This is a genomic window from Arenibacter arenosicollis (genome assembly GCF_014397245.1).
GTDB classification, from domain to species: Bacteria; Bacteroidota; Bacteroidia; order Flavobacteriales; family Flavobacteriaceae; genus Arenibacter; species Arenibacter arenosicollis.
The window spans coordinates 288357-346027 of sequence record NZ_JACLHY010000002.1 but is presented as its reverse complement, the minus strand read 5'-3'; the positions used below and the strand labels follow the sequence as shown (position 1 = coordinate 346027).

The following is a 57671-nucleotide window of genomic DNA, read 5'->3' as shown; positions in this document are numbered from 1 at the left end:
TACCGCAGCGTAGACGTTTTTTAAGTACGATTGCCATGGGTATTGCTGCATTGCCATTTTCCGCCTTGTTGTACGGCATGTTGAAGGGGAAGTACAATTTTAAAGTGCTTAAATATAATTTGGAATTTGATGATTTGCCAAGTAGCTTCGATGGTTATCAAATTACACAAATATCGGATGTGCACAGTGGCAGTTTTGATAATAGGGAGAAAATTGAATACGCAATAAACCTTATTAATCAGCAAAAAAGCGATGTGTTGCTTTTTACAGGGGACATGGTCAATAACATGGCAGAGGAAATGTTGCCATGGAAAGGCCTGTTTTCAACATTAAGTGCCAAGGATGGTAAATTTTCAGTTTTAGGCAATCATGATTATGGGGATTATGTGGATTGGGAAACGGAAGAAGCCAAGAGGAACAACTTAATCGATCTAAAAAATTTGCAAAAAGAAATGGGTTTTGATCTATTGCTCAACGATAGCAGGTATTTGCAAAAAGGAGAGGATAGAATTGCCTTGATAGGAGTTGAAAATTGGGGTAGGGGTGGTTTTAAAAAAGCTGGTGACCTTAAAAAGGCCGTTTCCAAAATTAGTAAGGACGATTTTAAAATTTTAATGAGCCATGATCCCTCCCATTGGGAGGACCAAGTCTTAAAGGATGATTACCATTATCATCTAACTCTAAGCGGACATACCCATGGTATGCAATTTGGCATAGAAATTCCTGGATGGATCAAATGGAGTCCTGCTAAATGGAGGTATAAGTATTGGGCAGGGGTATACGAAGAATTGGGTCAAATGATTAATGTAAACCGGGGATTTGGGTTTTTGGGTTACCCAGGAAGGGTAGGTATCTGGCCAGAAATTACGGTAATTACCCTAAAAAAGAGGTCTTTAACGTGATTTTAACAGCTACCTTCTCTACAAAAATGATAGCACTAGTTGTATTTTAACATTTTTTCTTATTTTTGATTTATAACCCAACGTATATATATGTCTAAATTTGGTGAATTAATTGATATAAATGTTCCCGTGCTATTGGATTTTTACGCAGAGTGGAACGAACAGTCAACAGCCATGCACCCTGTACTGAGGGATGTAGCCGCCGCTTTGGGCGATAAGGGCAAAGTTATTAAGATCGATGTGGATAAGAATAAAGAACTTTCCCAAGCGTTGAGAGTGAAAGGTTTGCCTACCTTGATGATATACAAGAAAGGCGAAATGGTTTGGAGGCAAAGTGGAGAACAGGATGCAAATACCCTCATCGGAATACTCAATGAGTATCTATAGCTAATTAAAACGCATAAAAAAACCGAGACATATGTCTCGGTTTTTTTATATCCTTTATTCGGGTATTGCAATGCTGTCCAATTCTTCTTCAGGTATGGCATCCATAGTTGTGGAATCCATTAAATCTGGATCCGAGGTAGGAGCCTGTATTTGCTCCATGGGGTCGTTTCTATAAAATCGTTCAAACTTCGCGATGTATTCATTGAAAATAAGGGTCTCTTTTTCAGCAGTCTCTTTATCCTGGTTGGTGATCAGTATATCTATATTTCTACTGTAGGCCTCCAGATCCGGAATAATTTCGTCTAGGAAAAGGCGTTGTTCCTCAAAGGGTAAATTGGCGTAATAATCCAATTTTTCCTGATAGATCTTTTTCAGTTTTTCAAATAGATTTCGAGCCTTTTCGGTTTCACCTACTTTAAAATATCCATCCACAAAAGGCTCCACAAACGCGTAATAACCGAAATATTCCACGGGCATGTTTTCCATGGCAATATTAATGACATCTTTCGCTTTTTCTATCTTGTTCTCGTTGATCAACGTTTCTGTAAGTCGGGCCAAATTACCTCTGAATGACAGTGCCTGTGTACGGGTCTGTGGGTCATGATAAATGTCCGGGCTTCCGGCATTTCCCCAATCCCATTGCTTTACAATGTCGTACATAAGGTCGCCATCTACCCTGCCCATCTCGTAAGAACTTCTGTTAGTTGTTTTAATGGGGACCAATTTGTAAACAAGGCCATCCAACTGAAGGTAGTCTTTCATCCAGATATACTCTGCCGGGTCAAAACTTCCTCCAGAGAAATATATTGGGCGTTTCCAATCGTTGTTGGCAATAATATCCAACATAAGGATTCGGTTTTTTGGCAAGGCACTTTTGGGGAGGTCAATATCTATGTAGTCCACGATAAGGGCCGAGTCTTTTGCTTTGACCAAACCACTTTCCAAAACATTTTTCTTATTAACCGGAACCCTAATTTTATTGGTTGGATAATATACAACATCTAAATTGCTTTCGGAATACTGACTTAAATCAGCACCTTTCTTCTGTAATATACTTCTAAATTTGGTTTGTTCTTTGTCACTGCCTACCCAATTCATGAAGTCTTTAATGTCCCATCTGCTTTCTGTGAGCTCGTTAAAGTAAATAGCATCCCTTGAACCCCAACGATAAACCTCATGGGTAAGTTGCGAAGGTATAGGGTCGCTTTCATAAGCCTTCTTTTTCATTTGGTCTATATACCAATCCGTGGCAAAAAGGCTGGTGTTAACCACACGCACATCGGTCCGGAATCCTTCTATTTCCTGAGCGTACCACAATGGGAAAGTATCGTTATCCCCAATAGTGAATAAAATGGCACCGGCGTCCTCTTTGGTGGATTGTAAATAAGCCATTGCGGTGGATCTAGTAGTAAACCTATTAGACCTGTCGTGATCGTCCCAATTTTGGAATGCCAGAACTCCTGGCACTGCCAAAAGGCATAAAACAGTGATGCCTGGAGCCAATATTTTGGGACTCAAAAGTTTTTGGAATTCATCAAAAAGTCCGTAGACACCCAAACCTATCCATATGCCGAAAACATAGAAGGAGCCTACCAGGGAATAGTCTCGCTCCCTGGGCTGAAAAATGGCTGGATTGGTATAAAACTGTATGGCAATACCGGTGAACATAAAGAACACGAACAATGCCCAAAATTGTTTGGGATTCTTGCTTATTTGGAAAATAAGGCCAATAATGCCCAATAATAATGGCAGGAAGAAATAGGTGTTCCTGCCCTTGTTGTTCTTAATATCGCTAGGGAGGTTTTCCTGACTGCCTAACCTGGCATTATCAATAAAGTTGATGCCGCTCAACCAGTTACCGTGATTGTCATATCTCCCTTGAATGTCATCCTGCTTGCCCACATAGTTCCACATAAAATAGCGCCAATACATATAACCGAATTGGAATTCGAACATGTATTTGATATTTTGCATGACTGTTGGCGGTTCTACATCAATATATTCGCCAAACTCCCTTAGGAATCTCATATATTGGGTAGTGTCTATTTCTCCCTTGGCATACCCGTCCTTAAATTGGTTTACGGCATCCCTTAATTCGTTGTTTCCAAGGTAATCCGATTTGATCTTAAAAGTCAGCGGATCAAAATACTTCATATAGTTCTCGGCATTTTGTTCGCTCCACATACGGGGTAGAAGTCCAACGTGTTTGGGATTGGGCCCTTGTAAGGCATCTTTGTAATGGTTGACTATAATGTATTTCCCCGCTTTTAAATCTTTTTCGTATTTGGGTTTCTCGTCTTTATCTTCCCCAGCAGGGGCAAAAGTGTCCGAATAGTACGCACCATAAACTGGACTGTCTACTCCAGGGTACTGTTCCCTGTTGTAATAAGCCAATAGAGATCGGGCATCCGAAGGATCATTTTCGTTGATTACTACATCGGCATTTGCCCTAATAGGTAACATTAGCCAGGAAGAGAACCCTAAAAACAAAAACATTAGGCAAAGGACTATAGTATTGGCTGTGGTAAAGTTGTTGTTGCGTGTATAGCGCAATCCCCAGTAGAAGACGGCAATAAAAATTAGGCCCATAATTATGGTACCCGAGTTAAACGGCAGTCCAATGGTATTGATGAAAAATACTTCGCTCCAACCAAAAACTTTCAAAACATAGGTCAAAGAAAACTTATAGACCAACATTAATATGGCCACTACAATGATATTGGCCAAAAGGAAATTTTTAATTGTGGTGGTTTTATAGGTTTTAAAATAATACAAGAGGCCAATGGTGGGAATAGCCAAGAAACCCATAAATTGAATTCCGAAGGTGAGTCCTACTACAAAGGAGATAAGTACGATCCACTTATTGCCTCGAGGATTCTCCAAGTCGTCCACCCATTTTAATCCAAGCCATAACAATAATGACATGATTAAACTGGCCATAGCGTAGACCTCCGTTTCTGTGGCGTTAAACCAAAAACTATCTGTAAAGGTAAAGGCTAGGGATCCCACTAATCCGCTACCTAAAATTGCCAAAGCCTTGCTATTGGTAATAACTTCTTCCTTGGAAATAAGCTTTTTAGTGAGATTGGTTATGGTCCAAAACATAAAAAGTATGGTGAAGGCGCTGGAAACCCCCGAAACGAGGTTTACCATCTTGGCAACCTGTGTGGGTTCTAAGGCAAACATGGCCATAAATGCTCCGATCATCTGCAATAATGGTGCTCCAGGTGGGTGTCCTACCTGTAGTTTGGCTGCTGTTGAAATATATTCGCCCGCATCCCAAAAACTACTAGTGGGTTCAACGGTTATTGCATAAGTTATTAGGGCTATAAAAAAAACAAACCATCCAGTGATGGTGTCCCATTTCTTGAAATTTTTTGAAAACATGCGGTTTGTCGTTTATCCGAAGGGCGAATTTACTAATTTAATAATATAAAGGGATATATATTTCATAAACCTTTAACATGATTTTAGGTCAAAATATCCTTAATTATTAGCCTATTGGCAATGTACTTCATATATGTTACTTGGTATAGGAGCAATAAATGTATAGCTGAAATCCCTTTGTTAATAGGCTGTGGAAGAATATTTCTTTATTTTTTTTGGAATATGGCTTAAAAATATTTGTGCATATAAAACTTTGTTCTAAATTTGCACGCTCAAACGAGGTAGTGGCCTATGGTGTAATTGGCAACACAGCTGGTTTTGGTCCAGTCGTTCTAGGTTCGAGTCCTAGTAGGCCAACATCCTAATCCCCTGATTTTATTTAAATCAGGGGATTTTTTATTTTGGGTACTTCATAATTGATTTTTGTAAATATAATTGTGACCACATCTAAAATTGGAGAAGCCAATAGTATGGCTTTAAAGAACAATTTTTAGACGCGCCATCGCTATCTTCTTCCCTATGAAATTTCACGGATTTGTGCATCCAAAGCGACTATTTATGAAATAGTTGTAGGCAAAACATCCCTTTGGAGTTATGGACAGGTGTATTTACCCCCTTTTGTCCATTGAGTAAAATTGCCCAATAATGCAACGGTTTGAGTGTTGTGATAAAGGAAATGGATTAGACTCTTGTTGAAATCGAATACCTTGGCAAGCTATTCCAACGGATTTTCCGCCTTTTGGTTTCAGCCGTAGGTCACAAGATCTATCCGTACTTCCTCGCATAAAGCTGAAAGCTCTTGCCAGAGCAATTCCAAACGTACTTTATCCGACTTATCCAAGGGCAAAGTACTCTTCCTGCTGTTTATGGTCAAATCAAGTCCTCGCAAGTTCATAAAATATTTGGCGCCGATAGAATATTTTTTACCGATAACGGATTTGTTCGCAAGGACAAAATCATTGACTTTTTTCACAGATTCCGAAACCTCTTTAGCCCGTCCGTTTTGCCACAAATAAGAAAACAGTTCTGGGTAATAGTTACCTGCAATACAGGATATGCCCGCGCCACCATGTCTTATAGAATGCAATACATCCGGAGAGTGTGCATTGTAAATACCTAAAGAAGAATTGGAAGTTATGTCTATCTTCTGGGCGACCAAAGCTGCATCGCAGGTTGTATCTTTAAAGTATAGGAATCTTCCTGTTTTTTGGAGCTGGTCCAACATTTCAGGACTGATATTCCTAGCATAGGGACTTGGGCACTCGTAAATTCCCAAGGGAATATTTCCGGTTTGATTCAATATACCTTCAAAGGAATTTAGTAGTTCAGAATCCATTTCCCCTTTTCCGACCATTACAGAGGGTATTAAAACGACAGCCTGAACACCAGTATCATAGATTTTTTTTATAAAATCTACATTTTCTGCCACGTGGCCGGAAAAGGTTCCGGTGGACACAACAGGGAGTTTGGTATGTTCAACTACATACTTCGTAAGGTCTATGCGTTCTTGATCACTGAGATTGTACATTTCACTTGAACCACAATTTGCAAATAAGCCTGTGGACCCAGAATCTTCGTACCACCGAATTAATCTTTTCAATCCTTGGTAATCGATAGATAAATCCTCATTGAAGGGTGTCATCATTACGGGCCAAAATCCACCTGGTAATTTGTTTTCAACGGAATTAAAAGGCAGCTTTTCAAAGCCTCTGCTCAGCCATATACCACCTAGCGTGGTCATAAATGCGGTATTTATAAATTTTCTACGGGTCCAATACATTTAATATAAATTTATTATAATAAAGGTTCATTTATAACTAATGATCATGAGGGTTAAGTTACTAAATTTTGCTTACCAATTTAAATTGATCATCGATTAAAAGGGATTCCAAACTCTGGGTTCATGGGTGTTGATTATAAGCAGGACATATGGGCCACAACAGATGAGAGTGCTTCTTTATTGAACTTCTCTCCAACAGGATGGTAACATTTCGAAATTCACCACCTTGGCGATTTTTCAACCCTATTCTTGTTCCCGATAGCTTTTTCGCGGAAAGTTGTTGGTCGAAAAGTTTCTTTTTCAGTCTAAATGTTAGTTTGTTCTAGCATGGTATAAATCTTTAGTTTAATCCAAACATGCGATTACAATCAATTGATTATTATAAATTTGGATGCATTATGTTTCTTTTTGTGGCGCGGTATCAACTGCATTTGGATTCTGAAACGCATACATTTAGTTTCCATATAAAACCCCATGAAAGTTGGTATATGCAGTGTTTCATGTTATATTTCCATCTTAAACGAAAGTGTAAAAAGGAAACGCTTGTGGGATATGTGCTTAATCGTTTAAACGAAACAGGATTGCTTGTTTAAGGGATTAAAGTGTAAGATTTGAATTTCTGTTGGGGTTGAAACGGTTTTGATGGTGCTAGACTTGCAATTGGAAAGGTTGGCCACAGCTGGGTTGGCATGGAGCTATATTTTCGTTTTCATCATGGATGGTGTAGAAAGAATTAAAGAATTATGGTAATTGAACTAGTGCCTAAATTCTCGCAGAAGACTTTGGTATCAAGTATATTATAACATGAAAAAACTAACTAATAAATAAAAATGACCAGTACCATTATGAATTTACGCAACTTTTCATGGCTTGGTGTTTTTCTATGCCTAACCGTAATATGTCTTTCCTCTACAAGTGCAAAAGCTCAGAAACACCAAAAAGAACAGTCTGGAAGTATAAGCAAATCGCCTTCTGATTTTAATCCTGAATATGAGAATGTCAAGTCAAGGGTTAGTTATGTTCCGGGGATTAAAGTGATTAGAGGGGAAACGCATGTGATAGTTCCCGAACAAGAATTTTTCTGCCCTGCTGGCAGTGTTTTCAAATTCAATAATGGCGATATTCAGGTTTTTGACAGGCGTTCCAGTAATGGTGGGAAGACTTGGCGTCAGGTTCCCTACATTCTGGAAAATTCTACCTACCAGTTTCCTGGACCAGATGGGGAAGTGGTCATGTTTCAATCGGATAATCAGGCGGGAGGTTCAACTAGCGCGGGAAGACCGGAAATCTCTTTGCAAAAGACTGATGAGGAAGGGGTTTTGGAAGCTAATTTTTTTCGTTCAAAAGATAATGGATTAACTAGAGTAAGTGATCCTGCAAGAATTTATCTACCTGAAAGATTTAAAGATTGGTCGGGGGTTTTATGCCGTAATATTGTTGGGCTTGATGATGGCAGTCTTCTTATGGGTATGTATCTCAGAAGTGGGGTAAAGAATACCCCTGAGAATAAATTTCGAGACTTTGTCCTAAAATCCTCGGATAGAGGTAAGACATGGGATTATCTATCAACGGTAGCCTTTGATATGTCAGAAGATAATAGGGGAGAAGGTTTTAATGAGGCATCCCTGCTGGTTCTTCCCGATGGTAAAATCAACTGCTTCATGAGGTCGGGAGCAAGTTACCAGGCTTCCTTGGGTAGCTTTAATAACAATGATTGGGATAATAAAATGCCTTTCAGTTTTGGACAACAAACACCTATTTATAAGACGGTATCTGTTGATGGTGGTAAAAACTGGAGTATTCCGGATCCCATAACTTCCCATGGTGTTTGGCCAGATGCAACTCTAATGAAAAATGGGATTACGGCCTTGACTTATGGTAGGCCTGGCAATTGGATAATGTTTAATGAAGGGGAGAGCGATACCTGGGGCCCAATAATTCCATTCTACAACGATCTTTATCCTCCGGATTGCGGAAATTATATTTCAGCGACGGAAGTAGCCCCGGACATTTTGCTGGTAGTGTATTCACGCACCAACCCAAACGATCATTGGAAAAGTGAAATTGTGGGCACGTATTTTAATGTTAAGGCCATGACGGAGTAAAAAAAATTAAGCTATGATGAATTTAAAAGTTTGCTACTTATTACTTATAACCACAATGTTGCATAATTTGTGTTTAGGCCAAAGGGATAAAACCTTCCTTGATCAGCCCAAATTAATAAAGAATCCATCATCCGTGGAGTATTATTCACCCGAAAACAGAAAATTTACTGGTATTTCTAGCCTCGCTGTTAGCCCTAAAGGGCGAATGTGGGCAACATGGTATTCCGGAATAACACCAGGGGAAGATGCTAATAATTATGTAGTTGTTTCTACTAGTGGAGATAATGGGCAAACCTGGGAAGAAGTTCTTGTGTTAGATTCTGATAAACAGGGTCCTGTTAGGGCTTTTGATCCAGAAATATGGATTGATCCTGCAGGTAAACTCTGGATATTTTGGTCTCAATCAATTCATAAGGAGATGGATAAACATTACGATGGTATTAATACTGGTGTGTGGGTTTTGACGATTGATGATGCAGAAGAAAGTAACCCAACTTGGCCCACCCCTAAACGAATTGTTGATGGTATCATGCATGTGTAAGCCAATCGTATTATCTACAGGTGAATGGGTTTTACCAGTTTCAACATGGCAAATAAACGATGGAGCAAAAGCAGTTGTATCAGTTGATCATGGGCAAAGCTGGCAGGTACGGGGCGCCGTTAACGTTCCAGAATTGGCGCGTAGTGCTGATGAACACATGATTGTTGAGGGAAAGGATGGGACATTGTGGATGATAGTTCGAACCAAATATGGGATAGGGGAAAGTGTTTCAAAGGACAAGGGGTATTCATAGACCCCACTAATACCTTCTAAAATTCAACATCCAACGGCTAGATTCTTTATTTATCGACTTAATTCTGGAAATCTTTTATTGGTAAAACATGGACCAATAGATATGAAAATTGGACGTTCTCACCTCATGGCTTTTATATCTAAAGATGATGGATTTACCTGGTCCAATGGATTATTGCTGGACCAAAGAAAAGATGTTTCCTACCCTGATGGTCAACAAACGGCTGAAGGGACTATTTATATTACTTATGATTATAAGCGCAGAAGTGATCAAAAGATTTATCTTACGAATTTCTCGGAGGACGATGTTATGTTCGGGACAAGCAAAACAATTTTGGAGGTCTATAATAGAAGGATGCTAATAAGTCAAGGTGGCGCACAATAATCCGTTAATTCGGGCTATAAATGTGCATATTTAGCTATAAAATGGATTGATGCGATTTAAGTCCCATATTTCCATCCAGTTTTCTGGAATTGACACTAATTTCACGGTTTATTTTACCGAAAAATAAACCGTGAAATTTTTTATAAACATCCTTTCATCTTTCCCTTCAATAGTAAGTCGGAGTTTGGAGGTTTTGGCTACAGGGAAAGTTTGAATGCGCTTCCTTCCTATACTTTGGCCTTCTGCAATAGTTTTCCATTGCCTGTCAACGTACGCTTCAACTTTATAGGTGTCTATGTATTGGCCGTGTTGTATATCTTCCTCCAGGATCAGTAGATTCACTTTTTGCTTTTTGTGAAAATCAATTACAAGTTGGTTATTGGGTTGATCATCTTTTGAGGAGGTACTGCCCAAAGGTTTTGCAAAAGTTTCTTCCAGCGTTTTCCCAAATTCGGATAATCGCTTTACTTCAGCCTCTGGAATGAGGCCGGTGGTGTCCGGTGTCATATTGACAAGCAAGTTGGCGCCACGACCAATGGTTTCAAAATATACATTCTTTAAGAAGGGAATGTCCCTCAATGTTTTGTCCGAATCCGGTGTCCAAAACCAAGTACTTCTGGTATGAAGGTTCGCCTCTGCGGGAATCCAGCCGGCATTTTGCGGTCCCACCCACATTTCGAGACCTTCTCCTGGTCTTACAATATTTTCTAAGGGATATGCGGCCCATCCTTGTTCACTTCCGGACCATCTTACATCCGGTTTTGTGCCTCCCATAATTACGGCATTGGGTTGTAAATGCTTTACCATGGAGTGGATAGCATCTCCATAGGCAGTTCCAAGTGGTTGCATGGTTTTAGGATCCATGATATCCCATCCGAAGGGATCGTAGGCACCATCGAACCAAAGGTATGATATCTCACCATAGTTGGTCAATAGTTCTCTTAGTTGTTCCATGAATACAGGAAAGTACCTGTGGATATCCCCTACAATTTTTCTTTCACCCTGGGGGTCTGGGGTACTACTGCATCCAAAATGCTTATCGCCCCCTGAGACATATAATCCAACCTTAATATCATATTTGCGACAAGCTTTTACAAATTCCGCAACAACATCGCCTTTACCCTTTTTCCAAGGTGATTTTTTTATAGAGTAATCCGTAGTTTCGGTTGGCCACAGGCAATAGCCATTATGATGTTTTGCTGTTAAAACTATATGCTTGGCGCCAAAGGATTTGGCAGTTTTCACCCATTGCTCGGCATCCAATTGGGAAGGGTTAAAAACATCGGCAGCGGGTACGGACATCATATCGGATTCAATATAGGCTGCAGGGCCATAGTGAATAAATGCTCCTAATTGTCTTTCCTGAAATGAAAGTTGTTGAGGGGAGGGTTTATTGGTTACCTCAAATGTGGGGCTTTTTCCATTCATTGTTTGTTCCTGAGGAGCGGTAAGAACAGGTGTCCAATTGCCTTTGTGCTCTGGTGGTGACTCCATGTTTCTTTCACTATCCTCGAAAAAATGTTCGAACAATTGCTTAGGGGTTCCTTCATAAGTAGCTCTTTGCAAATCGCCAGCAATTTGTTGATTTCCTCCGGTAAAATAAAGAATGGTCTTTCCGTTAAAATAACACAGTTCCACATCAGAAACATTATTTTCACTGATTTTGGGGTCAGTCAAAGGCATGTTAAAGTGGGTTGGGTCAAAAGTAACGAAAGGCCGGTCTTTCGGTGCATCCTCCCATTGAATCAATTCTTTTGAGCGCGTAATATGTGTTTCCCATGATTTGTTAAGTGCCTCTAGGTAGAGGGTATAGTACCAACCTCCCTCATAGTATAAAGCAGGACCACCTACATATTTGTTAGTTCCATAAATGGCATCTGGAATTTCCTTCCAGTTGATCAGGTCTGTCGATTCCAAATATCGGAACGTAAAAGGTTTCCAGTAGGGGTCATTGGTCTCGTAAAGCAAAATAAACTTATCCTTTCCCCTACATACCGCAGTGTTGAAAAAGAACTCTTGCCCTGAGGCTTTTAATACAGTACGGGGCTTTGACCAATTTTTCAAATCTTTTGAACTGGTCATGGTTATCTCTGTCATCTGCCGCCAAGGTTTTTCCTTTCCGTAATTGCCAGCAAAAACATAAACAATGCCTTTCCAGGTCAATACTGTTCCAAATCCATGATTTTTTAAGGGAACAGAAATTAATTTCCCTGATTCAAGGTCCCTTATTCGGATTTCATCTTCATGAAAATATTCACCCGGTTTGGCCCCTTCCACATCCCAGAAGTGTTGGTTGTTTTCCAAGAGGTATAATTTATTTTGGAATACAAAGGGAGAGGTTTCAACCAATGGGGAGTTGAGCCGACCTTGTTTTTTTATTGGATTCTCAAATGGCGTTTGCGCAAGAACGTTGCAACTAATGAGGCACGCCATTAAAAAATTGAACAGTTTGGTAGAATTGATCATTGGACACTTATCTTGTTTGGAAGTCTAAAAATATGGTGAATCCTTATGAATGACTACTTGATTTTACTCAATGTATGATGGTAATTTACCAAATCATCAAGAATTGGATCGAAAATGGAAGGATTACCAATGAATTTGACTTGGTAGGATTTGGATAGCCTTGTAAATGGTGATTCATTTTATAATTGCATTATTTGTGCTATTTAAAAACACGCTGTAGAAGTGCATGAAATAAAAATTTTATTGAAAAGGGCAGGTGTCAAGGTAAGGAATCAACTAGAAATGGAGTGATAATTGTTTTGTTATAGTTGGTGAAATTAGAGGATAGCCCCTGAATAAAGAGCAGGAATTTTCCGTATCTTTTTTAGAATAAATAACTTAGATTATTGTAGAATCTAAAAATTATGTATATTTGCCGTGCTGAAAGAATATAAAGTATTCATGAGGGGACAATTTGTCCCCTCTTTTATTACTATACTTTATTTAAACGGTACGGTAAAAGAACAGCTTTAAGTTATATTCTGAGGCATGTCGATTTCAGATTTAAAGCAGGTGTTTAATAAAACCGAAGTATATGTTGAAGGAAAAAGTTACTGCACTTTTAGAAGAGGCGTTAAAGGAGGATCAATCACTTTTTTTATTGGATTTCTCCGTAACCGCGGATAATAAGATAAGGATAACCTTGGACGGTGATCATGGCGTTACTTTGCAGGATTGTATGAATGTAAGTCGTGCCATAGAGCATAATTTGGACAGGGAGGAAGAGGATTTTTCCTTGGAAGTTGCTTCTGCCGGAGCAGCCTCACCGATCAAGTTGCCTAGGCAGTACGCAAAAAATCTAGGAAGAAAGCTTGAAGTTAAAACCCAGGATATGGAGTTCGAGGGAAAGTTAACAGAGGCATCAGAGGATAGTATTACCTTGGAATGGAAAGATAGGGAACCCAAACCCATAGGAAAAGGGAAAATTACGGTTCAGAAAAAGCAGCAGATCGCTATTTCTGATATTAAAGAAGCTAAAGTTGTATTAAAATTTTAATTGTAGTTCAAAAATGGAAAATATTGCGCTAATCGAATCTTTCTCAGAATTTAAAGATGATAAATTCATAGATAGGGTAACGCTAATGGCGATTTTGGAGGATGTTTTTAGGAATGCGTTAAAGAAGAAGTTTGGTTCCGATGACAATTTCGATATCATTATAAACCCGGATAAAGGGGATTTGGAGATTTGGAGAAACAGGGTAGTGGTCGAGGATGGAGAAGTGGAAGATCCAAACGAGGAGATTTCGCTTTCTGCAGCAAGAAAAATAGAACCGGATTTTGAAGTTGGGGAAGATGTATCCGAAGAAGTAAAATTGATCGATCTTGGAAGAAGAGCTATTTTGGCTTTAAGACAAAATCTGATTTCTAAGATACACGAGCACGATAATACTACAATTTATAAGCAATTTAAGGACCTTGAAGGCGAGATTTATACCGCAGAGGTTCATCATATTAGGCATAAGGCAATTATTCTTTTGGATGACGAAGGAAATGAGATTATTTTGCCAAAAGACAAGCAGATACCGTCCGATTTCTTTAGGAAAGGGGATAATGTTCGTGGTATAATAGAAAGTGTTGAGCTTAAGGGTAACAAGCCTACCATAATCATGTCCAGAAGTTCTCCTTTGTTTTTGGAGCAACTGTTCTTCCAGGAGATCCCAGAGGTTTTTGATGGTTTGATTACCATTAAAAAAGCAGTAAGGATACCAGGGGAAAAGGCCAAGGTGGCTGTAGATTCCTATGATGATCGTATTGATCCCGTAGGAGCCTGTGTAGGTATGAAAGGGTCTAGGATACATGGAATTGTCCGTGAATTGGGCAATGAGAATATCGATGTTATCAACTGGACCAGTAATCCACAGTTATTGGTTACTAGGGCATTGAGCCCTGCAAGGGTTTCTTCTGTGAAATTGAATGATGAGAAAATGACTGCTCAAGTATATCTAAGACCAGAGGAGGTTTCCAAGGCGATAGGTAGGGGAGGTCATAATATTAGGTTGGCCGGACAATTAACCGGTTATGAGATCGATGTGTTCCGTGAAGGTGTTGAGGAAGATGTCGAGCTTACAGAATTCTCCGATGAAATTGAAGCTTGGATCATTGAAGAATTTAAGAAAATTGGTATGGATACGGCCAGAAGCGTTTTGGAACAGGATGTGGATGATTTGGTAAAAAGAACCGATTTGGAAGAGGAAACAATTTTGGAAGTTGTGCGAATTCTTAAGGAAGAATTAGAAGATTAAACTATATATTAGCAGTAAATTACAAGAATAGGAATTTTTTTTTATGGCGGATAATGCAACGATAAGGCTTAATAAAGTCCTAAGAGAACTTAATATTTCATTGGACCGTGCGGTAGACTATCTCGGGTCCAAAGGGCATGATATAGATGCACGGCCTACCACTAAGATATCGAATGAGGTATATCAAGTTCTATTGGATGAGTTCCAGACGGACATGAGCAAGAAAGTTGCGTCCAAAGAGGTGGGTGAAGAAAAGCGGAAGGAAAAGGAAGCTATACGATTACAATTGGAGCAAGAGCAGGAGGAGAAAAAGCTTGCAAGGGAAAAGAGGGCCGAGAGAGATAATATCATCAAGGGTCGAGTGGAACTTGCAGGACCAAAAACTGTTGGGAAAATAGATTTGGATGCAGGTAAGAAAACCACTCCAGCTGCACCAGTTAAAAAAGAAGAAGTTGTTCCGGAAAAGGAACCAGAAAAGGCTCCAGAAAAAGCTGAGGAAAAAGTAGAGGAAGTTGTTGCTAAGGAAACCAAAGAAAAGGAATCCAAAGAAGAGGTGAAGGCAGAGGTTCCTGAAAAAGTGGAAGCTCCCAAAGTTAAGGAAGAAGCAACTCCAAAGGTAGAAGCTGTTAAGCCTGAAGAGGTTAAGGAGGTCAAAGAAGCTAAGGAGGTTAAGGAAGATAAAAAGGAGGAGGCTTCCTCTTCAGAGGAGGAATCTACTGGAGAGAATGAGGTTATAACCACTAAATATCAAAAGCTTAGTGGGCCTAAGATTATGGGAGATAAAATTGATCTTACCAAATTCGAAAAGCCCAAAAAGAAAAAAGAAGCTCCAAAGGCAGGAGATGCTGCCGATAGGAAAAAGAGAAGAAAACGAATAGTTAGTAAGCCAGGTGACAATACCACGAGTAGACCTCCAGCTGCTAAAGGAAGAGGGCCAGTAGTTAGAAGAGCTCCCGGACAACGTTTTGTATCCAATGCCAAGGTAGAGCCTACCGAGGAAGATGTACAAAAGCAGGTAAGGGAAACCTTGGAAAAACTTCAAGGAAAATCCAAAAAAGGAAAAGGTGCCAAGTATAGGAGGGATAAGAGAGATCAGCACCGTCAGCAAACTGAAAAGGACCTTGAGCAACAAGAACTTGAAAGTAAAATATTAAAGGTTACAGAATTCGTTACTGCCAGTGAAGTGGCAACAATGATGGATGTTCCAACTACCAAAATAATTTCGGCTTGTATGTCTCTGGGTATCATGGTAACCATGAACCAGCGATTGGATGCTGAAACTTTATCCATAGTGGCCGATGAATTTGGTTATGAAGTTGAATTCGTAACTGCTGACTTGGAGGAGAGTATTGTGGAGGAAGAAGATGCTCCTGAAGATTTGCAGCCAAGAGCTCCTATTGTAACAGTTATGGGACATGTGGATCACGGTAAAACTTCTTTACTGGATTATATTAGAAAGGAAAATGTTATTGCCGGTGAAAGTGGAGGTATCACACAGCATATAGGTGCCTACGGTGTTACTCTTGAGAATGGACAAATGATTTCCTTTTTGGATACTCCAGGTCACGAGGCCTTTACGGCGATGCGTGCCCGTGGTGCCCAAGTAACGGATATAGCAATTATTGTGGTAGCGGCAGATGATGATATTATGCCACAGACCAAGGAAGCCATAAGCCACGCGCAAGCGGCAGGGGTTCCCATAATTTTTGCAATCAACAAAATAGATAAGCCTACGGCCAATCCTGAGAAAATTAAGGACGGTTTGGCGCAAATGAACTTATTGGTCGAAGATTGGGGTGGAAAAATTCAGTCTCACGATATTTCGGCGAAGACAGGTCTTGGTGTTAAGGAGTTATTGGAAAAAGTACTTCTGGAAGCTGAACTTCTTGAACTTAAGGCTAATCCTAATAAGTTGGCTTCAGGTACTGTAGTGGAAGCCTTTTTGGATAAAGGAAGAGGATATGTTTCAACTATTCTTGTTCAGGCAGGTACCTTGAAAATAGGTGATTATGTATTGGCGGGAACTTGTAGCGGTAAGGTTAAGGCCATGCAGGATGAGCGTGGAAACAGTATTAAGGAAGTAGGGCCATCACGACCAATATCCATTTTAGGATTGGATGGGGCTCCACAAGCTGGGGATAAATTTAACGTTCTTGAAGATGAGCGTGAGGCCAAGCAGATTGCTACCAAGCGTTCCCAATTATTGAGGGAACAATCGGTTAGGACACAACGTCATATTACCTTGGATGAGATTGGAAGACGTATTGCACTTGGAGACTTTAAAGAATTGAACATTATCCTTAAAGGGGATGTGGACGGTTCTGTGGAGGCTTTGACAGATTCGTTCCAGAAATTGTCTACAGATGAGATACAAGTCAATATTATCCATAAAGCTGTTGGACCTATTACGGAATCCGATGTATTGTTGGCTTCTGCCTCCGATGCGGTTATTATAGGGTTTAACGTTAGGCCAATGGGTAATGCCAGACAGGTTGCGGAAAAAGAGGAAATAGATATTAGAATGTATTCTATTATTTATGACGCTATCAACGATCTTAAGGATGCAATGGAAGGTATGTTGTCTCCTGAAATGAAAGAGGAGATTACAGGTACAGCTGAAATCCGTGAAACCTTTAAGATATCCAAAATTGGTACCATTGCAGGTTGTATGGTTACTAGTGGTAAGATCTTTAGGAATTCCAATATTAGATTAATTAGGGATGGTGTTGTTATTTACACTGGAGAGTTCTCTTCCCTTAAGAGATTTAAAGATGATGTTAAAGAAGTTGCCAAAGGATATGATTGTGGTGTACAAATTAAAAATTATAACGACATTCAGGAATTGGATATCATAGAAGCATTCCAGGAAGTGGCTGTTAAAAAGAAATTGAAATAGCCAGGAACAATTAATAAAAAGTATTTAAAAAGAAAAAGCGACCTAATTGGTCGCTTTTTCTGGTTTTAAGAGCATGGCACTCGGATATTTTTGCCTTACTTCAATAAGTTTTCGCTCCCCTTCCAATTGGGTTTTGAATTTGCCTATCCTAACCCGATAACTGGGGGATTCAAAATCGATTTTGGTAGGCCAAGTGGGAAAATCCTTGTCTACGTTTGCCTTTAGGATTTCGGCTTCCCTAAAGGTGCCAAACCCAACCTGGATTCTGTAATGACTGCTACTTTCGTTTACAGATTTATAGATTCCCATTAAGTCCGTGATTTTTTCGTCTTGTTGAATATTAATATTGCCCTGTTGTGCATTGCAATAAAAAGCGGAACAAGCCAAAATAAGTGAAAAAGAAATGGTTTTCATAGGGTATTTATGTTAAGAATTTTAGACGCTACAAATGTAAATTATTAAGAATCAATCAAAAGATTTTATTTTTATTTAGAATTGGTATAAATTGTAAATTATCAATACCTTAACATTTCCCAAATAAAGTCTAATGTGTATTTTTGCCATCAATTTGAGCATGGTCATTCCAATTGTAGTTTTAATGTATAAATATCATGCCAAACATTCGATAGAAATATTTTTAATATGAAAAAGGTTCCATACCGCAATCTAATTTCTAAAGTTTTAGGTGTCAGTCTGGTAGTAGTATTACTGCTTTCAAATTCCCTTCTTGCTCAGGAAACTGTCGCCGCTTCATCGGGTGAAGGTGACGCTGCTAAGGGTAAACAGCTGTTTAATCAGAATTGTGCCGCTTGTCACTCTTTGAACAAGAAAATGACCGGTCCGGCATTGGCTGCAGTGACGGAGAAGCATGACAAGGAGTGGCTTTATCAGTGGATAAAGAACAGCCCTGCCATGATTAAGGCGGGTGACGCTGCTGCCCTTAAGATTTACAATGAGTACAATCAGGCGGCTATGACGCCTTTTCCAACTTTGTCCAATCAGGATATCGATGATATTTTAGCGTATACCGATGCGCCTCCAGTGGTTGCTGCAACACCTGTTGCTGCTGATGGTGCTGCTCAAGGTGGTGGAGGTTCCTCTGGAATTTCCAATGAAATAATTTTGGGTGCTTTGGCGTTGGTCTTTGCTTTGTTGGTGATGATGCTTGTCTTGGTGAACAAAACCTTGAGACGTATTGCTGAAGCAAACGGCGTGGTATTGGAAAAAGAGTTGGCCGAGAAAAGGACGCCAATTTGGAAAGCATTTGCGCAAAATCAATTTTTGGTGCTGGTATTTTCTATCTTCCTTTTATTGGGCAGTGCTTATTTTGCTTATGGTTGGATGATGCAGGTTGGTGTGGATCAGGGTTATGCTCCAATACAGCCTATTCACTATTCCCATAAAATACACGCCGGTGATAATGCAATAGAATGTAAATATTGTCATTCTTCCGCAAGGGTATCCAAAACTTCCGGTATACCATCTTTAAATGTGTGTATGAACTGTCATAAATCCATTTATGAATACAAAGGTAATCCAGAAGGTCCAAGTCAAGAAGATTTGGCAAATGGGTATACCAATGAATTCTATACTGGTGAAATCAAAAAATTGTACAAAGCTGTAGGATGGGATGAGGAAAATCAGAAGTATACTGGTGAATCCAAGCCGGTAGAATGGGTGAGGATTCATAATCTTCCAGATTTTGCATACTTCAATCACTCGCAGCACGTTTCTGTGGCAGGTATTGAATGTCAGACATGTCATGGGCCTGTTGAGGAAATGGAAATTATGTATCAATATTCTCCTTTAACTATGGGTTGGTGTATTAATTGTCACCGTGAGACCAATGTTAAGGTGGAGGGTAACGCGTATTATGAAAAGATTCATTCCGAACTTTCAAAAAAATACGGGGTTGATAAACTTACGGCCGCTCAAATGGGTGGATTGGAATGTGGTAAGTGTCACTATTAATCAAACTAATTAGAAGATAATTTCAGATATATCATATGTCATCAAACAAAAAATACTGGAAAAGCGAGGCGGAATTAAACCCCAACGATTCCATTGTTGAGACGCTAAGACAAAATGAATTTGTTCAAGAGATTCCTGTAGATGATTTCTTGGGTGATAAGGAAACATTGGCGGCATCTTCGACCAACAGAAGGGATTTTCTTAAGTACGTAGGATTTAGTACGGCTGCGGCTTCATTGGCAGCTTGCGAGGGTCCGGTAATCAAGTCTATTCCTTATGTGGTGAAACCGGATAATATAATTCCTGGCGTGGCCAATTTTTATGCTACTACCATTGCAAATGGTTTTGATTTTGCCAGTATTTTGGTGAGAACACGCGAGGGAAGACCAATTAAGATTGAAAACAATACCGATGCAAAAATCGGAGGTAATGCCAATGCTCGTGTACAGGCTTCGGTTTTGTCATTGTATGACAGTACTCGTTTGCAGGGGCCAACCTTTAATGGCGAGCCTATTGCTTGGAGCGATTTGGATGCTGCGGTAAAATCTAAATTAGGCTCATTAAAAAAATCAACCAAAAAAATTGCAGTCTTAACGCAGACTTATGCAAGTCCGTCTACTTCTAGATTGATAACTGAATTTAAAGAGGCATACGGAAACGTGGATCATGTTACTTATGATGCCATTTCCCAAGATGCTGCGCTTTCTGCTTTTGAGGCCAAATACGGTGAAAGGGCTTTGGCCGATTATAATTTTGAGAATGCAGACATCATTGTTTCTTTTGGTGCTGATTTCTTAGGAGATTGGCAAGGTGGTGGATATGATGGAGGGTATTCCAAGGGTAGAGTTCCTAAAAATGGAAAAATGTCCAAGCATGTGCAGTTCGAGGCCAATATGTCCTTGACTGGAGCTAATGCGGATAAAAGAGTGCCTTTGACACCTTCTGAGCAAAAAGTAGCCTTGGCTTATTTTTATGGTAAGCTCAATGGTACTTCTGGTGGTGGTAATTTACCGGAAAGTGCAAAAGCTGCATTGGATGTTGTTGCCGGTCAGGTACTAAAGAATAAATCTAATGCTGTTGTTGTAACGGGTATAGATGATGTTAATGCCCAGGCTGTAGTTTTGGCCATTAATGAGATGTTGGGAAGTAAGGCGTTTGATGCTGCTGCTCCCAAGTATGTAAGACAGGGTAATGTTGAGGCCGTAAATGCTTTATTGGCCGATATGAAATCTGGTAAGGTGGGCGCTTTGTTAATGGATGGTGTCAACCCTGCATACTCACTGCCAAATACTGCTGATTTTGTAGAAGGAATCAAGAATGTAGATTTAACAGTGGCTTTCTCTACCAACAGAAATGAGACTACGGAATTGGTTCAGTATGTTGGGGCTTCAAATCATTATTTGGAATCTTGGGGTGATGCCCAATTGAAGAAGGGGCATTATAGCTTAATGCAGCCTACTATAAAAGAGTTGTTTGATACAAGACAGATCCAGGGCGCTATGTTGCAATGGATGGACAGTGATAAAACTTATTACGATTATATAAAAGAAACTTGGAATGCTGGAATATTGGGGGGTAGTGACTGGAATCAGGCATTACACGATGGTATTTTTGCTTCGGTTCCAATGGCGGATGAAGCGGCTGTAAAAGCTGTTGCCTCCGTTGTTGGGCAAGAGGTGGAGACACCTACTGAGGTTCCTTTGGCTTCGGCCATTAGAAGTTTGTCCGGAGCTACGGCAGACGGTATGGAATTAACTTTGTATTCCAAAGTTGGTATGGGAGACGGACAGCAGGCAAGTAATCCTTGGTTGCAAGAGTTTCCAGATCCAATTACAAGGGTTTCTTGGGATAACTACGTTACCGTTTCTAAAGCTGATGCTGAGAAATTAGGCTTGGTCAATGAAAATGTTGCTGATGGCGGTTTAAATGGTAGCTATGTAAAACTTACTGTAGACGGTGTTGCTTTGGATAGCGTACCGGTTATTGTTCAGCCAGGACAGGCTCCAGGCTCATTAGGACTTTCCTTTGGGTACGGCAAAACGGTTGGTATGAAGAGTGAAATGCAAACAGGTGTAAATGCTTATGCCTTGTACAGTAATTTCTCCAGTACCCAGGCTGTTACCATAGAGAAATCTGCTGGAATGCATGAATTTGCATGTGTTCAATTGCATAAGACTTTAATGGGTAGGGGCGATATTATTAAAGAAACTACCTTAGAGATATTTAATACTAAGGATGCCAAAGAATGGAATGTTGTTCCTGTGGTATCCTTGGATCATCAAGAAGTGCCTGCCACTTCAGTGGATTTGTGGGATAGCTTTGACCGTTCTATTGGCCATCATTTTAATTTGTCCATAGATTTGAATGCATGTACAGGTTGTGGTGCGTGTGTTATAGCGTGTCATGCGGAAAACAATGTACCGGTAGTAGGTAAGGCTGAAGTGAGGAAATCTAGGGATATGCACTGGTTGCGTATAGATAGGTATTATTCTTCCGAAGAGACTTTTGCAGAAGATGATACCAAAAAAGAAGAATTTGAAGGCTTGTTCGGGGATAAGGGGTCCTTGGGTGGTTTTGGTGAGATGGAGGATCCTTCTACCAATCCTCAAGTGGCATTCCAGCCTGTAATGTGTCAGCATTGTAATCATGCTCCATGTGAGACTGTTTGTCCAGTGGCAGCAACCTCCCACGGGCGTCAGGGTCAAAACCATATGGCTTATAACAGATGTGTGGGTACTAGGTACTGTGCAAATAACTGTCCTTATAAGGTAAGGAGGTTTAACTGGTTCCTTTACAATGAAAACGATGAGTTCGACTACCATATGAACAACGACTTAGGAAAAATGGTCATCAATCCTGATGTTACTGTTAGGTCTAGGGGTGTTATGGAGAAGTGTTCTATGTGTATGCAAAAGACTCAAAAAACAATTCTAGATGCCAAACGGGATGGTCGTGAGGTTAAGGATGGAGAGTTTCAAACGGCTTGTTCCGCTGCATGTGGTAATGGTGCTATGAAGTTTGGGGACGTTAATGATAAAGGAAGTGAAATTGTGAAATTAAAGGAAAGTAACCGCATGTATCACTTGTTGGAGCATGTTGGGACCAAACCAAATGTTTTTTATCACGTTAAAGTGAGAAATACAAACGAAGCTTAATCAAATTAGAGGAACGTAACTATAAATTAAATTATGGCGTCGCATTACGAAGCACCTATACGAAAACCCTTAGTTCTTGGAGATAAAGGATACCACGATGTAACCGTGGACATTGCAGCTCCGGTTGAAGGGAAGGCCAATAAGCATTGGTGGATTGTATTTTCCATTGCATTAGCGGCATTCCTATGGGGTGTTGGATGTATAATTTACACGGTATCAACAGGTATCGGTACATGGGGATTAAATAAAACAGTGGGCTGGGCCTGGGATATTACCAACTTCGTTTGGTGGGTAGGTATCGGTCACGCTGGAACCTTGATCTCAGCGGTATTATTGCTGTTTAGACAGAAATGGAGAATGGCTATTAACCGTTCTGCTGAAGCGATGACCATTTTCTCGGTTATACAAGCGGGATTGTTTCCGATAATTCACATGGGTCGTCCTTGGTTGGCTTATTGGGTATTGCCTATTCCAAACCAGTTTGGTTCTCTATGGGTAAACTTTAATTCTCCTTTGCTCTGGGATGTATTTGCAATATCTACTTACCTTTCAGTATCCCTTGTTTTCTGGTGGACTGGATTGTTGCCTGATTTTGCCATGATTCGTGATAGGGCAGTTAGACCTTTTCAGAAGAAAATATACAGTCTTATAAGTTTTGGTTGGACAGGACGTGCCAAGGATTGGCAGCGTTTTGAGGAAGTTTCTTTGGTCTTGGCCGGATTGGCTACACCGCTGGTACTTTCTGTACACACCATTGTATCTTTTGACTTTGCTACATCGGTAATACCGGGATGGCATACAACAATATTCCCTCCCTACTTTGTTGCTGGGGCTATTTTCTCTGGATTTGCTATGGTGAACACCTTGTTGATCATCATGAGGAAGGTTTGTCATTTGGAATCATATATTACTGTTCAGCATATAGAATTGATGAACATAGTTATTATGTTGACAGGTTCCATTGTAGGTTGTGCCTATATTACGGAGTTGTTTATGGCTTGGTATTCAGGAGTTGAATATGAGCAGTATGCCTTCTTGAATAGGGCTACCGGACCATACTGGTGGGCTTATTGGGCAATGATGACCTGTAATGTGTTCTCGCCTCAGTTTATGTGGTTTAAGAAGCTAAGGACCAGTATTATGTTTTCCTTCTTTATCTCTATCGTGGTAAACATAGGTATGTGGTTTGAAAGGTTTGTAATTATTGTAACCTCATTGCACCGTGATTACCTTCCGTCTTCATGGACAATGTTCTCTCCAACTTTTGTGGATATAGGGATTTTCATTGGAACCATAGGATTCTTCTTTGTGTTGTTTTTGTTATACGCTAGAACTTTCCCGGTAATTGCCCAGGCAGAGGTGAAGTCTATTTTGAAATCTTCGGGTGAGAGGTATAAGAAATTAAGGGATGCAGGTAAGCCTTTGTATGTAATTTCCACGAACAAGCCTGTAGTTAAGGAAAAAGAGCCTATTACCGATGACGTTATAATGGGAGAAGTTGTTCCGGCGAAGGGTGATAAAGTTGGAGTTTCTGAACTATTAGGTACTATTGGAACTTTTGATCCTACTAAGCAGACGGCAGATGACCTGAAGAAAATAAAAGGTATAGGTCCACAAATGGAAGCTACCTTGAATCAAATAGGGATATATACATTCGCACAGGTGGGTCGTATGACCAATAAGGAGTATGATCTGTTGGATTCTATTACAGAATCGTTCCCGGGAAGGGCACAAAGAGATGATTGGGCAGGACAAGCAAAGATTTTAAATAATAAGAAATAATTATGGCGTCGAAAGTTATACATGCATTTTATAATGATGACGATGTGCTAATGCATGCTGTTAAAAAGGTAAAAGCGGCAAAGCATCATATAGAGGAGGTTTATTGTCCTTTCCCAGTACATGGTTTGGACAAAGCTATGGGGCTTGCTCCAACTAGGATTGCAATTACTTCTTTTATGTATGGTTGTGTTGGTCTTACGGTTGCAATTGTTATGATGAATTATATCATGATCGAGGACTGGCCACAGGATATTGGTGGTAAGCCAAGTTTTAGTTATTTGGAGAATATGCCGGCTTTTGTGCCGATCATGTTTGAGCTAACGGTATTTTTTGCGGCGCATCTAATGGTAATCACGTTTTACTTAAGAAGTAGATTGTGGCCTTTTAAAGAAGCTGAAAATCCAGATGTTAGAACCACGGATGACCATTTCCTAATGGAAATTGAAATTCATGATAACGAACAGGAATTAAGGGATCTGTTGATGGATACGGGAGCAGTCGAAATTAATATTACAGAAAAGTAGTCATAGATATTATGAACAGTTTTAGCAAAATAGGAGTCTTATTTGGTTTGGTATTATTAGTTGCTTCTTGTGCAAACAAAAATAGCAGAAACTATCAATACATGCCCAATATGTACGAGTCCGTAGGTTATGAGACCTACCAGAAAGTTGATTTTCTTCCGGATGATATGGAAGCTAAACTTCCCGCCGAAAATACGGTAGCAAGGGGATGGATGCCTTACGGAATAGAGAATACTATGGAAGGAAAAGAATTGGCAAGGGTAAATCCAAGTCCATTGGATTCCTTGAAGCATGAAGCAAATCTAGCTGTAGGCAAGGAGCTCTATACTATTTATTGTGCCATTTGCCACGGCGATAAGGGAGACGGACAGGGTAACTTGGTGAAAAGAGAAAAAATATTGGGTGTGCCCAGTTATGCAGATGTAGCTAGAAACGTAACTGTAGGAACTACATACCATGCCATTTACTATGGATTAAACTCCATGGGGTCCTATGCAGGACAATTGGATACCGAAGAGCGTTGGAAGGTTTCTGAATACGTGATGAAATTGAAACAAGATTTAACAAAATAAGACCTAGATATTAGCAATATGTACACTTTTTCAAATAGATTAAAAATTGCTTCCTTCATTTTAATGGCTGTGGGCGTTTTGGGAATTGGTATCGGTTTTATGGCTGCACCAAGTACTGTAGAAGAGGCGAAGGCCATTGTTGCCGGACACGGTGACGGACATGGGGATGCTCATGCAGTTGCGGAGGGTCATGGTTCCGAAATGGAACATGGAGATGCCCATGATGCATCACATGATGAACATTTGTTGCATCAGTTGCAAAATAAGCCTTGGGCGGCATTATATGTTGCAGCCTTTTTCTTCTTTATGATTGCCTTGGGTGTTTTGGCTTTTTATGCTATTCAGCGGGCAGCGCAAGCTGGCTGGTCGCCATTGCTCTTTAGGGTAATGGAAGGAATTACGGCCTATTTGGTGCCTGGTGGTATTGTTGTATTTGCAATATTGGCCTTATCGGTTGCCCACATGAATCATTTGTTCGTGTGGATGGATCCAGAGGTGGTTGCTCATGATGCACTATTGCAAGGTAAGGCTGGATTTCTTAATGGTACATTCTTTTTGATCAGGGCTGCTGTTTTCTTGGGTGGTTGGATCTTATATAGGGAGTATTCCCGTAAATTGTCCTTGGCTCAAGATGAGTCCAATGACGATTCCAATTTTAAATTGAATTTTAGAATCTCTGCTGGCTTTCTGGTTTTCTATTTGATTACCGAGTCCATGATGTCATGGGATTGGATTATGAGTGTAGATCCACACTGGTTCAGTACTTTGTTTGGGTGGTATATTTTTGCCAGTATGTTTGTATCTGGTATTACTGTAATAGCCTTGGTGACCATTTATCTAAAAGCTAGAGGTTATTTACCAGATGTTAATGACAGTCATATCCATGATTTGGCCAAATTCATGTTCGGTATAAGTATTTTCTGGACTTATTTATGGTTCTCTCAATTTATGTTGATTTGGTATTCCAATATTCCAGAAGAGGTGACTTATTACGTTACTAGGATAGCTGATTTTAATTTGCCATTTTTCGGAATGGTAGCAATGAACTTCTTGTTCCCCGTTCTTTTGCTTATGAATAGTGATTTTAAGAGAACGAATTGGTTTGTAGTAATGACTGGAATCGTAATTTTGGCTGGACATTACATGGATATTTTTAACGCTATAATGCCATCCACTGTTGGTGACCAATGGTTTATAGGTATCCCAGAAATTGGATCCATATTATTCTTTACCGGATTTTTTATATTTTTTGTTTTCAGGGCTTTGACTAAAGCACCATTGCAGCCAAAACGAAATCCGTTTATAGAAGAGAGTAAGCATTTTCATTATTAGTATTTAGTATATAAGTATAATTTCAAATCATACGATGACTCCATTTTTGACCATAGTTGTTTTAGTATTAGTGGCAATTGCAATCTGGCAAATGACCAAGATATTCGAATTGTCACAAATTAGAACTAGCAATTCCCAAGTAGCAAGTGAAACAGATAATAAATACAATGGGTATTTAATGTTCGCTTTCTTGATATTCCTTTATGGAATTACCATTTTTAGCTTTTGGAAATATACAAAGGTACTTTTGCCGGAAGCCGCTTCCGAGCATGGGGGAGGGTATGATTCTTTGATGGTTATTTCATTTGTAATCATTTTTATTGTACAGACATTAACCCAGTTTTTATTGCATTATTTTGCCTTTAAATACAGGGGTGACAGGGAAAGAAAGGCATTGTTCTATGCCGATAATGATCGTTTGGAGTTTATCTGGACCATTATCCCTGTTATTGTGTTGGCAGGCTTAATATTGTGGGGCTTGTATGCTTGGACCAATATTATGGATATCAATGATGAGGACGACCCTCTAACCGTTGAATTATATGCCCAACAATTTAACTGGACTGCCAGATATGCGGGTAATGATAATGTATTGGGTGATGCCAATGTTAGAATGATCGATATAGATAAGGCCAATATACTAGGTTTGGATAGTTCAGATCCAAATGCAGCCGATGATATTATAGTTAAGGAATTGCATTTGCCGGTGGGTAGAAAGGTCAATTTTAAAATGCGTTCTCAAGATGTTCTGCATTCTGCTTATATGCCTCATTTTAGGGCGCAGATGAATTGTGTACCAGGGATGATTACCCAATTCTCTTTTACTCCTACAATTACCACTGAGGAGATGAGACAGAATCCGGATGTTGTGGATAAAGTAAAGCGCATTAACGGAATTAGGGCCGAAAAGGCATCTCGGGGTATTGATAATACAGATCCTTGGGAGTTTGACTATATCTTGTTGTGCAATAAGATATGTGGAAAGTCTCATTACAATATGCAAATGAAAATTATTGTAGAAACGGAGGAGGAATATAATGCATGGATAGCAAGTCAGCAGACTTTTGGTAAATCCATGGCTTCAGCACAATAATTTAGTCTTTAAAAATAATAATAAAAATATTTAAAAATACAACTATGTCTGTAACAGCTCACGCACACGTAGAAGACCATTCAGATGATCACGGACATCATCACAAAGAAACCTTTGTGACGAAGTATATTTTTAGTCAAGATCATAAAATGATTTCCAAGCAGTATTTAATTACTGGACTTATCATGGGATTCATTGGTATTCTGATGTCTTTATTGTTCAGGATGCAATTGGCATGGCCAGGAGAATCTTTTGCGATTTTTGAATTTATATTGGGAAAATGGGCACCGGGAGGCGTAATGGATGCTGATGTTTATTTGGCATTGGTAACCATACATGGTACGATCATGGTATTCTTTGTTTTAACGGCAGGATTGAGTGGTACCTTTAGTAATTTGTTAATTCCGCTTCAAATAGGCGCACGGGATATGGCATCTGGATTTTTGAACATGGTTTCATACTGGTTGTTCTTTTTGTCCAGTGTAATTATGCTTACTTCCCTTTTTTTAGAGGCAGGACCTGCGGCTGCTGGATGGACGGTATATCCGCCGCTTAGTGCACTTCCAATGGCACAGCCTGGATCAGGGATGGGTATGACACTCTGGTTGGTAGCTATGGCAATATTTATAGCATCTTCCCTATTGGGTTCATTGAACTATATTGTTACCGTAATTAATCTTAGGACCAAGGGAATGTCCATGACAAGATTGCCTTTAACTATTTGGGCGTTTTTTGTTACCGCAATCATAGGTGTTATTTCGTTCCCTGTGTTATTATCAGCGGCATTACTTTTGATTATGGATAGAAGTTTTGGTACTTCTTTCTTCTTGTCCGATATTTTCATTCAAGGAGAGGTATTGCATTATCAAGGAGGATCACCTGTATTGTACGAACATTTGTTCTGGTTTTTGGGTCACCCTGAAGTCTATATTGTAATCTTACCAGCAATGGGTATGGTGTCCGAAATTATGGCTGTCAATTCCCGTAAGCCAATCTTTGGGTATAGGGCTATGATTGCTTCTATATTGGCAATTGCATTCTTGTCTACCATTGTTTGGGGTCACCATATGTTTATTTCCGGTATGAATCCTTTCTTAGGTTCCGTGTTTACATTTACAACCTTATTAATTGCAATTCCATCAGCAGTAAAGGCATTTAACTGGATTACTACCTTGTGGAAAGGTAATCTTCAGTTGAATCCTGGGATGTTGTTTTCCATAGGTATGGTTTCAACCTTTATTTCTGGGGGTTTAACTGGAATTATTCTTGGGGATAGTACCTTGGATATTAATGTTCATGACACTTATTTTGTTATTGCCCACTTCCACTTGGTGATGGGTATATCTGCACTTTACGGATTGTTTGCCGGTGTTTATCATTGGTTCCCTAAAATGTTCGGTAAAATGATGAGTAAGAACTTAGGGTATGTACACTTTTGGATAACGGCTGTTGGTTCATACGGCGTTTTCTTTCCAATGCATTTTGTTGGAATGGCGGGAGTACCGCGTAGGTATTATGAGAACACTGCATTTCCAATGTTCGATGACCTAACCGATATTCAGGTGCTAATGACAGTATTTGCGCTTATTACGGCTGGAGCACAATTGATATTTGCCTTCAATTTTGTTAGAAGTATTTTCTACGGAAGTAAAGCTGTTCAGAACCCTTGGAAATCAACTAGCTTGGAGTGGACTACACCGGTAGAACACATGCACGGCAACTGGCCTGGAGCAATTCCAGAAGTACACCGTTGGCCATATGATTATAGCAAAACCGATGATAACGGTGAATATATAATTCCAGGACAGGATTTTGTTCCTCAAACCTTACCATTATTTGAGGGTGAGGAGGAAATGCAGCATTAATGAATTGAAAGTAACAAAATATAAAAGTCCGTCTTTAAGATGGACTTTTTTTGTACCTTCCATTTACATATTCGGAAAATTGGGCTTTAAGCACCATTTTGGTTCATTAAGTTTTTTTATTGTTTTAATGTCTCAGGTTCTTAACGGTTTTTTAAGTATAGATTATTTATTTTAAATCATTTGTAGTGAAACATATATTATTATTTTTTATGTTAACGGTAAGCTGTGTAGTCTACTCTCAGCGGAAACCCAAAATCAAAGGCAATAAGAATGTTATAGAAGTTAGGGAGCCCTTACCTCCATTTAGCGCCATAGAGTTAAATGATGATCTTGATATCAACTTACAAGCAGCTTCTACAGAGGAATATATAATTGAAGCTGATGATAATCTAATAGATGTATTAAAGTTTAGGGTAGAGAATGAAACACTTGTTATTAGTTCCTACTATAAAATAACCTCCAAGAGAAGGCTCAATATTACGGTGAACTTTAGTCAATTATACCGTATTACTGCCAATGCAGGTAATATCGTTGTTAAGAATCGATTTTCAACCGATTTTCTAGAGGTGAATACTTTTGAGTCTGGCAGGGTGGAAATTGATGTTGATGCCGATGCAATGCAGATTACAATGAACGATAACAGTAAGGGCAATTTTAAGATAGACAGTGATACCTTGAATATTCGGATGGCTGAGAAATCGGATTTAAGACTGTTTGGGGTTATGGAAAGCACTGTTTTGTATATGCAACGAAATTCAAAAGCCGATTTGGAAGGATTTACTGATGTTTTTCAAGTGCATTTATTGGACAATTCCGACCTTAAAGCCAAAAGATTGGAAGCCAATACGGTTCAGGCAAATTTGGAAGGTAGCCCCTCGGCCGAAGTTTTGGCTAAGACTGGGGTTGATCTCAATTCCAAAGGATCGGCCAAGACCTATGTTTTTGGTGAGGGCAAAATTAATCTTCAAGAATTTCTGGATACCTCTGAGCTTTACCGGCGAAAGAACTAACGACTTATTGGGGCTGTTAAACAATGTTCCGGAATCCCAAAACCATCAACTAAAACTTCTATATGAGGTCTAAATTCGGTGCTTAGCCGTTCCACTCGTTGGCGTATAGCCTTTGATTTGGTTCCTCCCAAATAGCCTTGTTCCAGAAACCAAGAAGCGTCTTCCCTAATTTCGGTCAATGCAAAGAGACAACCTAATTTGAGAAAGAGTTCTTTGTTCTTTTTGTCATCTATGGTTTCGGTAAACCTTATAAAGGTATTATAGGCCAATTCACAGCTATAGGCCTTTCCCAATGCTAATAAATGGGTTTGAACTTTTAAGAATGCCTGATAGGATGGCACCCCTTTTTTAATGTAGTCCCTGATTCTCATGGCTACGGAATAGGTTAGTCTTCTAGTTCTGTAGTCAAAGGCATGTTTATGGAATTTTGGATTGTAAAGATGCTCTTTATCCACTTTGTTGGCGTACATTGGATTAATAGTAACCAATTTATCACTTATTTGGGTACCCAATAGTTTAAATACTCCGGCAAACCCTGCACTATTGAATTCTGAATTAAAATCGGACATGATCCCCTTGGCTGCCAGTTGTAAAAGCACTGTATTATCACCTTCAAACGTGGTAAATATATCCACATCTGCTTTTAAATCTGCAATTCTATTTTCCAACAGATATCCCTTTCCTCCACAAGCTTCCCTGCATTCTTGAATTGTTTCGTTTGCGAACCAGGTTATAATTGCCTTTAACCCGGCCACTTGGGTTTCTATTTTTCGTTTATCGGTAATAGACTCATCACTGTAGATTTTCATTAAAGAATCCAAGGTTACCTGATATACATAGGATTTGGCTATAGCCGGTGTAAGTCGAAGTTGGTGAGATGGGTAGTCCATGATCAAATCCTCTTGGACTTTCACATTGTCGTTGAATTGCCTTCTGTGGAGGGCGTATTTTACCGCAATGGCCAGGGACATTTTTGCGCCGCTCAAAGCTCCTTTGGCCACACAAATCCGACCTCCGACCAGGGTGCCCAGCATGGTAAAAAACCGCTTGTTCGGATTTTTTATTTCAGAATAATAACTACCGTCCTGCTTAATGTCACCGTATTTGTTTAAAAGGTTTTCACGGGGCACCTTAACTTGGTCAAACCAAATTTTGCCATTGTCTACGCCATTGAGACCTAGTTTATAGCCGTTATCCTCAATACGTACACCTGGCATTAAACGATGTTCATTATCCCTTATTGGTACTAAAATAGCATGTACACCATGGTTTTTGCCCTTGACGATCAATTGGGCGAACACCGTGGCCATTGTCCCGTGCAGGGCATTGCCAATATATTCCTTATTGTCATTCTTGCCAGGGGTATGAACGGTGATGTTATCCTGCTCCAAATTATACGTAGCTGTTGTTTTTACACCTCTTACATTAGATCCATGACCTGTTTCCGTCATGGCAAAACATCCAAGTAACTCGGCTTTTCCAATATCCGTTAAATATCGATCATGGTGTTTTTTTGTTCCCAACTTTTCTATACTTCCTCCAAAAAGTCCAAATTGGACCCCGAACTTTACGGTAAGGCTTCCATCTACGTACATGAGATTTTCAAAAATGTTGGCATACAAAATCATATTGTTTGTTCCTCCATAGGCCTCAAGATAGGCAATTGCACCATATCCGTCTTTGGCCAAACATTGTACTTGGGCTAATACTTTCTCCCTAAAAATGTCTTTATTCTTAATGATCTCCCATGAGAAAATGGGGTCCTTTAAATTGTCCCTAAATTCATCAATTTCATGGCCGAAATCGCCTTTAAATAATTGATCTATTTCTTTAGGGTCGTAAAAATCGGAAGTTTTTTCCTGTTCAACTTCCACTTCGAATAAATGATGATAATGATTTGGTTGTATACCGAGGTTTAATTCAATGGCCGACAAATCTTCGTTGAATAAATGGGCAGACCCATTTTGTGATATTAATTTCTTGCTAAAGGAAGTCAAGGGGTGGTTGTCCCCTTCTACCAATTTAATACCGGAATTGGAAATGGCACGCTGCCAGGATTTTATTTCTTCAGGCCTTGGAGGTTTAGCTGTATTGAGCCAATTGTTTAGGGTCTCCCTATCTTTTTCGGAAAGGTGTTGGTCGTCTTCTATTATTTTTTTTACAACTGCAATTTCCGAAACGGTCAATAGGTCATCAGACCAGATTACAAAAAAGAACGGTATATATTGTAGAATGCTGGGTGGATATGTGGTCTTTATCATACTATGAATTTACATTATTTTTTATTCAATTTTCTTATACCATAAAGGATTATGAAAAATTTGGGAATCGTTTTATAAGGTGGAAATACCCATATTCTTATATTTAGTTTCATTGAAGAACTATCCCAATTTCCATTATCTTTGTTGGAGTATGAATGAGAACCTAGATCCCACAGCCAATAATTTTTCGAATGAGGAGTTCGATATAGAAAGAGCCTTGCGCCCCATTTCCTTTGATGATTTTACGGGACAAGAGCAAGTGCTGGAAAATCTAAAGATATTTGTTCAGGCGGCCAATTTGAGAGGGGAAGCCCTAGATCACACCTTGTTCCATGGCCCTCCGGGCTTAGGAAAGACGACCTTGGCTCATATTCTGGCCAATGAATTGGGTGTAGGAATAAAAATGACTTCAGGGCCTGTATTGGATAAACCTGGGGATTTGGCAGGATTACTGACCAATTTGGATGAAAGGGATGTTTTGTTTATAGACGAGATCCATAGATTGAGTCCTATTGTGGAGGAATATTTGTATTCTGCCATGGAGGATTATAAGATAGATATAATGATTGAATCTGGTCCCAATGCCAGATCGGTACAGATTAATTTAAACCCTTTTACTTTGATAGGGGCAACAACTCGCTCTGGTTTGTTAACGGCTCCTATGAGGGCGCGTTTTGGAATTCAGAGCAGATTGCAATATTATACCACGGAACTGCTTTCAACTATAGTGGAACGAAGTGCCGAAATTTTAAAAACACCAATTACCCAACAGGCGGCCATTGAAATAGCCGGTAGAAGTAGGGGTACTCCTAGGATATGCAATGCCCTCTTAAGGCGCGTCCGCGATTTTGCCCAAATTAAAGGGAATGGAAAGATCGATATAGATATTTCGCAATTTGGTCTTAAGGCATTAAATGTGGATGCCCACGGATTGGATGAAATGGATAATAAAATTTTAACCACCATTATAGACAAGTTTAAAGGAGGACCTGTGGGGATAAGCACTTTGGCCACTGCCGTCTCTGAAAGTGCAGAAACCATAGAGGAGGTATATGAGCCTTTTTTAATACAACAGGGATTTATAATGCGCACTCCCAGAGGTAGGGAGGTAACGGAATTGGCCTATAGGCACCTTGGGAGAATTAAAGGAAATATCCAAGGCGGGCTATTTTAATTCATTTGAATCGGAAAAGTGATAGGCATCAACCGAAGGCATATTTAGTTAAGGGGAAGGCTCTTAGCTGTCCGATTTGCATGGAAATCCTATTTTACCCTTTAAAAGCCCAATTGAATATAAAAATGGTATCGTTTTATAAGCTGAACCCGATCACCAAAGCAGCAAATTGTTATGTTTGTGCCGATTGCAGTCATGATAATTAATTTATGGAAAAGCTTTAAGGCTTCCATAGAAAATGAGGAAGCACAATTGGCCAAGTAATTGCCCTTTTAATTTCTGACTTGGCTTTTGGGGTGCCAATCCATTCTTGGATTTAGGAATTTTTTTCGCAAAAGTTAAAATCGAGTTAACCGCCAATCTCCACTATTTAATCAAAACTGAAGCCACACGTCTTTGTTTCTTGTCGTTTTTATTAACCAGCCTATGCGGAAGTTTTATAGGAATATTAATTGTCGACCTTTGCCCAGCTCTAACTTTATACCTTTATTTTTAGGGAATTGTAGGTGTTAAATTTTTGTATTTCGACTTACATTTCGTAATTTAGAAGATGTTTCCCCTCATTTAACTTACTGAGTGTTAGTGTAAAAAGTTCATCTTTGAGCTTTTATAGAGTACAATGAATTCTATGTATTCCCCTCAATTTTTTAATCTTTTAATAAAATGTTATGGAAGTAAATGAAAAAATATCCATGCAAGTGGATGAAGAGAAACTACATGTATTATTGGGAAAGATGGTTACCGAAATGGGTGCAGCAGCAATAGGACCGTTGATTATTCTAGGAGACCGATTGGGGCTCTACAAAGCCCTTGAAGATTTCGGGCCAACAGGCTCAAAACAATTGGCTGATGCCACGGGGACCTCGGAAAGGTACGTAAGGGAATGGTTGGCTGCCCAAGCGGCATCGGGATATATTGAGTACCATCCCGAAAAAGAACAATTTTCAATGACCAAGGAGCAGGCAATGGTATTTAGCGATCCGAACAGTCCAGTATTAATGACTGGGGCTTATTATGCCATTTCCTCAATGTATCATGATGAGGAAATCATGGAAAAAGCATTTAAATCGGGAAAAGGTGTTTCTTGGGGGGATCATCACAGTTGTCTCTTCTGTGGTACAGAGAAGTTTTTCAGGCCATCTTACAAAACTAACCTTGTTTCAAATTGGCTTCCCGCTTTGGATGGAGTTGTCGATAAATTGAAAAAGGGAGGCAAGGTCGCAGACATAGGTTGTGGTCATGGAGCTTCTACCATAATCATGGCCGAAGCCTTCCCGAATTCCGAGTTCATAGGATATGATTTTCATGAAGGATCTGTCAACCATGCGGCCGCGGATGCAAAGAAAGCCGGACTCAAAAATATTACTTTTAAAGTGGGCAATGCTAAAAACTTTCCTGGAAAGGACTATGATCTCGTTGCTTTTTTTGATTGCCTTCACGATATGGGTGATCCGGTTGGGGCCTGTAAGCATACCGTAAAGGCGTTAAAACCTGATGGTACTTGTCTTATTGTAGAACCATATGCCAACGATAGCCTGCTCGAGAACATGAATCCTGTTGGAAGGGCATTCTATTCGTTTTCGACCATGTTGTGTACCCCAAGTTCCTTGAGCCAGGAGGTAGGTCTTGCACTCGGGGCACAAGCGGGTGAAAAAAAATTAAAACAGGTAGCTATAGACGGAGGATTTGCCAGATTTAGAAGGGCAACCGAAACACCATTTAATTTGATACTTGAGGCACGTCCCTAAAAAGGGTAATGTGGCCATATTTTAAATTTTGTGGAGTATCTTTGTGTAATTAATTAATGGACCGGAGCGAGGAGCTCCGGTTTTTATTTTGTTTTAGTCAACAATATATGCGGACATAATACATGGCCATATTGGCTATAATGAACAACATGATAATCGGGGTTGTCGTGCATTGGATTAAAAAAAATATAAATGCACAATGTTCGAGATTAATCGAAAGGCGCGAAAAGACAATAATTGTCGTGCTCCCGTTTTGTTACCGGCCATCATTACGGGCAGCACGGACAACGTCCTTCTATCCTTGATTTGCAGTCAATAAATATCATAGTCCTTGCCATAGTTGGAATTAGAATTGCTAAGATGGCGAGGTCAAGGATGGTGCACAAGTGGCAATGTCTTAAAAATTGCAGTCTATCGTATTTGGTGAAACGGAAAGCGTACCTTAGCGTGAATCAGAAAATAGGTTTAAGTGCCAATGGTTCCCAAAGCAAACCAAACAGAACTTATCAAAACCGAAGCCAAACGCCTCGGTTTTTTGTCATGCGGTATCTCCAAGGCAGAATTTTTGGAAGAGGAAGCTCCTAGGTTGGAAAATTGGCTCAATAAGAACATGAACGGGGAAATGGGCTATATGGAAAATCATTTCGATAAGCGTTTGGACCCTACAAAATTGGTGGAGGGGTCTAAATCCGTAATTTCCCTTCTCCTTAATTATTTTCCAGAAGCAACTCAAAATGAGGCCACCTATAAACTTTCCAAATATGCCTACGGTCAGGATTACCATCATATTATTAAATCCAAATTAAAGGAGCTTCAAGAATTTATTACCCAAGAGATAGGAGAGGTTAATGGCAGGGCTTTTGTAGATTCGGCTCCCGTGTTGGACAAGGCGTGGGCTGCAAAGAGCGGATTGGGCTGGATCGGGAAACACAGTAATCTATTGACCCAGCAAGTGGGATCATTTTATTTTATTGCAGAACTAATATTGGATTTGGAGCTGGAATACGATCATAGGACAACGGATCATTGTGGTAGCTGCACTGCCTGTATAGATGCCTGTCCCACCCAAGCTATCGTAGAGCCTTATGTTGTGGACGGCAGTAAATGCATATCTTATCTTACTATAGAATTAAAGAATGAAATCCCTACGGATTTCAAGGGGAAAATGGACGATTGGATGTTTGGTTGTGATGTGTGTCAGGATGTATGTCCGTGGAATCGCTTCTCCAAACCCCATCGCGAACCTTTGTTCGATCCCCATCCCGAATTACTTTCTATGACCAAAAAGGATTGGGAGGAAATCACGGAAGATGTATTTAAGAAGGTGTTCCAAAAATCGGCCGTAAAAAGGACCAAATTTTCTGGACTTAAAAGAAATATTGAATTTCTGAAGTAGGGTGGAAGTCCTGTTTTTTTGAAAATTATTGATTCTATAGCAGCCTAATCCGTATTACGGCTGGACGTTAGGGTAGGTCAGCCAAAAAGGATTGGTAAGAAATTAGGGAGAAATAAAACTACTGGAGATTACCTTTATTAATCCTATTATTTTAAAGAATACTGTTAACTTTGTTTTTCTAAATAACACTATATGAGCAAGCAAAAGACCAGAAGGGAAGCTTTAGTATATCATGCCAAGCCTCAGCCCGGTAAAATAAAAATAGTGCCTACCAAACCTTATGCAACGCAAAGGGATTTAGGCCTTGCTTATTCTCCAGGAGTTGCAGAGCCCTGTCTGGAAATTGCCAAGAACAAGGATAACGTATATAAGTATACGGCCAAGGGAAATATAGTGGCGGTAATTTCCAATGGAACTGCCGTACTTGGATTGGGGAATATTGGCCCTGAGGCTTCCAAACCCGTGATGGAGGGGAAATGTCTGTTGTTCAAGATTTTCGCGGACATTGATGGTATTGATATTGAACTGGATACTACCGATGTTGAAAAATTCATTGAAACTGTAAAGATAATTGCGCCTACTTTTGGGGGTATTAATCTGGAAGACATAAAAGCTCCTGAAGCCTTTGAAATAGAAAGACGATTAAAAGAGGAATTGGATATTCCGGTAATGCATGACGATCAGCATGGAACAGCTATAATATCGGCCGCAGCCCTTTTGAACGCTCTAGTGCTTACCAAGAAAAAAATAAGTAAAGTCCGTATTGTGGTTAGCGGGGCAGGTGCTGCTGCAGTTTCATGCACACGGCTTTACAAGGCGTTTGGGGCAAGCGATAAAAATATAGTAATGTTGGATAGTAAAGGGGTGATCCGCAGTGATCGTGAAAGTCTATCCGCAGAAAAATTGGAGTTCGCCACGGATAGGAAAATTGATACCTTGGAAGAGGCTATGAAAGATGCCGATGTTTTTATTGGTCTTTCTGTGAAGGATATCGTTTCTGCAGAAATGTTATTGTCAATGGCTAAAGATCCCATTGTGTTTGCTATGGCCAATCCCGATCCGGAAATTGATTATAATCTGGCCATAAAAACCAGAAAGGATATAATTATGGCCACAGGCAGATCTGACCATCCTAATCAGGTAAACAATGTTTTAGGATTTCCATTTATTTTTAGGGGAGCCTTGGATGTTAGGGCCACCAAAATTAACGAAGCTATGAAAATGGCGGCCGTTAAGGCTTTGGCGGATCTTACCAAGGAACCCGTTCCGGAGCAGGTGAATATTGCATACGGACAAACCAGGTTAACCTTCGGGCGGGAATACATAATCCCTAAGCCTTTTGATCCAAGGTTAATTTCTGAAATTCCTCCGGCGGTGGCAAAAGCGGCTATGGAAAGTGGAGTGGCGAAAATGCCAATTGATGATTGGGACAAATACAAAGAGGAGCTACTGCAGCGTTCTGGCAACGATAATAAGATAGTGCGTTTGTTGCACGACCGTGCCCGAATGAACCCAAAGAAAATTGTTTATGCCGAGGCCGATCATTTGGATGTCCTCAAAGCGGCTCAAATTGCCCATGAAGAAGGAATTGCAACGCCAATTTTATTGGGAAATAAAGTGGTAATTGCTGAATTGATGAAGGAACTCGAATTCGATGCCGATATTCTTGTTGTTGATACTCATGCCGATGAAGCCAATGATAAAAGAAATCATTATGCCGCTAAGTATTTTGAAAACAGACAGCGAAGTGGGGTTAGTCTGTTCGGAGCCAGAGCAAAAATGAAGGAACGCAACTATTTTGCGGCAATGATGGTCTTGGAAGGAGATGCGGACGGAATGATTTCTGGATATTCCCGGGCATACCCAACTGTGGTTAAGCCGGTGTTTGAGGTAATAGGAAGAGCGTCCAACGTTAAAAAAGTGTCTACCGTAAATATTATGATTACAGAAAGGGGGCCGTTATTTTTGGCGGACACCTCCATCAATATAGATCCCAATGCGGAGGAAATTGCAGAAATTGCAAAAATGACGGCAAATGTGGCCACCACCTTTGGTTTTAGCCCTGTTATGGCCTTGTTGTCCTATGCCAATTTTGGATCTTCTACCCATCCTAGAGCTACAAAAGTTAGGGAAGCGGTGAAAATTTTGCACGCTTCAAATCCCGAGTTGGTGGTAGACGGTGAGTTACAGATCGATTTTGCACTGAATAAAGACCTGCACCAAGGGAAATTCCCTTTTTCCAAATTATCGGGCAAAAAAGTAAATACCTTAATTTTTCCAAATCTGGAATCGGCAAACATTACCTATAAGTTGTTGAAAGAATTGAACCAAGCAGATTCCATAGGTCCAATAATGGTAGGTTTAAGACGGTCCGTGCACATCCTTCAATTGGGGGCCAGTGTGGACGAGATGGTCAATATGACCGCTGTTGCCGTTATAGATGCCCAAGAAAGGGAGAAAAGGAAAATTGCAAAAACTCGAAAGTAGAATAATTGAATGTATCTCAATTTTCAAGAAGTTCCGAAAACTGAACCCTGAAACCAGAAATAGATAATGATTACCCATTTAAAAGGAAAACTTGTTGAAAAAAATCCTACCCATATTGTAATCGAGTGTGCAGGTGTTGGATATTTTGTAAATATTTCGTTGCACACATTTTCTAAAATTGGGGATATGGAAAATATACAGCTGTATACCCATCTTCAAGTAAAAGAGGATTCCCATACCTTGTTCGGTTTTTCGGAGAAGTCCGAGCGTGAGATATTTAGATTGTTGTTGTCCGTTTCTGGAATAGGCTCTAGCACCGCCAGAACTATGTTGTCTTCCTTGTCTCCTGGCCAAATAAGGGATGCCATTGCCACAGGTGATGTGCCAACTATTCAAGGGATAAAGGGTATTGGAGCCAAAACGGCACAGCGAGTAATTTTGGACCTTAAAGACAAGGTTTTAAAAGTCTACGATATTGATGAACTTTCCGCCCCGTCAAACAATACAAATAAAGATGAAGCGTTATCTGCATTAGAGGTTCTTGGATTTGTTCGCAAACAAGCTGAAAAAGTTGTGGACAAGGTAGTTCGCCAAGACCCTGGACTAAGCGTAGAGGACATTATAAAATTTGCGCTTAAAAATTTATAACAAGTTTGAAAAAAGGGGCAAAAATTTATCTTAAATCATTATTTAAGCTTACTATCCTATTCTTTGTTTTCGTGGGTGCAACGGAATATTCCTTTGCACAGGAAACAGAGGCTGACGATACTAACGAGCAGGAAATAGACACGCTTCAAACCGGTGTTGCCTTGGGGAAATTGAAAATGGAAAACCCTGACAGCATTGTTTCAAAATATACTTATGATGCCAACTTGGACAGATATATTTATACTGTAAGTGTTGGCGATTTTGATATTAGCTATCCCGTTATCCTTACGCCGGCCCAATACCTGGAGCTCGTACGCCGTGAAGGCATGAAATCTTATTTCAAGGAAAAAATTGATGCCTTTTCTGGTAAAAAGGAGGGTAGTGAAGCCGCTAGAAAAAATTTGTTGCCCAACTTTTATGTAAACAATAGCTTTTTTGAAAGTGTTTTCGGTGGCAATACGATCGAGGTAATTCCTCAAGGTTCTGTGGCAATGGATCTAGGTGTTATCTGGCAAAAGAATGATAATCCTTCCCTGTCCCCTAGAAACCGTACCAATCTTTCTTTTGATTTTGATCAACGTATAAGCCTAAGTATGTTAGGTAAAATTGGGGAACGACTTCAGGTTACAGCTAACTACGATACCGAGGCAACCTTCGATTTCCAGAATTTGGTAAAATTGGACTATACGCCATCGGAGGATGATATACTTCAAAAAATAGAAGTCGGTAATGTTAGTATGCCCCTTAACAGTTCCTTGATTACAGGAGCACAGAGTTTATTTGGGGTGAAAACGGAATTGCAATTTGGCAAGACCAGGGTTACAGCAGTTTTTTCGGAACAGAGGTCACAGAGCAATACAGTAGTAGCGCAAGGCGGGGGTACGGTGAACGATTTTGAACTCAGGGCCCAGGATTATGATGAGGACAAACACTTTTTTCTAGCACATTACTTTAGGGATAATTATGATGCAGCCCTTGTAAATTATCCATATATAAGGAGTCAGGTCCAAATTACCAGATTGGAGGTTTGGGTGACCAACAGAAGTCAGCAAACTTTAAATGTTAGAAATGTTGTGGCCATCCAGGATTTGGGGGAGGTGCAACCGGGTAAAACAAGAATTGGACAAAACAACGGGGATCCTGCCGGATTCTTTAATAATTCTGCTGCTGGTAATTTGCCCAGAAACGGGGCCAATGATTACGATCCTTTGTTAATAAGCTCAGGAGGAGCCCTAACAAAGAATATTCGCGATATAGCCACTGTTCAGACCGGTTTTAATGTGCCGGGATATACTGTAAATCAAGGATTTGATTATGCTATTTTGGAAAATGCCAGAAAACTGGAACAAGGACGCGATTTTACCTTTAATACCCAATTGGGATATATTTCCTTAAACCAGAGATTAAGTAATGATGAGGTTTTAGGGGTTGCATTTCAATATACATTTAACGGTGAGGTCTATCAGGTGGGAGAGTTCGCCAATGGTGGCTTGGATGCCACAACGGTATCGCCAGGTGCTGAAATTCCGGTAAACAATAATACCTTAATACTTAAATTGCTTAAAAGCAATATTACCAATGTTGTAGATCCTATCTGGGATCTGATGATGAAGAATATTTATTCCACTGGGGCTTATCAATTAAGTCAGGAGGATTTTAAGTTAAATATTTTATATACAGAAACCACTCCTCGAAATTATATTACCCCTGCTGAATCCGGAGTTGGTTCTGGTTGGCCCACAACACCGAAGCCTTTGGAGGAAAGGATACTGTTGGATGTGTTTAATCTGGATAGGTTAAATGCCTACAACGATCTTCAAAATGGTGGGGATGGTTTTTTTGATTATGTGGAAGGTATTACGATAGACTCGCAAACAGGAAGTATAATATTTACAAAGGTGGAGCCATTTGGGGAATACTTGTTTAATCTCCTGGGGGGCGGTACCTATGATGTGGATAATGATCAAGGGTATAATGCCAATCAAAAAAAGTACGTCTTTAGGAATATGTACGCACTTCCTACGGCGGCGGCACAACAGGACGCTGATAAAAACAAATTTATTCTAAAAGGTACCTATAAGTCGCAGGGAACCAATGGTATTCCTATAGGGGCCTTTAATGTGCCAAGAGGATCTGTAAGGGTTACCGCCGGTGGTCGACAGCTGCAGGAAGGCATAGACTACACAGTAAACTATCAATCCGGTACAGTTCAAATATTGGATCCAAGTTTGGAGGCTTCCAACACTCCCATCAATATTTCTGTTGAAAATAATGCTGTTTTTGGACAGCAAACACGGCGTTTTACTGGTGTGAATGTAGAACATCAATTCAATAAGAATTTTGTGTTGGGTGGTACTTTGTTGAATCTGAACGAGAAACCTTTGACCCAGAAGTCCAATTATGGAATAGAACCGGTGAACAATACGATATTTGGATTGAATAGTAATTTCTCTACCGAAGTTCCTTTTCTGACCAGATTAGCCAATAAATTACCAAACATAGATACTGATGTTCCTTCCAATTTATCGGTAAGGGGCGAAGTTGCCTTTTTAAGTCCTGGCTCACCTAAAAATGCAGATTTTGAGGGGGAAACCACTACCTATTTGGACGACTTTGAGGGTGCACAATCGCTAATTGATATCCGATCCTTCCTTGGATGGTCCATGGCCAGTCCGCCTTTGGAATACATGACGGGTGGCAATGGCTTGGAATCTGGCTATGGAAGGGCTAAAATGGCTTGGTATACCGTGGATCCCATTTTTTATTCCAATCAGCGGCCATCTGCACTGAGTGATGATGATATATCCACTAACGAAACTAGAAGAATCTATATACAGGATGTTTTTAACCAGGATGTAGCTCAAGGCCAGACCTTGGCACAAAACACCTTGGATATTGCATACTATCCAAATTCTAAGGGGCCCTACAATGCAAACCCTAATTTTACAGCGGAACAGCCGCAGGATAAATGGGCGGGGATAATGAGGTCTTTAAGTAGTACCAATTTTGAGCAGTCCAACGTGGAATATGTTCAGTTTTGGGTATTGGATCCCTATGTGGATGGCATAGCAACAAGTTCAGGTGATTTGGTGATTAACCTGGGAAATATATCAGAGGATATCCTGCCCGATGGAAGAAAGCAGTATGAAAACGGTTTACCAGTAAATCCAGTTTCCAATGATCTTACCTATAAAACAAATTGGGGAAAGGTTCCAGCAACCCAGTCCCTTGTATATGCTTTTGATGCCGATCAGAACAACAGAGGGTTGCAGGATATTGGTTTTGACGGTTTAAGTGACGCCGATGAGGCTACCTATACTTTTGAGGGAGGAATAACCTATAATGGTCCTGCGGAGGATCCTGCATTGGATAATTATGAGTATTTCCTGAACAGGGAGGGGAGTATTTTGGAACGATATTTAAATTATAATAATCCTGATGGTAACTCTCCAGTGCAATTGAGCGATTCAAATAGAGGGTCCACAACCTTGCCCGATGTAGAGGATATAGATAGGGATGGAACCATGAATACGGTAAACAGTTATTTTGAATATCGTATAAATATTAAGCCAGGAACCACTATTAATGATAAGTATGTAACGGACATAAAAGAAGGGGTTACCAGATCTTTGCCCAATGGTAATACCTTGAACGAGCGTTGGATTCAGTATAAGATACCTTTAACGGATTTTACGGATGCCAAAGGTGGTATAACCGATTTTAGATCTATAAGCTTTATGAGGATGTACCTTACGGGGTTTTCCAGTAATGTGGTATTGCGTTTTGCTACTTTGGATCTGGTACGTGGAGATTGGCGTACTTATACCAAATCTTTACAACCAGAAGTGGACGGCGACCCAACGGACGATGGTACTTTGGTGGATGTGAACGCTGTTAATATTGAAGAAAATGCGAACAGAACTCCAATTCCATATGTATTGCCTCCAGGAGTGCAGCGTGAAAGACTGAACAATAACAATACCATTATTAGACAGAATGAGCAGTCATTGTCGTTTGTGGTCGAGAATTTGGAACCTCGTGATTCCAGAGGGGTATTTAAAAATTTGAATATTGATGTTAGGCAGTATAAACGTTTAAAAATGTTTATGCATGCGGAAGAGATTGTAGAAACCGATTATGCCAACGATGAGACTCCTTTGGTAGGCTTTATAAGAATTGGTTCGGATTTTTCCCAAAATTTTTATCAGATAGAGTTGCCCTTGCAGTTAACACCTTACGGTACAAGTTCGGACAGCGAAATTTGGCCAGATGTTAATGAATTGGATCTTTCATTGGACGATTTGTCCAAGGTGAAATCTGCCGGAATCGCAGCCCAGACCCTAAACACAATTAATTATTACGAAATAAATAATGGGGAAGTGGTTCAAGTAAATGAATTTGATCCCAGAACCCTTGGCAAATTGCGTATCGGTATTCGTGGAAACCCTTCTTTGGGTAGTATTCGAAGTATGATGGTTGGGGTGAAGAACGATGACAACCTTCCAGCAAGGGGAGAGGTCTGGTTTAATGAATTGCGACTTTCAGGTTTGGATAATAACGGGGGTTGGGCAGCGATTGCGGCAATGGATATGAACATGGCAGATTTTGCAAGTGTATCCGCAACAGGTAGTAAAAGTACTTCCGGATTCGGTGCTATTGATCAAATGCCAAATGAAAGGGCACGTGAAGATGCCATCTCCTATGATGTGGTCACCAACGTGAATATTGGTCAATTGTTTCCAAAAAAATGGGGTATACAACTGCCATTTAATTACGGTATTTCCGAACAGGTGATAACTCCGGAATTCGACCCTGTCTATGATGATCTTAAATTGGAAGATCGTATTGCTGCTGCGGAAACACCTGAAGATGCCGAGGCAATTAGGCAGCAGGGAGAAGATTATACCAAGAGAACCAGTATCAATTTTATTGGGGTCGGCAAGGATAGAGGGGAAGAAGCTGAAGCAAACTTCTACGATATAGAAAACTTCACCTTCAATTATTCCTATAATGAGGTTAGCCATAGGGATTTTGAGATAGATGAACTAAAGGATCAAAATGTGGTAACCGGATTTGTGTACAACCATAATTTTAGACCTGCTCCAGTGGAGCCTTTTGCGAAGAAAGATTCTTTGTTTACTGGTAAGTATTGGAAATGGCTGAAAGATTTAAATTTGAATGTTTTGCCTGCCAGTATTTCGTTGCAATCCAATATAAACCGCTCTTTTAACCAACAAAAGTTCAGGGATGTTTTTGAGCCTGGGGTGGAAAAATTGGATTTGCCATTTCTGCAGCAAAGAAATTATCTTTTTAATTGGCAGTATGCTATCAATTATAGCCTAACAAAATCCTTGCGGTTAAACCTTACGGCATCCAATAATAATATAATTAGGAACTATTTTGAGGAAGATGGAAATTCGGACTCGGAAATTAACCAGGCTTTGGGACTATGGGACGGATTTTTTGATTTGGGAGAACCCAATAGACATTCCCAAGAGATGCAATTGAATTACGAATTGCCATTGAACAAAATTCCCGCTTTCAGTTTTATAAATGCCCAATATACCTATACCAGTAATTTTGATTGGCAAAGGGGAGGGGATGCTTTGAACGAAGTGGCCGGAGAGGATATCAATACGGTACAGAATGCCAGTACACATAATTTAACGGCCTCCTTGACCATGCAGAAATTCTATGATTTTCTAGGATTGGGCAGAAAGGATACCAAAAGTGCCGCTAAGAAACCGGTTCGTTTGGACAAAGGTGGCAACGCAGCATCAAAAGAAAATAGTAAAGAGACTCAAAAGTCGACTAGTGCCGGGTATAATGCCTTTGTGGATGTGTTGACAATGGTGAAACGGGTAAATGTAACTTATAGTCAAAATAATGGTAAGGTATTACCCGGTTATACTAGGTCGGTCGGTTTTATAGGTACCGCAAAGCCAACCATAGGATTTGTTTTTGGTAGTCAGGCCGATGTTAGGTTTGAGGCGGCAAAGAATGGATGGTTGACCACTTTTCCTGAGTTTAACCAGCAGTATATAGAAAATACCAATAAACAGTTGAATATAACCGCCACAGCCCAACCAACGCGGGATTTAACCATTGATCTTGTAGCGGATAGGCAATCTTCCGAGAGTTATCAGGAGACCTTTAATGTGGAGGATATGGGCAATAGTGCATTTGAATATGTGAATTTACTGGGGAATAACTATGGCAACTTTAGTATTTCGACTTTAATGATTGGCACGGTCTTCAGTCAAGGTGATGAATTTAATTCAGATAATTTTGAAACCTTCAAACAAAATCGGATAACGGTAGCCAATAGAATTGTGTCGGAAAGGAACCATGATACCGGTGAGGTAGATGCTGATGGTTTTCCGGAAAGATATGGTAAGACAAGTCAGGACGTTTTGTTACCGGCCTTTTTTGCTGCATATACAGGGAAGGATCCAAATAAGGTAAGTTTGGATGCTTTTAGGGACATTCCAATTCCTAACTGGAATATTAAATATACAGGGTTAATGCGTAATCCTTGGTTCAAGAAAAAATTCAAGCGTTTTTCAATAAGCCACGGATATAGGTCGGCCTACAGTATAAATTCTTTTCAGACCAATTTGGCGCGTACCCAATTGATCAATGAGGGAATGGAACCCATAAACCCGGAAACCCAGGATTTCTTGCCAGTGAACATTATGAACAATGTTGTGTTAACTGATCAGTTTAATCCGCTGGTGAAGGTCGATTTCGAAATGCAAAATTCGCTTAGTATACTTGCGGAGATTCGAACGGATAGGGCATTGTCCTTGAGTTTTGATAACAATTTAATGACAGAGATCAATGGGAAGGAATATACGGTTGGACTTGGTTATCGTTTCAAGGATGTGAAATTTGTAACTAATATTGGAGGGGAGAAGCAACGCTTAAAGGGTGATTTAAATCTTAAGGCTGACGTAACCCTAAGAGACAATATTACCATTATTCGAAACTTGGATATTGATAACAATCAAATTACTTCAGGACAAAATTTGGTGTCCGTTAAATTTGTGGCAGATTATGCCTTGAGCAAAAGTTTAAATGCACTGTTCTTTTACGATCATTCGTTTTCCAAATTTGCTGTTTCAACGGCATTTCCACAAACTTCCATAAATACAGGTTTTACCTTAAGGTATAATTTCGGGAACTAATCTTGCCCAGAAAAGAAAAGGTACTTGAAAGGATGATACTTTTAAGTATGTGAAAAAGTTTAAATGAGTTTTTTGATTAACAAGAGATATTCTTTTACATTTGCTTCCTTAACAAATTGAGATAATGAATATACCTTCAGATTTAAAGTACACAAAAGACCATGAATGGGTCAGAATAGAGGGCGATACCGCTATAGTGGGAATTACAGACTTTGCCCAAGGCGAACTAGGGGATATTGTTTATGTAGAAGTAGAGACTTTGGATGAAACCTTGGATAAGGATGAGGTTTTTGGAACCGTTGAGGCCGTGAAAACAGTTTCAGATCTTTTTCTTCCTTTAAGTGGGGAAATAGAAGCTTTTAATGAGGCGCTAGAGGATGAGCCAGAAAAGGTGAATACAGACCCTTACGGTGCAGGTTGGATCATTAAAATTAAAATAAATGATTCGTCCGAAATAGAGAGTTTGCTTAGTGATGCGGCTTACAAAGAACTCGTGGGTGCTTAAAAAATATTTTTTTACTATAGTATTTATAAGCTGGGTGGTGTTCATTACACTGCTCAGCTTATTTTCTTTTGAAGAAGAAAGTATTCCTTCAATAGCTATTCCCCATTTCGACAAACTGGTGCATTTTACTTTTTATTTTGGGTTTACCGTTTTAGGATGTTTGTCTTTTAGGGAAATAGATCGTAGGAGTATTCCCTTGGGAAAAGCCTTGGTAAAAATAATTATATACGCTGTAGTTTATGGTATAGTTATTGAGGTATTGCAAGGTGTAGCTACGATTGATAGAGATCCCGATTTGTTGGATGTTTTGGCGAATAGCTCTGGGGCCTTATTTGGAAGTTTTGCAGTAAAGTACATGTTCTCTGGAAAAACTTCTTTAAAGTGGTTGAAATAATATTTTTTTGAGTAATTTGGGAAGTATTTCAAATTAAGGGGTGTAACTTTCTGGTTCTTAGTCAAATGTAATTGAAGATGTGTGGAATCCACATTGTGGCCTTGATCGGCGCCTGTAGTAACAAATGAAAGTGATGTTTGGAACCCAATGCACTGTTTAAATTTATTTGTATTTTTTTTAACAAAAAGTTTTAAACAGATAAAATAAATATATAAATTAGCGAACATTAAAAATTAAGAATTATGGAACTTAAAAAGAATCCTAAGGCAGATTTAACAAGAAATAGCGGACTTTATTTCGTTATTGGTCTTGTGCTGGTTATGCTGTTGACGTACATAGCTTTTGAATGGAAGACCTATGACGATGATAACAATTTTGATTATACCATGAATGTGGAGGATACTTTGGACGAAGAAGTTCCAATGACCGAGCAAATTAAGACACCGCCGCCACCACCGCCACCAGCTGCTCCCGAGATTATCGAGGTTGTTGAGGATGAGGAGGAAGTTGAAGAAACTGTAATCGAATCTACTGAAACTAGCCAGGAGGAAGAAGTGATAGAAGTTGCTGATGTTGAAGTTGAAGAGATTGAGGAAGATGTGGATGTTCCTTTCGCGGTTATCGAGGATGTTCCAATTTTTCCAGGTTGTGAAAACGAGCCAAAAAGTAAGTTAAGGGATTGTTTTAACTCAATGATGCAAAAGCACATAGGTAAAAACTTCCGTTACCCAGAAATTGCCCAGGAAATGGGAGTTCAAGGAAGGGTTAACGTAATGTTCGTTATCCAAAAGGATGGAAGTATCGGGAACGTAAGGATGAGAGGTCCTGATAAAAACTTGGAGGAAGAGGCTGCAAGGATTATTGGTAAATTGCCTAAGATGACCCCAGGAAAGCAAAGAGGTAGAGCTGTTCGTGTTCCATTTAGTATTCCAATTACCTTTAAATTACAATAATAAGATAGGAATCATCACTATATTTAAAATCCCGGGCCTTGGCTCGGGATTTTTTTATTCCCTATAATTTATGGCCAATTATGTCAAAGAATGGAAATTATAAATTCTTTGACGATATATTATTATTTGGAATTAATGCTGCTTTGACCGTTAATTAAGATAAACATGTTTATTTGGTTGCAAAAAATTCCAATGAGGTGTATCTTTGCGATCCCTTTAAAAAATGTAAATGAAAACGGCGGTCAGTTCAGTAAAAAGTACCTCTTTAGCGGTATATTTTTCTGATTTTAAAGAAATTACCAAAGCAAGGCTAGCAGTCAGTGTAGTTTTTTCTTCCATAGCAGGGTATTTTCTTGGTGCTATTGAAATTAATTTTTTATCGGTTCTTCTTTTGGCGTTTGGCGGATATTGTATGGTGGGTGCTTCCAATGCCTATAATCAAATTATAGAAAAAGACTTGGATGCGTTAATGAGTCGTACCAAGAACAGACCTATACCGGCAGGGAGAATGTCTGTTAACACGGCTATGACCATTGCAGTGCTGATGACAATTTTGGGAATAGTGGCTTTGTATTTCCTGAATCCCAAGACGGCCATGTTCGGAGCGATCTCCATCTTTTTGTACACCAGTGTATATACGCCATTAAAAACTATAACTCCCTTAGCTGTCTTTGTTGGGGCTTTTCCAGGTGCCATTCCCTTTATGTTGGGGTGGGTAGCGGCTACAGATAATTTTGGGATAGAACCAGGGACATTGTTTATGATACAGTTCTTTTGGCAGTTTCCACATTTCTGGGCTTTGGGTTGGATGTTGGATGAGGACTATAAAAAAGGAGGTTTTAAAATGCTTCCCACTGGTAAAAAGGATAAGGGTACCGCATTGCAGATAATTATGTATACCATATGGATGATAATCATTTCAGTGATTCCGGTATTTGGTTTTACAGGAAGATTGCAATTATCCCTTGTTGCTGCGGTAATCGTCTTTTTAATGGGATTGGTTATGTTATTCTTCGCTTTTAGATTATATGAAAAAAGGGATAATGTTTCCGCAAGGAAATTAATGTTGGCTAGTGTAAGTTATATCACCTTGATGCAGGTGGTATACGTAATGGATAAATTTATTTAATAAGGATGGACTTAACTCAAGGTACAGGAAAAGAAAAGAACGATAGGGCGAAAAAGATGATGCTCTGGTTCGGAATTGTTAGCTTACTTATGGGGTTTGCAGGTTGGACCAGTGCCTATATAGTTAGTAGTTCTAGGGAAGATTGGATCAAGGATTTGGCTTTGCCATCTTCGTTTTTGGTTAGCACTATTGTTATAATTATAAGTAGTATAACTTATATTATGGCCAAAAAAGCCATCAAGCAAGATAAGGTTAAGCAGTGTACCAATTGGTTGTTGTTGACTTTGGGCTTGGGTATTGCATTTGTAGTACTTCAATTTAATGGATTTTCCCAGATGGTGGCCAATGGGTACTATTTTACCGGTCCTACAAGTAATATTAAAATGTCTTACGTTTTCTTAATAGCTGCTGTGCATATTGTGCATGTAGTTGCCGGGATTATTTCTCTTTTGGTAGTTATTGCCAATCACTTGCGAAATAAGTATTCTTCCAAGGAAATGCTTGGCTTGGAACTTGGAGCTACATTTTGGCATTTTTTGGATATTCTTTGGGTTTATTTAATTCTGTTCATGTATTTCGTAAGCTAAATAAGGCCTATTTCTTTGGTTATTAGAAGGTAATACCGGCATGCTTATTTAGAATGGGTTTTTTTTGCCATTTTTAAAAGGCAAAAATTTTGTTTAGCCGAAAAAAATGTAAATTTGTGAAAATTTTATTAACGCTATAATTGTTATATGGATTCTACGGTTACTACGGGTACAGAAGAAAATGTCTGGGGTGGGGGAAATCAACCTCTAGGCGCTAGTTACGGAAAGTTAATGATGTGGTTTTTTCTTGTCTCCGATGCTTTGACGTTTTCTGGCTTTCTTGCTGCATACGGTTTTTCGAGATTTAAGTTTATAGAAACTTGGCCAATTGCCGATGAGGTGTTTACACACGTTCCGTTTTTTCATGGGAATTATCCTATGTATTACGTGGCATTCATGACCTTTATTTTGATTATGTCCTCGGTGACCATGGTATTGGCTGTTGATGCCGGACATAAATTACAAAAGACAAAGGTGATCTGGTTCATGTTCCTTACTATAATTGGGGGAGCTATATTCGTAGGTTCACAAGCATGGGAATGGGCTACCTTTATAAAGGGTGATTTTGGTGCTTTGGAAACCAAAGGTGGTAGAATCTTGCAATTTGTTAATGCAGATTCAGGAGAACGTCTGGCTTTACGCGATTTTGCGGAAACAATTCCAGATGAGAGGGTAGATCATGAAAAGAAAAACGGAGTTTGGTACTACGAAGGCCAGGGCTTACCAAGTTATTCCTTAAACGAAGTAGCTGAAGGGGTGAAGTCCAATCCGAATGTCCTTATTCGTACCGAATTAATAAATGAAGATGGTCACAAAACTGTTTTGACAAGGGATGAAACCTTGAAAAAACTAAATGATGCTGTTCTTGTAGTGGAAGGGGCCAATCTGGTGCGCAATGAGTACGGCAGTAGGTTGTTCGCCGATTTCTTTTTCTTTATCACTGGATTTCACGGTTTTCACGTTTTTTCCGGTGTTATAATCAACTGTATTATCTTTTTTAATGTTATTCTTGGTACTTATGAGCGAAGGGGACATTATGAAATGGTGGAAAAAGTTGGATTGTACTGGCACTTTGTAGATTTGGTATGGGTATTTGTATTTACCTTCTTCTACTTGGTATAGTTTATTGGGATTTATTATTTATCATTAAAAGTATACATTAAAAATATAATTAGAAATGGCACACGAACATAAACTCGAAATATTTAGAGGTCTGTTGAAATTTAAGTCCAACACCCAAAAAATATGGGGTGTATTAATATTCCTAACTTTGGTGACTATAGTTGAAGTGGGGTTGGGGATTGCTAAGCCTGAGGCATTGACTCATTCATATTTCTTGGGAATGAAGGTTTTGAATTGGATCTTCATTATATTAACATTGGTTAAGGCCTATTATATTGCTTGGGACTTTATGCACCTTAGGGACGAGAAGAGCTCTTTGAGAAGAGCCATTGTTTGGACCCCTATATTCTTGGTGGCCTATCTTATTTTTATCCTTCTCTTTGAGGCAGATTATATATACCACGTTTACACTGACGGTTTTGTTAAGTGGAACTTCTAACGAATAATTAACAGCTTAAAAAGACGGTATAACAACCGTCTTTTTTATTTTTGCACCAATTCGGTTTATACTGATTTTACAGGGGAGAAATATGTTTTTTAACCAAACTGTAATTTTGGAAGCTAATATATATTAGATGAAGAAAGCAATAGTACTGATAACCCTATTTGTCTTGCCCATTGTGATATACCTTTTTTTCGCTACAGGTATTACAAACTTTGGTAAGTTGGCAACTTTGACCGAGAATGTTTCGGAATTGGATTTTGCCCCGAACGATATTTCCTTGGAAGGTAAGATTTCGGTACTCGGATTTCTTGGGAAAGATGTGGAAAGCAAAAAAGGCAATGCCTTTAACTTAAACCAAAAAATTTACAAGCGCTTTAACGAGTTCGAGGATTTTCAATTTGTCATGATAATGCCTAAAGGTACGGAGCAGGGCGTGGAAGAATTGAAAAAGGAATTGGAACAATTGGCGGACGTGGAAAAATGGAAATTTGTTTTTGGGACTGAAAATGAAATTCATGCAATGTTCAATAGCCTAAAGACAAACCTAAGATTGGACAATCAGCTTGGTACTCCCTATGTGTTCATTATTGATAAGAAAAGGGTTTTACGTGGAAGGGACGATGATGAGGATGACGGCATCAAATATGGATTTGATACCTCCTCGGTAGCTGACCTAAACAATAAGATGGAGGATGATGTGAAGATTATATTGGCCGAATATCGTATGGCCCTAAAAAAGAATAATGCTGATAGGATAAAATAATGCAAAAGAATAAATACTCTTATGTTTGGGTTTCATTGGTAATCCTGGTTTTTGGAATAATCTTTATTCCCAGAATTATTGAACGGGTGCAAGGTGGATATGTGGTGGAAAATGATAGGTTGAACCTGAAGGGTGCTAATGAGAAATTGGCATTTGTGGAAATGAACGGTGAAAAGCGAAAAGTACCCCCTTTTGCCTTTATTGACCAAGATAGCCTAATGATCACCAATGATGATTATAAAGGCAAGGTTTATCTTGTGGAATTCTTTTTTACGACCTGCCCAACCATTTGCCCAATAATGAACAAAAATTTGGTGCAGATTCAAGAGGAATTTAAAGGTATTGACAATCTCGGTGTGGCTTCATTTACCATAAACCCCGATTATGATACGCCGGAAGTATTAAAGAAATATGCCGAAGAGTACGGAATAGATAATATGGACTGGCATTTGTTGACGGGGAACCTTAACGATATTTATACCTTGGCCAATACGGGATTTAGTATTTTTGCAGCTGAAGTTCCAGCTGCGGAAGGTGGCTTTGAACATGCGGGCCTTTTTGCATTGGTAGATAAAAATGGCTATATACGCTCTAGGGTGGATAGCTTTGGAAATCCAATTGTATACTACCGGGGAACCATTACCGAAGAAGAAGGTGAAAATGATCATGGGGAAAAGGAGCAAATATCAATTCTGAAAGAGGATATTAAAAAATTGTTGGAAGAATAATGGATGCAATTGCGTTAAAGGAAAAAAAATTCAATAAGATAATCAACCTGGTATCTGTTATAATACCAGTAGTGGTTGCAATACTTTTTGGGGTAAAACTGCCAAACGTGGAGCCTTTGAGCTTTTTACCGCCCATTTATGCCTCTGTAAATGGTTTTACCGCCATTTTATTGATTATTGCGGTCATTGCTGTTAAAAATGGTAAGTTGGAGTTGCATCAAAAGCTAATGACCGGCTGTGTTTTATTGTCCTTGGCATTTTTAGTTATGTATGTTGCCTATCATATGACTTCGGATTCTACTTCATTTGGAGGGGAAGGCGTTGTTAAGTATATCTATTTCTTTATTTTGATCACCCATATTATTCTTTCCATTGTAATTATACCTTTGGTTTTGCGCACCTATGCAAAGGCATACCTTAAGAAGTATGAGGCGCATAGGAAACTTGCCAAAATTACCTTTCCGTTGTGGTTGTATGTCGCAGTTACCGGAGTAGTCGTCTATTTAATGATATCTCCCTATTATGTACACTAAATCATCTTCTATTGCAGGACGCGCTAATTTTAAAATTAAGTACCTAGTATTGATTTTAACGATTTCATTTTTGTTGTTTCCAAATTTTTCAGAAGCCCAATGTGCCATGTGCCGAGCGGTCTTGGAGAGCGAAGGGAGTGAGGCTGCTGCAAAGGGTATCAATAATGGTATTGTGTATCTTATGGCCGTTCCTTACCTGTTGGTGGCCGGTTTATTCTTCTTTATCTACAAAAGGATGAAAGCCTAAAAGCGATTTCAATTTTAACATTTAATTAAAATTATAACTGTAACAATTTCAGCGTTCAAGGGTCTTATTCAATAAACATCATAGGTCCTATGTTCGATATTGAGAGATGGCAGGAAATTTTTGATGCCATACAGAAAAATAAACTTCGTACTTTTCTTACGGGCTTTTCTGTAGCCTCTGGAATTTTTATTTTGGTTATTCTATTGGGTTTTGGGCAGGGCATGCAAAATGGTATTGCCAAAGAATTTGAAAGCGATGCGAGCAATAGGATCGGAGTATGGACCCAAGTAACTACACAGGAATACAAAGGATTGAATCCTGGAAGGCCCATTCAACTGAAGAATAATAACTACCAATCCATCAATTCCAAATTTTCTGGCAATTTGGAACATAAATCCCCTTTTTTTAGGTTGAGAAATGTAACGGTGGATTATAATAATGAATCGGGGTCCTATTCCGTTCAGGGTGTGTCGCCCTTATTTCAAAACATAGAAAATCAATTTATTTCACAGGGTCGCTATTTAAATTATGGTGATGAAGAAAGTGTGGCCAAGGTCGTTATGATTAGTAATAAGATCAAACGGGAACTGCTGAAAGGGGAAGATGATCCCATAGGTTCATTTTTGAAAATATCAGGTATTAATTTTCAGATAGTTGGGGTTTATGGTGATAAGGGAGGTGATAGGGAAGAAGATCGACTCTTTATCCCAATAAGTACGGCGCAACGTGTTTTTAATGGGAGCGATAATTTAAATATGATGTTCTTTACCTTAAAGCCATCCAGCAACTTTGAAGAAACGCTTGCAAAATCTATAAAATTCACAGAAGACATCAAGTCCTATTTAAGGGAAGCGCACACGGTGGCGCCAACCGATCCAAGCGCTGTTAATACCTTTAATACTTTAGAGGGTGTAAAGCGGTTCCAAAATTTAACGGGAGGAATAAAATTTTTCTTTTGGTTTGTTGGTATATGTACCATAGTGGCCGGGGTGGTCGGCGTTAGCAATATAATGATGATCATTGTAAAAGAAAGAACCAGGGAAATCGGGGTGAGGAAGGCCTTGGGGGCAAGACCATGGGCCATTGTGGGCATGATATTGCACGAGGCAATATTTGTAACCAGTGTTGCCGGATTTGCGGGACTGATCTTTAGCATGGGACTGTTGGAATTTGTGGGGCCATCTCTTCAGGTGGATTATGTATTAAATCCTTCCATCAATTTCAGGGTGGCGATTAGCACAGTTTTTCTATTGATAATTGCTGGGGCCCTAGCTGGATTTTTTCCTGCCTGGCGGGCTTCGACCATTAGGCCCATTGAGGCACTGAGAGATGAATAGGGTAGTCATTTTAAATATTGAAAGTAAATATGTTCAATAAAGACCGGTGGAGAGAGATTTTGGAAGTGTTGACCAGCAACTGGTTCAGGACGCTTCTAACCGCATTTGGGGTTTTTTGGGGTATATTGATATTGATTGTACTATTGGCTGCCGGTAAGGGGTTGGAAAACGGTATACGGTCAAATTTTGGTGACATCGCTACCAACACTATGTTTATGTGGACTCAGAGTACCTCCATGGCCTACAAAGGTTTGCCAAAAGGAAGACGTTTTTATTTTAAATTGGAAGATGTGGAGGCCATTAAGCAAAACGTCCCCAATCTCAGGTTTGTTTCACCAAGAAATCAATTGGGTGGATTTAATGGAGTGAATAATGTGGTCCGTGGAATAAAAACTGGGGCCTTCAATGTCTACGGGGATTATCCGGATATCATCAATCAGGATCCCATGGGCATTACTTCGGGTAGATTCATAAATGAGTTGGATATAGGGGAGAAACGGAAAGTGGCTGTTATTGGTGAAGGTGTCAAGGCCAGTTTGTATGATGTTGGGGAAGAGGTGATAGGCACCTATTTAAAAATTCAAGGAGTAAATTTTATGGTGATAGGAACCTATAAAAAGAATTCCAATGATGGGAATGCCGAGGAGATCCAAAAAGAAATTTTTATTCCCTTTACCTCTTTTTCACAAGCCTTCAACCAGGGCAATAATGTAGGTTGGATGGCGATTACCGCAAATGATAATTCGTCTATAACCCAACTAAAGGAACAAATTTTTGCTGTAGTTCGGGAAAATCAAAAAATTCATCCCCAAGATGTAAGGGCAGTAGGTCATTTTGATTTATTTGAAGAGTTCAACAAAGTATTGGGACTATTCATGGCCATGCGTTATATAGCTTATTTTGTTGGTATTTTGGTGTTGCTGTCCGGTGTAATCGGAGTAAGCAATATTATGCTGATCGTGGTCAAGGAAAGAACCAAGGAGATTGGGATACGAAGGGCATTGGGTGAAAATCCATGGTCCATAAAGCTTCAAATTATAATGGAATCTATTTTTTTGACCATGATTTCGGGGATGGCCGGGATTAGCTTTGGAGCCTTGGTCATTTACCTTATTAATTATTTTTTGGAAACCAATGGACCGGTAGAAATGTTTCTAAATCCCAGTGTTAGTCTTGGCGTGGTAATTACGGCTTTAAATATTTTGGTCGTATCAGGCTTGTTGGCCGGATTTATACCGGCCCAAAGTGCTATTAAGGTTAAGCCCATAGAGGCTTTGAGGATGGAATAGCTGACTATGTATTATCAAAGCGCCGTTGTTTGGAATATGAAGAACTATATA

At 39.5% G+C, this 57671-nt stretch carries 42 protein-coding genes and 1 tRNA gene (1 of these 43 only partly in view); 38 read left to right on the top strand and 5 right to left on the bottom strand.

Annotated features, from left to right (window positions below; genetic code table 11):
• Positions 1-902 carry the 3' portion of a metallophosphoesterase gene (locus tag H4O18_RS04505; protein ID WP_187581908.1) on the top strand. 328 nt of this gene lie to the left of the window's left edge, so the window shows 902 of its 1230 coding nt (coding positions 329-1230); the start codon falls outside the window, past its left edge; its stop codon occupies positions 900-902.
• Between the two features lie 90 nt (positions 903-992).
• Positions 993-1289 carry a thioredoxin family protein gene (locus H4O18_RS04500; RefSeq protein ID WP_072862855.1) on the top strand — a complete coding sequence of 99 codons (297 nt, stop codon included), beginning with the start codon at positions 993-995 and terminating at the stop codon, positions 1287-1289.
• A 54-nt stretch (positions 1290-1343) separates the two neighbouring features.
• Here H4O18_RS04500 and H4O18_RS04495 read toward each other — a convergent pair whose 3' ends face one another.
• The gene (locus tag H4O18_RS04495) at positions 1344-4676 is read right to left on the bottom strand and encodes a glycosyltransferase family 117 protein (protein WP_187581907.1); all 3333 of its coding nucleotides are present in this window, start codon (positions 4674-4676) and stop codon (positions 1344-1346) included.
• Between the two features lie 285 nt (positions 4677-4961).
• On the opposite strand from H4O18_RS04495, the gene H4O18_RS04490 reads away from it, so the two are divergent.
• Positions 4962-5033, top strand: a tRNA-Gln gene (locus tag H4O18_RS04490).
• A 388-nt stretch (positions 5034-5421) separates the two neighbouring features.
• Here H4O18_RS04490 and H4O18_RS04485 read toward each other — a convergent pair.
• Positions 5422-6417 carry a dihydrodipicolinate synthase family protein gene (locus tag H4O18_RS04485; RefSeq protein WP_187581906.1) on the bottom strand — a complete coding sequence of 332 codons (996 nt, stop codon included), beginning with the start codon at positions 6415-6417 and terminating at the stop codon, positions 5422-5424.
• Positions 6418-7286: 869 nt separating this feature from the next.
• Here H4O18_RS04485 and H4O18_RS04480 point away from each other — a divergent pair.
• The 4 genes from H4O18_RS04480 to H4O18_RS04465 all read left to right on the top strand — a co-directional run bounded on the left by H4O18_RS04480 (position 7287) and on the right by H4O18_RS04465 (position 9739).
• On the top strand, positions 7287-8561 hold the full coding sequence (locus H4O18_RS04480; protein WP_187581905.1) for a sialidase family protein: 1275 nt from the start codon (positions 7287-7289) through the stop codon (positions 8559-8561).
• A 13-nt stretch (positions 8562-8574) separates the two neighbouring features.
• A complete protein-coding gene (locus tag H4O18_RS04475) occupies positions 8575-9102 on the top strand; it encodes a sialidase family protein (protein ID WP_187581904.1) in 528 nt (175 codons plus the stop codon).
• A complete protein-coding gene (locus H4O18_RS04470) occupies positions 9083-9355 on the top strand; it encodes a sialidase family protein (RefSeq protein ID WP_187581903.1) in 273 nt (90 codons plus the stop codon). The genes H4O18_RS04475 and H4O18_RS04470 overlap by 20 nt, the downstream gene beginning before the upstream one ends.
• Positions 9356-9457: 102 nt before the next feature.
• Positions 9458-9739, top strand: coding sequence for a sialidase family protein (locus H4O18_RS04465; protein WP_187581902.1), 282 nt, complete (start codon positions 9458-9460; stop codon positions 9737-9739).
• Between the two features lie 108 nt (positions 9740-9847).
• Here H4O18_RS04465 and H4O18_RS04460 read toward each other — a convergent pair whose 3' ends face one another.
• Entirely contained in the window at positions 9848-12205 is a 2358-nt protein-coding gene (locus H4O18_RS04460) for an alpha-L-fucosidase (protein ID WP_187581901.1), read from the bottom strand.
• Between the two features lie 574 nt (positions 12206-12779).
• Here H4O18_RS04460 and rimP point away from each other — a divergent pair.
• From rimP to infB, 3 genes are read left to right on the top strand one after another with little or no spacing between them, the layout of a single operon-like run.
• On the top strand, positions 12780-13241 hold the full coding sequence (gene rimP / locus H4O18_RS04455) for a ribosome assembly cofactor RimP (RefSeq protein WP_187581900.1): 462 nt from the start codon (positions 12780-12782) through the stop codon (positions 13239-13241).
• 13 nt (positions 13242-13254) lie between these two features.
• Positions 13255-14487, top strand: a complete 1233-nt coding sequence (gene nusA / locus H4O18_RS04450; RefSeq protein ID WP_031442384.1) for a transcription termination factor NusA — start codon at positions 13255-13257, stop codon at positions 14485-14487.
• 43 nt (positions 14488-14530) lie between these two features.
• A complete protein-coding gene (gene infB, locus H4O18_RS04445; protein WP_187581899.1) occupies positions 14531-17383 on the top strand; it encodes a translation initiation factor IF-2 in 2853 nt (950 codons plus the stop codon).
• Positions 17384-17425: 42 nt separating this feature from the next.
• Here the strand turns inward: infB and H4O18_RS04440 are convergent, their stop codons facing one another.
• Positions 17426-17797, bottom strand: coding sequence for an SPOR domain-containing protein (locus H4O18_RS04440; protein ID WP_187581898.1), 372 nt, complete (start codon positions 17795-17797; stop codon positions 17426-17428).
• A 228-nt stretch (positions 17798-18025) separates the two neighbouring features.
• Here H4O18_RS04440 and H4O18_RS04435 point away from each other — a divergent pair, with 228 nt between their 5' ends.
• From H4O18_RS04435 to H4O18_RS04395, 9 genes are all read left to right on the top strand, one after another.
• Positions 18026-19354: a c-type cytochrome gene (locus tag H4O18_RS04435; protein WP_187581897.1), complete on the top strand. Its 1329-nt coding sequence runs from the start codon at positions 18026-18028 to the stop codon at positions 19352-19354.
• 35 nt (positions 19355-19389) lie between these two features.
• A complete protein-coding gene (locus tag H4O18_RS04430) occupies positions 19390-22509 on the top strand; it encodes a TAT-variant-translocated molybdopterin oxidoreductase (RefSeq protein ID WP_187581896.1) in 3120 nt (1039 codons plus the stop codon).
• A 33-nt stretch (positions 22510-22542) separates the two neighbouring features.
• Positions 22543-24291, top strand: coding sequence for an NrfD/PsrC family molybdoenzyme membrane anchor subunit (gene nrfD, locus H4O18_RS04425; protein ID WP_187581895.1), 1749 nt, complete (start codon positions 22543-22545; stop codon positions 24289-24291).
• 2 nt (positions 24292-24293) lie between these two features.
• Positions 24294-24815, top strand: a complete 522-nt coding sequence (locus H4O18_RS04420) for a DUF3341 domain-containing protein (RefSeq protein WP_187581894.1) — start codon at positions 24294-24296, stop codon at positions 24813-24815.
• Positions 24816-24826: 11 nt separating this feature from the next.
• The gene (locus H4O18_RS04415) at positions 24827-25387 is read left to right on the top strand and encodes a c-type cytochrome (protein ID WP_187581893.1); all 561 of its coding nucleotides are present in this window, start codon (positions 24827-24829) and stop codon (positions 25385-25387) included.
• 18 nt (positions 25388-25405) lie between these two features.
• Positions 25406-26719 (top strand): quinol:cytochrome C oxidoreductase, encoded by a 1314-nt coding sequence (locus H4O18_RS04410; RefSeq protein ID WP_187581892.1) that lies wholly within the window; start codon positions 25406-25408, stop codon positions 26717-26719.
• A 34-nt stretch (positions 26720-26753) separates the two neighbouring features.
• Positions 26754-27812 carry a cytochrome c oxidase subunit II gene (locus H4O18_RS04405; protein WP_187581891.1) on the top strand — a complete coding sequence of 353 codons (1059 nt, stop codon included), beginning with the start codon at positions 26754-26756 and terminating at the stop codon, positions 27810-27812.
• 44 nt (positions 27813-27856) lie between these two features.
• The gene (locus H4O18_RS04400) at positions 27857-29677 is read left to right on the top strand and encodes a cytochrome c oxidase subunit I (protein ID WP_187581890.1); all 1821 of its coding nucleotides are present in this window, start codon (positions 27857-27859) and stop codon (positions 29675-29677) included.
• A gap of 185 nt (positions 29678-29862) precedes the next feature.
• On the top strand, positions 29863-30687 hold the full coding sequence (locus H4O18_RS04395; RefSeq protein ID WP_187581889.1) for a GIN domain-containing protein: 825 nt from the start codon (positions 29863-29865) through the stop codon (positions 30685-30687).
• On the opposite strand, the gene H4O18_RS04390 is transcribed toward H4O18_RS04395, so the two are convergent.
• Positions 30684-32948, bottom strand: coding sequence for an acyl-CoA dehydrogenase family protein (locus H4O18_RS04390; RefSeq protein ID WP_187581888.1), 2265 nt, complete (start codon positions 32946-32948; stop codon positions 30684-30686). The two genes, H4O18_RS04395 and H4O18_RS04390, sit on opposite strands and share 4 nt — an antisense overlap.
• 151 nt (positions 32949-33099) lie before the next feature.
• Between H4O18_RS04390 and ruvB the strand changes: the two genes are divergently transcribed.
• From ruvB to H4O18_RS04295, 19 genes are all read left to right on the top strand, one after another.
• Complete coding sequence (ruvB, locus tag H4O18_RS04385; RefSeq protein WP_187581887.1) at positions 33100-34122, top strand: Holliday junction branch migration DNA helicase RuvB; 1023 nt, start codon at positions 33100-33102, stop codon at positions 34120-34122.
• A 668-nt stretch (positions 34123-34790) separates the two neighbouring features.
• Complete coding sequence (locus H4O18_RS04380; protein WP_246473977.1) at positions 34791-35870, top strand: class I SAM-dependent methyltransferase; 1080 nt, start codon at positions 34791-34793, stop codon at positions 35868-35870.
• A gap of 475 nt (positions 35871-36345) precedes the next feature.
• Entirely contained in the window at positions 36346-37266 is a 921-nt protein-coding gene (queG, locus tag H4O18_RS04375) for a tRNA epoxyqueuosine(34) reductase QueG (protein ID WP_187581886.1), read from the top strand.
• A gap of 192 nt (positions 37267-37458) precedes the next feature.
• The gene (locus H4O18_RS04370; RefSeq protein WP_187581885.1) at positions 37459-39753 is read left to right on the top strand and encodes an NADP-dependent malic enzyme; all 2295 of its coding nucleotides are present in this window, start codon (positions 37459-37461) and stop codon (positions 39751-39753) included.
• Positions 39754-39819: 66 nt separating this feature from the next.
• Positions 39820-40401 (top strand): Holliday junction branch migration protein RuvA, encoded by a 582-nt coding sequence (gene ruvA / locus H4O18_RS04365; protein WP_187581884.1) that lies wholly within the window; start codon positions 39820-39822, stop codon positions 40399-40401.
• Positions 40402-40406: 5 nt separating this feature from the next.
• Positions 40407-47588, top strand: coding sequence for a T9SS outer membrane translocon Sov/SprA (gene sov / locus H4O18_RS04360; RefSeq protein ID WP_187581883.1), 7182 nt, complete (start codon positions 40407-40409; stop codon positions 47586-47588).
• A gap of 124 nt (positions 47589-47712) precedes the next feature.
• Positions 47713-48093 carry a glycine cleavage system protein GcvH gene (gcvH, locus tag H4O18_RS04355; RefSeq protein ID WP_187581882.1) on the top strand — a complete coding sequence of 127 codons (381 nt, stop codon included), beginning with the start codon at positions 47713-47715 and terminating at the stop codon, positions 48091-48093.
• Positions 48086-48487: a VanZ family protein gene (locus H4O18_RS04350; protein WP_187581881.1), complete on the top strand. Its 402-nt coding sequence runs from the start codon at positions 48086-48088 to the stop codon at positions 48485-48487. Before gcvH ends, H4O18_RS04350 begins: the two co-directional genes overlap by 8 nt.
• Before the next feature lie 242 nt (positions 48488-48729).
• Positions 48730-49440, top strand: coding sequence for an energy transducer TonB (locus tag H4O18_RS04345; RefSeq protein ID WP_103443202.1), 711 nt, complete (start codon positions 48730-48732; stop codon positions 49438-49440).
• 229 nt (positions 49441-49669) lie between these two features.
• Positions 49670-50569 carry a heme o synthase gene (cyoE, locus tag H4O18_RS04340; RefSeq protein ID WP_187581880.1) on the top strand — a complete coding sequence of 300 codons (900 nt, stop codon included), beginning with the start codon at positions 49670-49672 and terminating at the stop codon, positions 50567-50569.
• 5 nt (positions 50570-50574) lie between these two features.
• On the top strand, positions 50575-51156 hold the full coding sequence (locus H4O18_RS04335) for a cytochrome c oxidase subunit 3 (protein ID WP_187581879.1): 582 nt from the start codon (positions 50575-50577) through the stop codon (positions 51154-51156).
• Positions 51157-51303: 147 nt separating this feature from the next.
• Positions 51304-52278: a cytochrome c oxidase subunit 3 gene (locus H4O18_RS04330; RefSeq protein ID WP_187581878.1), complete on the top strand. Its 975-nt coding sequence runs from the start codon at positions 51304-51306 to the stop codon at positions 52276-52278.
• A 55-nt stretch (positions 52279-52333) separates the two neighbouring features.
• Complete coding sequence (locus H4O18_RS04325) at positions 52334-52717, top strand: cytochrome C oxidase subunit IV family protein (RefSeq protein WP_187581877.1); 384 nt, start codon at positions 52334-52336, stop codon at positions 52715-52717.
• A gap of 136 nt (positions 52718-52853) precedes the next feature.
• The gene (locus tag H4O18_RS04320; protein WP_187581876.1) at positions 52854-53486 is read left to right on the top strand and encodes a hypothetical protein; all 633 of its coding nucleotides are present in this window, start codon (positions 52854-52856) and stop codon (positions 53484-53486) included.
• Positions 53486-54214, top strand: coding sequence for an SCO family protein (locus H4O18_RS04315; RefSeq protein ID WP_187581875.1), 729 nt, complete (start codon positions 53486-53488; stop codon positions 54212-54214). The genes H4O18_RS04320 and H4O18_RS04315 overlap by 1 nt, the downstream gene beginning before the upstream one ends.
• Complete coding sequence (locus H4O18_RS04310) at positions 54214-54747, top strand: DUF420 domain-containing protein (RefSeq protein ID WP_187581874.1); 534 nt, start codon at positions 54214-54216, stop codon at positions 54745-54747. The genes H4O18_RS04315 and H4O18_RS04310 overlap by 1 nt, the downstream gene beginning before the upstream one ends.
• Positions 54737-54994: a hypothetical protein gene (locus tag H4O18_RS04305; RefSeq protein ID WP_187581873.1), complete on the top strand. Its 258-nt coding sequence runs from the start codon at positions 54737-54739 to the stop codon at positions 54992-54994. The genes H4O18_RS04310 and H4O18_RS04305 overlap by 11 nt, the downstream gene beginning before the upstream one ends.
• A gap of 89 nt (positions 54995-55083) precedes the next feature.
• Positions 55084-56331: an ABC transporter permease gene (locus H4O18_RS04300; RefSeq protein WP_187581872.1), complete on the top strand. Its 1248-nt coding sequence runs from the start codon at positions 55084-55086 to the stop codon at positions 56329-56331.
• Between the two features lie 29 nt (positions 56332-56360).
• Positions 56361-57620, top strand: a complete 1260-nt coding sequence (locus H4O18_RS04295) for an ABC transporter permease (RefSeq protein WP_187581871.1) — start codon at positions 56361-56363, stop codon at positions 57618-57620.
• The last annotated feature ends 51 nt before the right edge of the window (positions 57621-57671 follow it).

Excerpts from the sequence above, each read along its gene's own strand:
- H4O18_RS04345 (WP_103443202.1), top strand. The coding sequence starts at position 48,730 with ATGGAACTTAAAAAGAATCCTAAGGCAGATTTAACAAGAAATAGCGGA.
- H4O18_RS04500 (WP_072862855.1), top strand. The coding sequence starts at position 993 with ATGTCTAAATTTGGTGAATTAATTGATATAAATGTTCCCGTGCTATTG.
- H4O18_RS04400 (WP_187581890.1), top strand. The coding sequence starts at position 27,857 with ATGTCTGTAACAGCTCACGCACACGTAGAAGACCATTCAGATGATCAC.
- nusA (WP_031442384.1), top strand. The coding sequence starts at position 13,255 with ATGGAAAATATTGCGCTAATCGAATCTTTCTCAGAATTTAAAGATGAT.
- H4O18_RS04495 (WP_187581907.1), bottom strand. The coding sequence starts at position 4,676 with ATGTTTTCAAAAAATTTCAAGAAATGGGACACCATCACTGGATGGTTT.
- H4O18_RS04325 (WP_187581877.1), top strand. The coding sequence starts at position 52,334 with ATGGCACACGAACATAAACTCGAAATATTTAGAGGTCTGTTGAAATTT.
- H4O18_RS04435 (WP_187581897.1), top strand. The coding sequence starts at position 18,026 with ATGAAAAAGGTTCCATACCGCAATCTAATTTCTAAAGTTTTAGGTGTC.
- H4O18_RS04370 (WP_187581885.1), top strand. The coding sequence starts at position 37,459 with ATGAGCAAGCAAAAGACCAGAAGGGAAGCTTTAGTATATCATGCCAAG.
- H4O18_RS04420 (WP_187581894.1), top strand. The coding sequence starts at position 24,294 with ATGGCGTCGAAAGTTATACATGCATTTTATAATGATGACGATGTGCTA.
- H4O18_RS04460 (WP_187581901.1), bottom strand. The coding sequence starts at position 12,205 with ATGATCAATTCTACCAAACTGTTCAATTTTTTAATGGCGTGCCTCATT.
- H4O18_RS04480 (WP_187581905.1), top strand. The coding sequence starts at position 7,287 with ATGACCAGTACCATTATGAATTTACGCAACTTTTCATGGCTTGGTGTT.
- H4O18_RS04470 (WP_187581903.1), top strand. The coding sequence starts at position 9,083 with ATGGTATCATGCATGTGTAAGCCAATCGTATTATCTACAGGTGAATGG.
- H4O18_RS04415 (WP_187581893.1), top strand. The coding sequence starts at position 24,827 with ATGAACAGTTTTAGCAAAATAGGAGTCTTATTTGGTTTGGTATTATTA.
- infB (WP_187581899.1), top strand. The coding sequence starts at position 14,531 with ATGGCGGATAATGCAACGATAAGGCTTAATAAAGTCCTAAGAGAACTT.
- H4O18_RS04485 (WP_187581906.1), bottom strand. The coding sequence starts at position 6,417 with ATGACCACGCTAGGTGGTATATGGCTGAGCAGAGGCTTTGAAAAGCTG.
- H4O18_RS04390 (WP_187581888.1), bottom strand. The coding sequence starts at position 32,948 with ATGATAAAGACCACATATCCACCCAGCATTCTACAATATATACCGTTC.
- H4O18_RS04475 (WP_187581904.1), top strand. The coding sequence starts at position 8,575 with ATGATGAATTTAAAAGTTTGCTACTTATTACTTATAACCACAATGTTG.
- H4O18_RS04320 (WP_187581876.1), top strand. The coding sequence starts at position 52,854 with ATGAAGAAAGCAATAGTACTGATAACCCTATTTGTCTTGCCCATTGTG.
- H4O18_RS04335 (WP_187581879.1), top strand. The coding sequence starts at position 50,575 with ATGGACTTAACTCAAGGTACAGGAAAAGAAAAGAACGATAGGGCGAAA.
- ruvB (WP_187581887.1), top strand. The coding sequence starts at position 33,100 with ATGAATGAGAACCTAGATCCCACAGCCAATAATTTTTCGAATGAGGAG.
- queG (WP_187581886.1), top strand. The coding sequence starts at position 36,346 with ATGGTTCCCAAAGCAAACCAAACAGAACTTATCAAAACCGAAGCCAAA.
- ruvA (WP_187581884.1), top strand. The coding sequence starts at position 39,820 with ATGATTACCCATTTAAAAGGAAAACTTGTTGAAAAAAATCCTACCCAT.
- nrfD (WP_187581895.1), top strand. The coding sequence starts at position 22,543 with ATGGCGTCGCATTACGAAGCACCTATACGAAAACCCTTAGTTCTTGGA.
- H4O18_RS04305 (WP_187581873.1), top strand. The coding sequence starts at position 54,737 with ATGTACACTAAATCATCTTCTATTGCAGGACGCGCTAATTTTAAAATT.
- H4O18_RS04405 (WP_187581891.1), top strand. The coding sequence starts at position 26,754 with ATGACTCCATTTTTGACCATAGTTGTTTTAGTATTAGTGGCAATTGCA.
- H4O18_RS04465 (WP_187581902.1), top strand. The coding sequence starts at position 9,458 with ATGAAAATTGGACGTTCTCACCTCATGGCTTTTATATCTAAAGATGAT.
- H4O18_RS04300 (WP_187581872.1), top strand. The coding sequence starts at position 55,084 with ATGTTCGATATTGAGAGATGGCAGGAAATTTTTGATGCCATACAGAAA.
- cyoE (WP_187581880.1), top strand. The coding sequence starts at position 49,670 with ATGAAAACGGCGGTCAGTTCAGTAAAAAGTACCTCTTTAGCGGTATAT.
- H4O18_RS04380 (WP_246473977.1), top strand. The coding sequence starts at position 34,791 with ATGGAAGTAAATGAAAAAATATCCATGCAAGTGGATGAAGAGAAACTA.
- H4O18_RS04430 (WP_187581896.1), top strand. The coding sequence starts at position 19,390 with ATGTCATCAAACAAAAAATACTGGAAAAGCGAGGCGGAATTAAACCCC.
- H4O18_RS04440 (WP_187581898.1), bottom strand. The coding sequence starts at position 17,797 with ATGAAAACCATTTCTTTTTCACTTATTTTGGCTTGTTCCGCTTTTTAT.
- rimP (WP_187581900.1), top strand. The coding sequence starts at position 12,780 with ATGTTGAAGGAAAAAGTTACTGCACTTTTAGAAGAGGCGTTAAAGGAG.
- H4O18_RS04315 (WP_187581875.1), top strand. The coding sequence starts at position 53,486 with ATGCAAAAGAATAAATACTCTTATGTTTGGGTTTCATTGGTAATCCTG.
- H4O18_RS04330 (WP_187581878.1), top strand. The coding sequence starts at position 51,304 with ATGGATTCTACGGTTACTACGGGTACAGAAGAAAATGTCTGGGGTGGG.
- H4O18_RS04410 (WP_187581892.1), top strand. The coding sequence starts at position 25,406 with ATGTACACTTTTTCAAATAGATTAAAAATTGCTTCCTTCATTTTAATG.
- H4O18_RS04310 (WP_187581874.1), top strand. The coding sequence starts at position 54,214 with ATGGATGCAATTGCGTTAAAGGAAAAAAAATTCAATAAGATAATCAAC.
- gcvH (WP_187581882.1), top strand. The coding sequence starts at position 47,713 with ATGAATATACCTTCAGATTTAAAGTACACAAAAGACCATGAATGGGTC.
- H4O18_RS04295 (WP_187581871.1), top strand. The coding sequence starts at position 56,361 with ATGTTCAATAAAGACCGGTGGAGAGAGATTTTGGAAGTGTTGACCAGC.